39 protein-coding genes, 2 pseudogenes and 1 riboswitch (1 of these 42 running past the window's edge) are annotated in these 41,349 nt (G+C 65.3%); of the genes and pseudogenes, 24 read left to right on the top strand and 17 right to left on the bottom strand.

Features of this window, described 5'->3' with window-relative positions:
- Positions 1-6: 6 nt before the first annotated feature.
- Positions 7-411: an Sbal_3080 family lipoprotein gene (locus C84B14_RS10045; RefSeq protein WP_353223809.1), complete on the bottom strand. Its 405-nt coding sequence runs from the start codon at positions 409-411 to the stop codon at positions 7-9.
- A gap of 191 nt (positions 412-602) precedes the next feature.
- A complete protein-coding gene (locus tag C84B14_RS10040; protein ID WP_353223807.1) occupies positions 603-1,844 on the bottom strand; it encodes an Nramp family divalent metal transporter in 1,242 nt (413 codons plus the stop codon).
- A gap of 172 nt (positions 1,845-2,016) precedes the next feature.
- Here C84B14_RS10040 and C84B14_RS10035 point away from each other — a divergent pair, with 172 nt between their 5' ends.
- On the top strand, positions 2,017-3,534 hold the full coding sequence (locus C84B14_RS10035; RefSeq protein WP_353223805.1) for a Na+/H+ antiporter NhaC family protein: 1,518 nt from the start codon (positions 2,017-2,019) through the stop codon (positions 3,532-3,534).
- A gap of 15 nt (positions 3,535-3,549) precedes the next feature.
- Here C84B14_RS10035 and C84B14_RS10030 read toward each other — a convergent pair whose 3' ends face one another.
- Positions 3,550-4,173: a LysE family translocator gene (locus C84B14_RS10030; RefSeq protein WP_353223803.1), complete on the bottom strand. Its 624-nt coding sequence runs from the start codon at positions 4,171-4,173 to the stop codon at positions 3,550-3,552.
- A gap of 189 nt (positions 4,174-4,362) precedes the next feature.
- Between C84B14_RS10030 and C84B14_RS10025 the strand changes: the two genes are divergently transcribed.
- On the top strand, positions 4,363-5,352 hold the full coding sequence (locus C84B14_RS10025; protein WP_353223801.1) for a T6SS phospholipase effector Tle1-like catalytic domain-containing protein: 990 nt from the start codon (positions 4,363-4,365) through the stop codon (positions 5,350-5,352).
- A 29-nt stretch (positions 5,353-5,381) separates the two neighbouring features.
- Here the strand turns inward: C84B14_RS10025 and metH are convergent.
- The 3 genes and pseudogenes from metH to C84B14_RS10010 form a co-directional block, all read right to left on the bottom strand.
- Positions 5,382-8,102: pseudogene (metH, locus tag C84B14_RS10020) on the bottom strand (methionine synthase); the annotation flags it as partial.
- 51 nt (positions 8,103-8,153) lie between these two features.
- Entirely contained in the window at positions 8,154-8,531 is a 378-nt protein-coding gene (locus C84B14_RS10015; protein WP_353223799.1) for a GxxExxY protein, read from the bottom strand.
- Positions 8,532-8,585: 54 nt separating this feature from the next.
- Positions 8,586-9,614 (bottom strand): annotated as a pseudogene (locus C84B14_RS10010) (homocysteine S-methyltransferase family protein); the annotation flags it as partial.
- Between the two features lie 145 nt (positions 9,615-9,759).
- Positions 9,760-9,985: riboswitch (cobalamin riboswitch) on the top strand.
- A gap of 144 nt (positions 9,986-10,129) precedes the next feature.
- Between C84B14_RS10010 and btuB the strand changes: the two are divergent.
- The 13 genes from btuB (at position 10,130) to C84B14_RS09945 (ending at position 22,887) form a co-directional block, all read left to right on the top strand.
- Positions 10,130-12,061 (top strand): TonB-dependent vitamin B12 receptor, encoded by a 1,932-nt coding sequence (gene btuB / locus C84B14_RS10005; protein ID WP_353223798.1) that lies wholly within the window; start codon positions 10,130-10,132, stop codon positions 12,059-12,061.
- 49 nt (positions 12,062-12,110) lie between these two features.
- Entirely contained in the window at positions 12,111-12,737 is a 627-nt protein-coding gene (cobO, locus tag C84B14_RS10000; protein WP_348764733.1) for a cob(I)yrinic acid a,c-diamide adenosyltransferase, read from the top strand.
- Between the two features lie 279 nt (positions 12,738-13,016).
- Positions 13,017-13,796: an adenosylcobinamide amidohydrolase gene (locus tag C84B14_RS09995; protein ID WP_353223797.1), complete on the top strand. Its 780-nt coding sequence runs from the start codon at positions 13,017-13,019 to the stop codon at positions 13,794-13,796.
- Positions 13,786-15,240: a cobyric acid synthase gene (locus C84B14_RS09990; protein ID WP_353223795.1), complete on the top strand. Its 1,455-nt coding sequence runs from the start codon at positions 13,786-13,788 to the stop codon at positions 15,238-15,240. The genes C84B14_RS09995 and C84B14_RS09990 overlap by 11 nt, the downstream gene beginning before the upstream one ends.
- Positions 15,237-16,244, top strand: coding sequence for a FecCD family ABC transporter permease (locus C84B14_RS09985; protein WP_348764736.1), 1,008 nt, complete (start codon positions 15,237-15,239; stop codon positions 16,242-16,244). Before C84B14_RS09990 ends, C84B14_RS09985 begins: the two co-directional genes overlap by 4 nt.
- Positions 16,241-17,026: a heme ABC transporter ATP-binding protein gene (locus C84B14_RS09980; RefSeq protein WP_353223793.1), complete on the top strand. Its 786-nt coding sequence runs from the start codon at positions 16,241-16,243 to the stop codon at positions 17,024-17,026. Before C84B14_RS09985 ends, C84B14_RS09980 begins: the two co-directional genes overlap by 4 nt.
- A gap of 27 nt (positions 17,027-17,053) precedes the next feature.
- The gene (gene cobU, locus C84B14_RS09975) at positions 17,054-17,581 is read left to right on the top strand and encodes a bifunctional adenosylcobinamide kinase/adenosylcobinamide-phosphate guanylyltransferase (RefSeq protein WP_353223791.1); all 528 of its coding nucleotides are present in this window, start codon (positions 17,054-17,056) and stop codon (positions 17,579-17,581) included.
- Positions 17,578-18,636 (top strand): nicotinate-nucleotide--dimethylbenzimidazole phosphoribosyltransferase, encoded by a 1,059-nt coding sequence (cobT, locus tag C84B14_RS09970; protein WP_353223789.1) that lies wholly within the window; start codon positions 17,578-17,580, stop codon positions 18,634-18,636. Before cobU ends, cobT begins: the two co-directional genes overlap by 4 nt.
- Positions 18,629-19,264 carry a histidine phosphatase family protein gene (locus tag C84B14_RS09965; protein ID WP_353223787.1) on the top strand — a complete coding sequence of 212 codons (636 nt, stop codon included), beginning with the start codon at positions 18,629-18,631 and terminating at the stop codon, positions 19,262-19,264. The genes cobT and C84B14_RS09965 overlap by 8 nt, the downstream gene beginning before the upstream one ends.
- A complete protein-coding gene (cobS, locus tag C84B14_RS09960; protein ID WP_353223785.1) occupies positions 19,252-20,031 on the top strand; it encodes an adenosylcobinamide-GDP ribazoletransferase in 780 nt (259 codons plus the stop codon). The genes C84B14_RS09965 and cobS overlap by 13 nt, the downstream gene beginning before the upstream one ends.
- Positions 20,022-20,948, top strand: coding sequence for an adenosylcobinamide-phosphate synthase CbiB (gene cbiB, locus C84B14_RS09955; RefSeq protein ID WP_353223783.1), 927 nt, complete (start codon positions 20,022-20,024; stop codon positions 20,946-20,948). The genes cobS and cbiB overlap by 10 nt, the downstream gene beginning before the upstream one ends.
- Positions 20,939-21,964 (top strand): threonine-phosphate decarboxylase CobD, encoded by a 1,026-nt coding sequence (gene cobD, locus C84B14_RS09950; protein ID WP_353223781.1) that lies wholly within the window; start codon positions 20,939-20,941, stop codon positions 21,962-21,964. The genes cbiB and cobD overlap by 10 nt, the downstream gene beginning before the upstream one ends.
- Positions 21,964-22,887: a cobalamin-binding protein gene (locus C84B14_RS09945; protein WP_502949904.1), complete on the top strand. Its 924-nt coding sequence runs from the start codon at positions 21,964-21,966 to the stop codon at positions 22,885-22,887. Before cobD ends, C84B14_RS09945 begins: the two co-directional genes overlap by 1 nt.
- 74 nt (positions 22,888-22,961) lie before the next feature.
- On the opposite strand, the gene C84B14_RS09940 is transcribed toward C84B14_RS09945, so the two are convergent.
- Positions 22,962-23,165 carry a hypothetical protein gene (locus C84B14_RS09940; RefSeq protein WP_353223777.1) on the bottom strand — a complete coding sequence of 68 codons (204 nt, stop codon included), beginning with the start codon at positions 23,163-23,165 and terminating at the stop codon, positions 22,962-22,964.
- Positions 23,166-23,463: 298 nt separating this feature from the next.
- On the opposite strand from C84B14_RS09940, the gene C84B14_RS09935 reads away from it, so the two are divergent.
- The 3 genes from C84B14_RS09935 to C84B14_RS09925 all read left to right on the top strand — a co-directional run bounded on the left by C84B14_RS09935 (position 23,464) and on the right by C84B14_RS09925 (position 26,391).
- A complete protein-coding gene (locus tag C84B14_RS09935; protein ID WP_353223775.1) occupies positions 23,464-24,117 on the top strand; it encodes a methyltransferase domain-containing protein in 654 nt (217 codons plus the stop codon).
- A 245-nt stretch (positions 24,118-24,362) separates the two neighbouring features.
- Positions 24,363-25,508 carry a TAXI family TRAP transporter solute-binding subunit gene (locus C84B14_RS09930; RefSeq protein ID WP_353223774.1) on the top strand — a complete coding sequence of 382 codons (1,146 nt, stop codon included), beginning with the start codon at positions 24,363-24,365 and terminating at the stop codon, positions 25,506-25,508.
- A complete protein-coding gene (locus C84B14_RS09925; RefSeq protein WP_353223772.1) occupies positions 25,474-26,391 on the top strand; it encodes an SDR family NAD(P)-dependent oxidoreductase in 918 nt (305 codons plus the stop codon). The genes C84B14_RS09930 and C84B14_RS09925 overlap by 35 nt, the downstream gene beginning before the upstream one ends.
- 21 nt (positions 26,392-26,412) lie before the next feature.
- Here C84B14_RS09925 and C84B14_RS09920 read toward each other — a convergent pair whose 3' ends face one another.
- From C84B14_RS09920 to C84B14_RS09910, 3 genes are all read right to left on the bottom strand, one after another.
- On the bottom strand, positions 26,413-26,898 hold the full coding sequence (locus tag C84B14_RS09920) for a nucleoside deaminase (protein ID WP_353223770.1): 486 nt from the start codon (positions 26,896-26,898) through the stop codon (positions 26,413-26,415).
- A gap of 61 nt (positions 26,899-26,959) precedes the next feature.
- Positions 26,960-28,024 (bottom strand): NAD(P)H-dependent flavin oxidoreductase, encoded by a 1,065-nt coding sequence (locus C84B14_RS09915; RefSeq protein WP_353223768.1) that lies wholly within the window; start codon positions 28,022-28,024, stop codon positions 26,960-26,962.
- Positions 28,025-28,048: 24 nt separating this feature from the next.
- Positions 28,049-28,597, bottom strand: a complete 549-nt coding sequence (locus C84B14_RS09910) for a cupin domain-containing protein (RefSeq protein WP_353223766.1) — start codon at positions 28,595-28,597, stop codon at positions 28,049-28,051.
- A 135-nt stretch (positions 28,598-28,732) separates the two neighbouring features.
- On the opposite strand from C84B14_RS09910, the gene C84B14_RS09905 reads away from it, so the two are divergent.
- The 3 genes from C84B14_RS09905 to C84B14_RS09895 all read left to right on the top strand — a co-directional run bounded on the left by C84B14_RS09905 (position 28,733) and on the right by C84B14_RS09895 (position 30,994).
- Positions 28,733-29,188, top strand: coding sequence for an acyl-CoA thioesterase (locus C84B14_RS09905; protein ID WP_353223764.1), 456 nt, complete (start codon positions 28,733-28,735; stop codon positions 29,186-29,188).
- Positions 29,185-29,697 carry a GNAT family N-acetyltransferase gene (locus C84B14_RS09900; RefSeq protein WP_353223763.1) on the top strand — a complete coding sequence of 171 codons (513 nt, stop codon included), beginning with the start codon at positions 29,185-29,187 and terminating at the stop codon, positions 29,695-29,697. Before C84B14_RS09905 ends, C84B14_RS09900 begins: the two co-directional genes overlap by 4 nt.
- Positions 29,698-29,785: 88 nt before the next feature.
- Positions 29,786-30,994: a GGDEF domain-containing protein gene (locus C84B14_RS09895; RefSeq protein ID WP_353223761.1), complete on the top strand. Its 1,209-nt coding sequence runs from the start codon at positions 29,786-29,788 to the stop codon at positions 30,992-30,994.
- A gap of 47 nt (positions 30,995-31,041) precedes the next feature.
- On the opposite strand, the gene C84B14_RS09890 is transcribed toward C84B14_RS09895, so the two are convergent.
- The 3 genes from C84B14_RS09890 to C84B14_RS09880 form a co-directional block, all read right to left on the bottom strand.
- On the bottom strand, positions 31,042-32,106 hold the full coding sequence (locus tag C84B14_RS09890) for an Lnb N-terminal periplasmic domain-containing protein (RefSeq protein WP_353223759.1): 1,065 nt from the start codon (positions 32,104-32,106) through the stop codon (positions 31,042-31,044).
- A 94-nt stretch (positions 32,107-32,200) separates the two neighbouring features.
- A complete protein-coding gene (locus tag C84B14_RS09885; RefSeq protein ID WP_353223757.1) occupies positions 32,201-33,811 on the bottom strand; it encodes an OpgD/OpgG family glucan biosynthesis protein in 1,611 nt (536 codons plus the stop codon).
- A gap of 109 nt (positions 33,812-33,920) precedes the next feature.
- The gene (locus C84B14_RS09880; RefSeq protein WP_348764755.1) at positions 33,921-34,412 is read right to left on the bottom strand and encodes an acyl-CoA thioesterase; all 492 of its coding nucleotides are present in this window, start codon (positions 34,410-34,412) and stop codon (positions 33,921-33,923) included.
- A 98-nt stretch (positions 34,413-34,510) separates the two neighbouring features.
- Here C84B14_RS09880 and C84B14_RS09875 point away from each other — a divergent pair, with 98 nt between their 5' ends.
- A complete protein-coding gene (locus tag C84B14_RS09875; RefSeq protein WP_353223755.1) occupies positions 34,511-35,086 on the top strand; it encodes a glutathione S-transferase family protein in 576 nt (191 codons plus the stop codon).
- Between the two features lie 9 nt (positions 35,087-35,095).
- Here C84B14_RS09875 and C84B14_RS09870 read toward each other — a convergent pair whose 3' ends face one another.
- Positions 35,096-35,386, bottom strand: a complete 291-nt coding sequence (locus tag C84B14_RS09870; RefSeq protein WP_353223754.1) for a DUF3301 domain-containing protein — start codon at positions 35,384-35,386, stop codon at positions 35,096-35,098.
- An 11-nt stretch (positions 35,387-35,397) separates the two neighbouring features.
- A complete protein-coding gene (locus C84B14_RS09865) occupies positions 35,398-36,702 on the bottom strand; it encodes an alpha-hydroxy-acid oxidizing protein (protein WP_353223752.1) in 1,305 nt (434 codons plus the stop codon).
- A gap of 206 nt (positions 36,703-36,908) precedes the next feature.
- Between C84B14_RS09865 and C84B14_RS09860 the strand changes: the two genes are divergently transcribed.
- A complete protein-coding gene (locus C84B14_RS09860; protein WP_353223750.1) occupies positions 36,909-38,696 on the top strand; it encodes a monovalent cation:proton antiporter-2 (CPA2) family protein in 1,788 nt (595 codons plus the stop codon).
- A 39-nt stretch (positions 38,697-38,735) separates the two neighbouring features.
- Here C84B14_RS09860 and C84B14_RS09855 read toward each other — a convergent pair whose 3' ends face one another.
- A complete protein-coding gene (locus tag C84B14_RS09855) occupies positions 38,736-39,611 on the bottom strand; it encodes a phosphatase PAP2 family protein (RefSeq protein WP_353223748.1) in 876 nt (291 codons plus the stop codon).
- A gap of 98 nt (positions 39,612-39,709) precedes the next feature.
- On the opposite strand from C84B14_RS09855, the gene C84B14_RS09850 reads away from it, so the two are divergent.
- Positions 39,710-40,504, top strand: coding sequence for a DUF1206 domain-containing protein (locus C84B14_RS09850; RefSeq protein ID WP_353223747.1), 795 nt, complete (start codon positions 39,710-39,712; stop codon positions 40,502-40,504).
- Between the two features lie 6 nt (positions 40,505-40,510).
- Here the strand turns inward: C84B14_RS09850 and queA are convergent, their stop codons facing one another.
- Positions 40,511-41,349, bottom strand: partial view of a tRNA preQ1(34) S-adenosylmethionine ribosyltransferase-isomerase QueA gene (gene queA / locus C84B14_RS09845; protein WP_353223745.1) — the 3' portion only. 190 nt of this gene lie beyond the right edge of the window; the window shows 839 of its 1,029 coding nt (coding positions 191-1,029); its start codon lies beyond the right edge, outside the window; it ends in the stop codon at positions 40,511-40,513.

The raw sequence follows: 41,349 nt of genomic DNA, 5'->3' as shown, positions 1-41,349 counted from the left end.
AACAACCTACTGAAAGATCACATCTAGTTTTGCGCGCGTGCTTTTCCACTTCGCCAACGACATGCCGCCATTGTTGCGTAGATGGTACTCCGCATAGCCGATTTGGACGTTGTCGCGCCAGAGCCAGAGTTCCGCGGATGTCATATAGAACGTTACATCCCAGTATCGCCTCGCCATGTAGGTGAGCACGGTTTCGCAAGAGCCGGTTCCTTCTCGCGTCACGATACGTGTATCGACGCCGTTGCGCTGGAAGCCCTCCTGCAGTACCTCCAGGATATCGTCGATTGGCACACGATCGTTTTCGACGATGCAGACCGTATCTAGCGCATCGACATTCTCAACCGGTCTGACGTTGACCGCCGTACAGGCGGTCAGGGCTGCCAAGAGCAGACAGCCGAACAAATATCGCATTGCGTCCCCCAATTTCCTCGCTGTCATGGCGTAATTAAACCGCCGGCAGCGTTCCCCTTATTCCACGCGTAACCAGTGTTTATCCACCAATCGTTAACGCGGGCCCGACAAGAAATATGGCACAGGCCACTGCGGATTGCCCAGTAGCCTACATAGTTGTTCGCGTACTGCGTGTCTTGTACGTCACTTTTTCAAGCCGCCACAAGACCGAAAACGCTCAGCAGCGTATACAGACCGAGACCGGTGGCGACGACCACGACGAAAGCGCCCAGCAGATTGCCTACAAGCCCGTTGCGGTGTTCGCCGAGCAGGTCGCGACGATTCATGACCACGAGCAGGAATATCGCGATCAGCGGCAGGAGGATGCCGTTGGCCGCCTGGGCGATCACGATGGCACGCACCGGCTCGGTACCGAACCAGGCGAAGGCCATGCCGATCAGGATGATCGAAGCCCAGATCGCGCGAAAGCGGTTGCTGGTCAGATTCGGTTTGCTTCCGAGCGCGCCGGTGAGGGCATAGGCCGCGGCCAGAGGCGCGGTCACCGAACTGGTCATGCCGGCCGCGAACAGTCCGATCGCGAAGAACCACTGTGCGGCAGGCCCGAGCAGCGGCTCCAGCTGGACGGCCATCTGGCCGGCGTCTTCGACCGGCGTCTGGCTGGTAAAAAAGGCCGCGGCCGCCGTGATCACGATGGCCAGGGTGATGAGTCCGCCGAGTGCGATCGACAGGCCGCTGTCCACGCGCGACTCGCGCAGCGCGCGGTCGGTGGGTACGTCGCGGGGCCATTTGTCCTGGACGGCCGCCGAATGCAGAAAGAAGTTATAGGTGACCACCGTGGTGCCGACCAGCGCGATCAGGGTCAGCACCGAGCCTTGCGGCAGGCCCGGCGCGAAGATGCCGGCGAGGATGGCGCCGATATCCGGACGCACGATGATGGCCGTGAGGATGAACACCACGCTCATGGTCAGAACGAGCGCAACAAGTACGCGTTCTATGAGTTTGTAATGGCCGGTGGCCAGCAAAGCCAAAGCTGCGCCGCCCACGATCAGCGCCCAGACCCGTGTGGACAGCCCGACGACGGTTTCCAGGCCGAGCGCCGCGCCGGTAATGTTGCCGGTTTCGAAAGCGGCGGTGCCCAAACCGATCGCCACCACCACGAGCGCGATGACCGCCCAGCGCAGCACCGGCGTGTCGAAGCTCTGGCGCAACGCGTCGCCCAGGCCCAGCCGCGCGACGATGCCCAGCCGCGCACTCATTTCCTGCAGCACCAGCGTGGCGAAGATCGAGAACACCAGCGCCCACAGCAGCGCATAGCCGGTTTCGGCGCCGGCCACGCTCGCGGTGGTCACGGTGCCCGGGCCAATGAACGCGGCGGCGACCAGCAGGCCGGGGCCGAATTGCTTGAGGCGAGACGTCCGAAGGCGTTGCAGCATGGCGCGCTCGTGTTTCGACACGGCTGTAAAGACCTGTCGTCGATTACAACACAGTCGCGATGCCGGCGGATTCAAGCCGACATGCCTTCACCATGCAGGCGATTCGTGCCAATCTGAAACGGAATTTCTCTGGGGGACGCCTGCGCGCGCAGCCGCGCCGGCGAACTATTGCATGGATCTGATCATCTCTCTCACCCCGCCGCTGGCTGCGGTGCTGCTCGCGCTTGCAACACGGCGCGTCAATATGTCGTTGTTTCTGGCGATCTGGATCGGCGGCTGGTTCGTGGCCGGCAATCCGGTGGCCGCGGTGGGCCAGACCTTCGACTGGTTCGCCGAGGTGATGACCGACGAATGGAACGCCCGCTTTCTGGTGCTGGTATCACTGCTGGGCGCCGGCGCGGCGTTCATGTATCGCACCGGCGGCTCGCATGCGGTTTCGCGCTGGCTGTCGCGGCGTATTTCCACCGGGCGCAGTGCCCAGCTGCTGACCTGGCTGCTCGGGCTGGTGATCTTCTTCAACGACTACGTCAATTCGGTGATCGTGGGTAACGCGACGCGGGATCTGACCGGGGAACATCGCGTCTCGCGCGAAAAACTGGCCTATCTTCTGGATTCCACCTCGGCACCCATGGCCACCCTCGGCCCCGTTTCGGACTGGATCGGCTATCAGGTGTCGCTGATCGCGGCCGCGTTCACCGCTTTGAGCCTGACCACGGAAAAGCCCTACATGGCGTTCCTGCAGTCGATTCCGTGGAACTTCTATGCCCTGCTGTGCCTGGTGGCAGTGCCCACGATCGTGATTCTGGGCGACTTCGGGCCCATGCGTGCGGCCGAGCGGCGTGCCGAGGAAGACGGCGACCTGGTCGCGCCGGGGGACACGCCGCTGTCGGCGATCGAGAACGATCTCGGCGAAGCGGATACCGAAAACGGCCGGCTGTATCACTTTCTGTTGCCGCTGGGCGTACTGCTCGGCGTGGCCTGCTGGGCGCTGTGGTATACCGGCGGCGGCGCCGAGGGCAAGCCGCTCATGGATGCCCTGGCCGATACCGACGTGGCCGTGTCGCTATCCTGGGCTGCCTTCGCCATGGTCTGTACGGCCATGGCCCTGGCACTGTTTCAACGGCAAACCCTCGAGGACTGCGAAAACACGCTGCTGGCCGGTTTTCGCACCATGCTGCCGGCGTTGGTGATCATGGTCCTGGCATGGACGATTGGCACGGTGACCGGCGCGCTGGATACCGGCGAACACGTCATCGCAGCCACCCGCGACTGGCTCTCGCCGGGGCTGTTGCCGGTGCTCATCTTCGCCATCGCGATGGTGATTTCGTTTGCGACCGGCAGCTCCTGGGGCGCGATGGCGATCCTCACCCCGGTCGCGGTACCGCTGGCCTACAACATCGGCGATATCACGCTGGTGCATATGGCGATCGGTGCCATCTTCTCCGGCTCGATCTTTGGCGATCACTGCTCGCCGATCTCGGATACCACGGTGATGTCGTCGATCTTTGCCGGTTCGGATCATATCGCCCATGTGCGCACACAGATTCCCTATGCGCTGGTGCCGGCAGTGGTGGCCGGACTGCTCTATATCGCCTCGATGGCGGTTTCGTCCGCGTGGGTGCTGCTGGTCGCCGGTCTGATCATCCAGACGGTGGCGATCTGGATGATTGCGCGTGCGACGCCGGGCTGAACGCGTTCCGCGCGTTCAGCCCAGCGCCAGCCACACGCCGACGGCCATCATCAGGCTGCCGGCCACGCGGTTGAGCCGCACCACGTTGCGCGGCTCGCGCAAGAAACTACGCACGGCATGGCCGCCGCCCGCATAGACCATTAGCGAACAGAACTCGATGGTCAGAATGGCGCCGACCAGCACCAGAAGCTGGGGCGCCAGAGCGTTGTCGCGGTTGAGAAACGGCGGCAGCAGCGCGATGAAGAAGGCCCAGCCCTTGGGGTTTGCGATTGCGGTCACAAAGCCCTGGGTGATCAGGCCGGCCGGACGTAGTGCGTCGCCGTCCCGGTTGGCGGCCGGCAATGCCGATTCGCCGCTGGCGCGCCACATCGCGATACCCAGATAGACCAGATAGGCGCCGCCGGCGAGTTTGAGCGCGGTGAACAGCGTCGGATAACTCAGCATGAGGGTCGCGGCACCGATCACCGCCGAAACCGCCACCAGGCCCACGCCCACCAGCTCGCCAGCCATCATCCAGAGCGTGCGGCGCACGCCGATGCTCATGCCCAGGCTCAGCGACAGCATCATGCACATGCCCGGCGTGAGCGAGACCAGCATGAACGTGGGAACGAACACGGATAATTTCGGTAGATCGAGCATCGACCCGAGGTCCTGCGGCTTGGGCTACGGCCTTTCAACACAACGGGAGCGTTGCGTTCGACCGGCGGGGCGGCTCATTGTAGCGTTCGTGGGGTCGGCGTTCGAACACGCCTAGGCACACATCCGGATTGCAGCCGGCGGTAATCGCTGTGACCGTGACCGTCCTGTTTCCTGTCGGGCGATCGCCCCATGGCCAAGAACATCGTCGTGTGCTGCGACGGCACCAACAGCCAGTTCGCCAGTTCGAACACCAACGTCGTCCATCTCTACAACGCGCTCGTGGACGGCCCGGACCAGCGTGTGTTCTACGAACCGGGCGTGGGCACCTTCGGCGCGCGCTTTTTTGGCGTGAACGTGGGCGAAACCCTGGGCAAGGGTCTGGGTGCGGCGTTCGGGTACGGCATTACCCAGAACCTGGTCCGCGCCTACCGATTCCTGATCGATACCTATGCCCCGGGGGATCGCGTGTTCCTGTTCGGCTTCAGCCGGGGCGCCTTCGCGGCCCGCTCGCTGGCCGCGTTGATCGATCAGGTGGGCATACTCGAACCCGGCGATCACGCTCGCGCGAAAGAGACGGTCAAGGCATGGCTCGACGGCGATACGTCGGCGGTCGAGCGCTATCAGCAGCCGCTGACCCGCTGTGCGCCGCATTTTGTCGGCGTCTGGGAAACGGTGGGCGCGCTGGGCGTGCTGATCCGGCTACGCAGCTTTCATGACAACAAGCTCAGCCCTGGCGTATGTCATGCCGTCCACGCGCTTGCGATCGACGAAAAGCGGCGCAAGTTCGAGCCCACGCCCTGGGACGAGAGCGCGCTCAAGCCCGGCCAGAATGCGCGCCAGCTGTGGTTTGCCGGCGTGCATAGCGATGTCGGTGGCGGCTACGACGAACGTGGCCTGGCCGATATCACGCTGGGCTGGATGCTCGAACAGGCGCAGGCCCAGGGGCTGGCTCTCAAGCCGGACGCTTTCGATCGGCTACAGGGCGACCCTGCCGGCACGCTGCACCACTCCTACCACGGCCTCTGGCGACTGCTGGGCCGCTATGTGCGCCGGCCCGGGCGCGACGATGCCTTCCACCCCTCGGTCGGAGAGCGCCTGCGCCGGGTCGGCGACTATGCCCCGGACAACCTGCCGGCCGAGGTGCGCAGCCGTCTTGGCGAACAGCCGGCCGACGACTGATAGGCCAGGCCACGTGCGGGCAGTGGGGTCTAGTCCTCGCCGCCGCCCGGCTCGTAGCCAAGGTTGGGGCCGATCCATTTTTCGGCAGTGGCGATATCCCAGCCCTTGCGCGCCGCATAGTCCTTGACCTGATCCTTGGCTACGCGGCCCACCACGAAATAGCGCGATTCCGGATGGCTGAAATACCAGCCGGATACCGCCGCACCCGGCCACATCGCCCGCGATTCGGTCAGCTCGATGCCGGTACGCGCTTCGACGTCGAGCATCTGCCAGAGCGTGTCCTTCTCGGTATGTTCCGGACAGGCCGGATAACCCGGGGCCGGACGGATACCGTGGTACTTCTCGCCGATGAGGTCGCTGTTGGACAGGGATTCGTCCGCGGAATGGCCCCAGATTTCGGTACGCACGAACTTGTGCAGCCATTCGGCGAAGGATTCGGCCAGACGATCGGCCAGCGCTTCGACGAGAATGGCGTTGTAATCGTCGTTCTGGGCCTTGAAGCGCTGCACGATTTCGTTGGAACCGAGCCCGGCGGTGACCGCAAACGCGCCCACCCAGTCCTTCTTGCCCGACTCTTTCGGGGCGATGAAATCGGCCAGCGAGCGATTGGGCACGCCTTCGCGATGCTCGGTCTGCTGACGCAGGTTGTGCATGATATGCACGGTTTCGCTGCGATCGTCGCTTAACACGTGGATATCGTCGCCCACGCGCTCGGCCGGGAAGATGCCTGCCACGCCCTTCGCGGTGAGCCATTTGTCTTCCACGATCTGCTTGAGCATGGCCTGGGCCTCGTCGAAGAGCTTGCGCGCCTCGGGGCCCTTGTGGGGGTCGTTGAGGATGTCCGGATAGCGACCGCGCATCTCCCAGGACAGAAAGAACGGCGTCCAGTCGATGGTGTCCACGAGTTTTTCCAGTGGGAAATCCTCGAACACATAGACGCCGGATTCGTCGCTGGCCTCGCCGCTGATATGCGGTGGCGCCTCGCGCAGGGCGTAGTCGGTGGTTTCGGGCAGCTGCGGGCGCGGCGGCTCGTAGTTGTCCCAGTCCAGCTTCACCGCGTTGGCACGCGCATCGGCCAGGGTCAGGAACTTGTCCTTGCGCTTGTTGGCGTGGCGCTCGCGCAGCTTGTCGTAGTCGTCCTTGAGCTCGGCTTCCAGCTTGGCACGGCCCTCGGCGCTGACCATGCGTGAGGCCACCGGCACGGAACGGCTGGCGTCTTTCACCCACATCACAGCACCCTCATAGACGGGGTCGATCTTGACCGCGGTATGGGCGCGCGAGGTGGTCGCCCCGCCGATGAGCAGCGGCGTGTTCATGCCGCGACGCTGCATTTCGGCGGCGACGTTGACCATTTCGTCGAGCGAGGGGGTGATCAGCCCGGACAGGCCGATGACGTGCGCGTTGTGCTTCTCGGCGGCGTCGAGGATGTCGTTCATCGGCACCATCACGCCGAGATCGATCACCTCGAAGTTGTTGCACTGGAGCACCACGCCGACGATGTTCTTGCCGATATCGTGTACGTCGCCCTTCACCGTCGCCATGATGATGGTGCCGTTGTTCGAGCCCTTGTCGGCCTCTTCTTTTTCTTCTTCGATGAAGGGCAGCAGATAGGCCACGGCCTTTTTCATCACACGCGCGGATTTCACCACCTGCGGCAGGAACATCTTGCCGGCACCGAACAGATCGCCCACCACGTTCATGCCGTCCATGAGCGGGCCTTCGATCACATCCAGCGGCCGGGTGGCCTGCTGGCGGGCTTCTTCGGTGTCTTCGGTGACGTAGCTGTCGATGCCCTTGACCAGCGCGTGTTCGAGGCGCTTGTTGACCTCGAACTCACGCCAGGCGAGGTCTTCCTTGGAATCCTTCTTCTTGCCCTTGCCTTTGTATTCCTCGGCCAGGTCGAGTAGCCGTTCGGTGGCATCGTCGCGCTTGTTGAGGACAACGTCCTCGCAGGCCTCGCGCAGCTTTTCCGGAATGTCGTCATAGACTTCCAGCTGCCCGGCGTTGACGATGGCCATGTCCAGCCCGGCCGGAATCGCGTGGTAGAGAAACACCGAGTGCATGGCCTGGCGCACGGTTTCGTTGCCACGAAACGAAAACGATACGTTCGACAGCCCGCCGGAGACATGACAGCCCGGACAGGATTCACGCACGCGCCTGGTGGCGTTGATGAAGTCCACGGCGTAGTTGTTGTGCTCTTCGATACCGGTGGCGATGGCGAAGATGTTGAGGTCGAAGATGATGTCTTCGGGCGGGAAGTCGAGCTTTTCGATCAACAACTGGTAGGCGCGCTCGGCGATCTCGACCTTGCGATCCTCGGTATCGGCCTGGCCCTGTTCGTCGAAGGCCATGACCACCACGGCGGCGCCGTAGTCCAGACAGGCCTGGGCCTGTTCCAGGAACTTGTCTTCGCCTTCCTTGAGCGAGATGGAGTTGACCATCCCCTTGCCCTGAATACATTGCAGCCCGGCCTCGATGACTTCCCACTTCGAGGAGTCGACCATCACCGGCACCTTGGCGATATCCGGCTCGCCGGCGATCAGGTTCAGGAACTTGCGCATGGCCTCGACCGAGTCGAGCATGCCCTCGTCCATGTTGATATCGATGATCTGGGCCCCGTTCTCGACCTGCTCACGGGCCACCGATAGGGCGGTGTCGTAATCCTCTTCCTTGATCAGCCGTTTGAAACGCGCACTACCGGTAACGTTCGTGCGCTCGCCGATGTTGATGAAGTTGATTGCTGAGGTCATAAGACGGGTTTATCCGCAGATTGGGCAGATTTCACAGATTTGAAGAAGCGATCAGTCGCCCGATCGGTTGAAGCGCCGGTATTGCAGCGTGGTCTGGCCGAAGTTCAGGAGCAGGCCCACCGAGGCCTCGGACGCCTGCAGATAATGAATCGTCTGCGCCTTTTCGTGATTGGCCAGATCGGCGACCGACCTGAGTTCGACAATCACGTTGTCGTAGCAGATGAAGTCGGCGCCGTAGTCGCAGTCCAGATCGCGGCCCTTATAGCGAACCGGCAGCGCAACATCGCGCTTGAACGGGATATCGCGTTCGCCGAATTCGAGTGCAAGCGCTTCCAGATAGACGCCTTCCGGATAACCATTGCCGAGCGTGCGATGCACTGCCATGGCCGCGCCGATAATGGCGTAGGTTTCCGGATCACGATCATCCATGCGAGCGCCCGGCCGGGTTGTGGATCGTTGAAACGCCGTTCATCAGGCCGATGCCGAGAATGGCTCGAGTCCGGACAGGCGCATGGCCCGTTTGATTTCGGGGCGCCGGCGGGGGGCCTTGCCTTCGACGGCCTTGGCGATCGCGCCGATATGTTCGGGCGTGGAGCCACAGCAGCCGCCGGCCATGTTGAGCAGGCCGGATTCGGCCCATTCGCCGATATGTTCGGCCATTTCGTCGGGCGTGAGGTCGTATTCGCCGAACTCGTTGGGCAGGCCGGCGTTCGGGTAGGCATGCACGTAGCAGGGCGCGATCCGCGACATCTCGGCCACGTAGGTGCGCAGCGCATCGGGCCCGAGCGCACAGTTCAGGCCCATGGTCAGCGGCCGCGCATGAGCCACCGAGTTGTAGAAGGCCTCGGTGGTCTGGCCCGAGAGCGTGCGCCCCGAGGCATCGGTGATGGTGCCGGAAATCATCAGCGGCACGTCGATGTTTCGCTCGCGCAGGATCTTGCGGTAGGCATAGATCGCGGCCTTGGCATTGAGCGTATCGAAGATGGTTTCCATCAGGATGATATCGACGCCGCCGTCGAGCAGCGCTTCGGCCGCTTCGCCGTAGGCTTTGGCCAGCTCGTTGAAATCGGTATTGCGCTTGCCGGGGTCGTTGACGTCGGGCGAGATCGAGGCGGTGCGATTGGTCGGCCCGATCACGCCGGCCACCCAGCGCGGCTTGTCCGGCGTGGCGTATTCCTCGGCCACGCTGCGCGCGATCTTCGCGGCCTCCAGGTTCAGCTCTACCGCCAGGTCTTCCATGTGGTAGTCGGCCTGGGCAATGGTCGTCGCCGAGAAGGTGTTCGTGGTGAGGATATCCGAGCCGGCGGCGGCATATTGTGCGGTGATATCGCGGATCAGCTCCGGCTTGGTCAGCGTCAGCAGATCGTTGTTGCCCTTCAGATCGCTTTCCCAGTCCGCGAAACGTTCGCCGCGATAGTCGGCCTCGTCCGGGTCGTGGTTCTGGATCATCGTGCCCATGGCGCCATCGAGTACGAGGATGCGCTGCGCCAGCGCGCCTATCAGATCGCTCATGGATACCTTGAATGTGTGTATGGGCGCGCAGTATATCCGTTTATCCGGATAGACGGGAAGCCGAAGGCGTGTCCGGGTCGCTGAATGCGCGCGGGCGACGCGCAACGCAGAATGGGCGCTGCTTGACGGCGGGGCCGGGGGTGCTAGGCTTCGCGCTATCGCAGGTGCCCGAGCGCGAAAGTGCCCGGGTGAAACGGGAAGCCGGTGCGTTGCCACGAAAACTCGTGACGACAAGGCCGGCACTGCCCCCGCAACGGTAGGCGAGTTGGATTCGACACATACGCCACTGGGTCTTGAAACCCGGGAAGGCGTGTCGAAGGCCCGCAAGGGCGCTCGCAAGTCCGGAGACCGGCCTGTGATACGAGGCAGCGACATCGCGGCGGGCGATGAAACGGCAGACCGGCGGCGTGCGTTCGCGTGCGCCGTGTTCCCCGTTTTGTCCCTTTTCGGCGCTATTTCGCGGCTGTATCCATTGCGGCGCGCGGGTGTGTGCGCCAGGGACCATTGGGGGAACCATGTCCATCGATCGTAATTTTCATCGCGCATCAGCGCGCGTCGTGCTGCTGTGCGCGGCATCTGCGGCGTTGCCCGCGGTCGCACAAACGTCTGCCGATACCGGCACGGCAAACGCCATGGCCGGCGAGCGCACGGCCCGGCTCGATGATATCCAGGTCACCGCGACGCGTACCCCGCAGCGGGTGAGCAATACGCTGGCCGCCACCACGGTCATCGACCGCGCCGATATCGAGCGTTTGCAGGCCCGTTCGGTACGCGATCTGCTGCGGCGAACGCCCGGGCTCACGCTGACCAACAACGGCGGGCCGGGCAAAGCCACCTCGATCTTTCTGCGTGGCACCGAGTCCGATCACACCCTGGTGCTGGTGGACGGCGTCGAGTATCGCTCGGCCACGGCCGGGGCGGCTGCCATCGAAGACCTGGCGGTCGAGCAGATCGAGCGTATCGAGATCGTGCGTGGGCCGCGCTCGTCGCTGTATGGCGCCGATGCGATCGGCGGCGTGATCCAGATCTTCACCCGCGACGGGCGTGGCCAGACGGGTACCCGGCCTTATTTCCAGATCGGCGCGGGCAGCGACAGCAGCTATGAAGGCCAGGTGGGCGTGTCCGGCAGCGATGACAACTCGCACTACAACCTGAGCGTGAATGGACGCCGTACCGACGGCTTCGACGCCTGTACGGCGGCCGCGGCCGGCACCGGCGGCTGTTTTACCGACGAGCCGGACGACGACGGCTATGACCGGGTATCGGTCGCCTTCAACTACGGTCAGATATTCGACAACGGCGTCGAATGGGAACTGAACTTCCTGCGCGCTGAAAGCAGCGTGGAATTCGACGGCACCTCCCAGAACTCGAGCGATACGATCCAGCAGATCATCGGCACTTCGCTTGCCTGGCGGCCGCTCGATAGCTGGCGCACGAAACTGGCTTACGGCAACAGCCGCGACGACTCCGACAACTTCCTCGACGGGCGCTATGTCACCGCCTTCGAAACCCAGCGCCATCAGCTGAGCTGGCAAAACGACATCACCCTGCCCAACGACGATCTGTTCACCCTTGGCGTCGACTACAAGCTCGAAAACGTCGACGGCGACAACGACGGCGATCGCCGCAACGACTTCACCGGCGATATGCGCGAAGACAGCCGCGACAACAAGGGCGTGTTTGCCCAGTATCTGGGCGATTGGGGCCGTCATCATCTGCAGCTGTCCGGGCGTGGCGACGACAACGAACAGTTCGGCGAGCATGCCACCGGCAGTGCGGCCTACGGCATCGATTTCGCCGACGCCTATACCGCCAGCATTTCCTATGGCACCGCGTTCAAGGCACCGACCTTCAACGAACTGTATTTCCCCAACTACGGCAATCCCGAGCTGGATCCGGAAGAATCGGACAGCGTCGAAGTGGGCCTCGACGGCGATCACGGCTGGGGCCGCTGGTCGCTGCATGCCTATCAGACCGACATCGACGATCTGATCGCCTACGATTCGGCCACCTTCGCCCCGGGCAATATCCAGAAAATCCGAATCCGTGGCGCAGAGGCGAGTGTCGGCACCGTGCTCGCCGACTGGCAGCTCAACGCCCAGTTCACCTGGCTGGACACCGAAAACCGCACCGCCGGCCCGAACCAAGGCAACGAATTGCCGCGGCGGCCTGGCCATACCGCCCAGTTCGATGTCGATCGCGCCTTTGGCCGCTACAGTGCCGGGGCGAGCCTGACGGTGGCCGATTCGAGCTATGACGATGCCGCCAACGAAAACGAGCTGGACAGCTATCAGCTTGTCGACCTGCGCGCCTCGGTCGAGCTCGCACGCGACTGGCTCGTACAGGCCAGCCTCAACAACCTGTTCGACGAGGAATACCAGACCGCGCGGTTCTACAATCAGGACGACCGCAACGTTTTCTTCACGCTGCGCTACCAGCCGCAGTAGCCTTAAGCCGCACGGCCCGTTCGGGCCGTGCGCTACCAACGGAGTCCGTATGAGCGACGAATCCCGTAGCGACGACGACGCCAAGGCCGCACGCCACAAGGCAACCATGCAGAAACAGAAAGCGCGCGTGGATGCGGCTATCGAGGCCGCCGATACCGAACGCGGCGTGCTGTTGCTGCTCACCGGCAACGGCAAGGGCAAATCGTCCTCGGCGTTCGGCATGGTCATGCGCGCACTGGGCTATGGCCACCGGGTGGGCGTGGTGCAGTTCATCAAGGGCCAGCAGCTTTCCGGTGAAGAAATCTACGTGCGCGATCACTGCCCGCAGGTGGCCTTCCATCAGATGGGCACGGGCTTTACCTGGAACACCCAGGATCGCAGCGGCGATATCGCCGCGGCCGAGGCGACCTGGGCCAAGGTCGAGCCGATGCTCACCGACCCCAGCTTCGATCTGGTCGTGCTCGACGAGCTGACCTACATGATCGGCTACAGCTATCTCGACGAACAGACAGTGCTGGACGCGCTGGCCAACCGCCCGCGTGAACAGTCGGTGGTGGTCACCGGTCGTGGCGGCGGCGCGGCCCTGCGCGAGCTGGCGGATACGGTGTCCGAGGTCAAGGACATCAAGCATGCCTTCAAGTCGGGCATCAAGGCGCGCAAGGGCGTCGACTACTAGGGAACCTCTGATCTATTCATACACGGTCGCGCCGGAGTCTTTTGCGCGCGACCAACGAGCAGCCGCGAGCCGCAGTTTGCTGATTGCAAATAAACAAGGATGCGCGCCGCTCAGGCGCGCGCAAAAGCCCTGCCGCAGGGCGGTTTGGCCCAAAAGGCCCCGCTACTGCGTTGCATGGCTTGGTCATAGGATGGCTATGACGCGGCGCCATGCGCCTTGTATCGAGGCCTTTTGGGACACAAACGCGATCCGTGTATGAACAGATCAGAGGTTCCTTTCATGACCGCGGCGGACGGTGCGCGCGCCTGGCGGCGCTGGTCTGCACGCGACGATCTGCCGTCGGCCGCGGTGCAGAGTATTCCGGCAGCGCTCGTGCTGCCGGGCTGGCAGGCCGGCGTGGCCGATAGCGGGCTGGCGGTTGCTTTCGACCGGCCCTGGCATTGTCTGAGTTCGGCCGTGGCCGGCGGCGGCTGGGGCACCGCGCAGGGCTTTGCCAATCGCCACGTCGACGACCACGACCGGGCCGCCTTGAATACACCACAAACCCTCATCGCCGATTTCGCAGTGCAACGCGGGCTGGCCGCGCCGTGTGTCGGCATGCTTACCGCCGCCTCGATGCGCAGTCTGCGTATCGCCACGGTCGATATCGAGGGCGAGCTTGTGTGTGTGTTCGTGACCGCCGGCCTGGCCAACGCCCGACGTGCCGGGGATTGTGCGGACCGGCGTGAACTGCGGCCCGGCCCCTGCGAAGTGGGCACCATCAATCTCGCCCTGGCCACCACGCTCGCGCTTACGCCGGCGGCCCAGGTCGAAACCCTGACGACACTCACCGAGGCCAAGGCCGCGACGTTGCAATCACTCGATGCGCGCAGCCCGCTCTCGAATGCCATCGCGACCGGCACCGGAACCGATGCCACCGCCGTCTTCTGTGCCGATACCGGCGAGGCGCTGCCATACACGGGCAAGCACACCCTGTTTGGCGAATATGCGGCGCGTCTGGTCATCGACGCGCTTACCGACGCTATCCGCCCACAGTCAGGCTGGGTCGATGGCTGCTAAGACGCTTATGATCCAGGGCACGGCGACCGATGCCGGCAAATCGACGCTGGTGGCCGGGCTCGGCCGGGCCTGGTATCGGCGGGGTGTGTCGGTGGCCCCGTTCAAGCCGCAGAACATGGCATTGAACAGTGCGGTATCGGCCGACGGCGGCGAGATCGCCCGTGCCCAGGCCGTACAGGCCGCGGCCTGCGGGGTCGCACCCACCATCGATATGAGCCCGGTGCTGCTCAAACCGTCGAGCGATTGCAACGCGCAGGTCATCATCCACGGCCAGGCCGTCGCCGGAATGTCGGCCAGCGACTATCACCACTACAAGCCCACGGCGATGGCTGCGGTACGGGCCTCGTATACGCGTCTGGTCAGCCAATACGAGCGGGTGCTGGTCGAAGGCGCCGGCAGCCCGGCCGAGATCAACCTGCGCGCCAACGATATCGCCAATATGGGTTTTGCCGAGGCCGTAGACTGCCCGGTGGTTCTGGTGGCCGATATCGACAAGGGCGGCGTGTTCGCCCAGATCGTGGGTACGCTCGCGCTGGTGTCCGAATCCGAGCGCGCACGTATCGCGGGTTTCGTCATCAACCGCTTTCGTGGCGATATCGCCCTGCTCGAACCCGGGCTGGAATGGCTTGAACGCGAGACCGGCAAGCCGGTGTTCGGCGTGCTGCCCTGGCTCGACGGGCTCTATCTCGAAGCCGAGGATGCCATCGCCCGCGACCAGCGCCTGGATGAAAATGCCCGCTTCGTGGTGCAGGTGCCGGCGTTGCCGCGCATCTCCAACCATACCGATCTGGATGCGCTGCGCCTGCAGCCGGGTGTGGATCTGCAATGGGTCGGGCCGGGCCAGCGCCCCGGTGGCGCCGATCTCATCGTATTGCCGGGCTCCAAGAATGTGCGTGCCGATCGGCAATGGCTCACGGCCAACGGCTGGGACGGCCATATCGCCCGGCATCTGCGCTACGGCGGGCACGTGCTCGGCGTTTGTGGCGGCTATCAGATGCTCGGCCGCGTGATCGACGATCCCTACGGCGTGGAAGACACGCCGGGCACGGTTCAGGGGCTGGGCGTACTGGATATCGCCACCGAGATCCGCCGCGAGAAACATCTCGAGAATGTCCGCGGCCGGCTTGTTGCGGCCGGCCTGTCGGACGATCAGGCGGCGGTCGCCGGCTATCGTATTCATTGCGGGGTGACCCGCGGTGCCGATTTGGCTCGGCCATTTCTCGAGCTCGAAACCGGCTTCGATGGCGCGATCAGTAGCGATGGTCGGGTGGCCGGCACCTATCTGCACGGCCTGTTCGACACGGCCGAGGGCTGTGCCGCGCTGCTTGCCTGGGCCGGCTACGAGAACGCGGTCAGCGAAGACGTGGCGGCCGTACGCGAGCGTCAGTTCGAGCGTCTGGCCGACGCCGTGGAAGCCGCCATCGATATCGAGGTGCTGCCATGAGCCCGCGCCGGCTGGTCTGGCTGCTCGCGCTGGCTTTGCCCCTGTGTCTGCTGGCCGCGGTCATGCTCGGCGCGGTGCGTCTGCCGGCGCTGGACGTGCTGGCCGTGCTCGTGGGCCGCGACGAGGGCATGCAGCGGCTGGCGCTGATCGTGCGGCAACTGCGTTTGCCGCGTGCCCTGCTTACCGCGCTGGTCGGCGCGCTGCTGGCGATCTGCGGCGCGGCCATGCAGGGGCTGTTTCGCAATCCGCTGGCCGATCCGTCGTTGATCGGCGTGACCGCCGGCGCCTCGGTGGGCGCGAGTCTGGTCATCGTATTCGCGGGCGGGGCGGCCGGCTTTATCGGCCTGTCGCTGGTGTCGCTGGGCGCGTTTGTCGGCGGCACGGCCGCGGTGCTGCTGGTTTATCGGCTGGCCACCGGTCCCCAGGGCACGTCGGTGGCGACCATGCTGCTGGCAGGCATTGCGATCGGCGCATTGGCCGGCAGTATCGGCTCGCTGCTGGAATTTCATGCCGACAACGAAATGCTGCGCCGGATCAGCCTTTGGCGCATGGGCGGGCTCGACGGCGCCAACTGGTCCCGGGTGGCGATCGTGGCTGCCGTGGCCGCGCTGATATTCGTCGTGCTGCCGCGACAGGCGGATGCCCTCAATGCCTTGTTGCTGGGCGAGTCCGAGGCCCGGCATCTGGGCATCGCCGTGGACCGCATCAAGCGCCAGCTGGTCCTGCTGACGGCGGCCGGTGTGGGCGTATCGGTGGCGGTCGCCGGCGCGATTACCTTCGTCGGACTGGTCGTGCCGCATATCGTGCGCATGCTCATCGGCCCCGATCATCGTTGGCTGTTGCCGGCCTCGGCGCTGGCGGGCGCGATTCTGCTGCTGGTGGCGGATACGCTGGCGCGCGTTGTCGTAGCGCCGACCGAACTGCCCGTGGGTCTGCTGACCGCGCTGCTGGGCGCGCCGTTTTTCATCTCCTTGTTGCGGCGTCGCCGCGAGTACGGCCTGTGAATACGCCCCTGCTCGAAGTCGCGGGGCTGACGCTGACCGTCGGCGGACGCGCCGTGGTCGAGGCGGCCGAGTTCGGGCTTGCCGCCGGCGAGCATCTGGCCGTGATCGGGCCCAACGGCGCTGGCAAGTCGAGTCTGGTTCATGCCCTGATTGGCGATACGACGCCCGCCGCCGGCGCTATCCGTCTGGGCGGACGGGCGCTGGCGGATTGGCCGGCGCGCGAGCGCGCCTGTCGGGTCGCGCTGCTGCCCCAGGCCAGCGCGCTGAGCTTTCCGTTTACCGTGGCCGAAGTCGTACGGCTCGGGCGTAGCCCGCACGCATCGGGCAGCGTCGCCGACCGGCAAATCGTGGCCGAAACGCTGGCGGCCTGCGATATTGCCCATCTGCGCGACCGACCCTACACCCGGCTGTCCGGCGGCGAGAAACAGCGCGTGCAGCTGGCTCGGGTCATGAGCCAGCTCTGGCGTGCCGAGGACGCCGGCGATCGGCTGCTGCTGCTGGACGAACCGGTGGCCGCGCTCGATCTCGGCCATCAGCGCCTGGTGATGCGCCAAGTGGCCGCCCTGGCCGCCCAGGGCGTGGCGGTGGTGAGCGTGCTGCACGACATCAGCCTGGCCGCACGCTATGCCGATCGCATGCTGGCGCTTCGCGATGGCCAGACCATTGCTGCCGGCACGCCGGCCGCGGTGGTCACCGCGGAGCGCATGCAACGCCTGTTCGACACCCAGACCCGGGTGATCACCCATCCGGATACGCATACCCCGGTCGTGCTGCATGGCTGAACGATTCACCGGCCCGCGGAGAACGATATGAAGACACTCGTGCTGGGCGGCACGCGCAGTGGCAAGAGCCGTCATGCCGAAACGCGGGCCCTGTCGCTGCCCGTAGCGCGCTGGTTCTATGTGGCCACGGCCCAGGCCGGCGACGACGAAATGGCGGCCCGTATCCAGCATCACCGCGAACAGCGCGATACGCGCTGGCAAACCGTGGAAGCCCCGCGCGCCCTGGGCGCCTGCCTGCGCCGGCTGGACGGCCCCGACCGTTGTATTCTCGTCGACTGTCTGACGCTGTGGTTGAGCAATTGTCTTGCCGAGGACACGGGCACGCTGACATGGGCCGAGGAACGTGACGCCCTGCTTGCGACGGTCGACGCCAGCCGGGCGAGACTGATTTTCGTATCCAACGAGGTCGGCTCCGGCATCGTGCCGCTGGGGGCGCTGTCGCGGCGGTTCGCCGACGAGGCCGGGCGGCTGCACCAGGCCCTGGCGGCGTGCTGCGATACGGTCACGCTGGTGGTGGCGGGCCTGCCATTGACGCTCAAGGAGAACGGCGCATGACCGACTGGCTGCACGAGCCGATCGCCCCGATCGATGAAGCCGCCCGAGCCGGTGCGCGTGCCCGCCAGGCCATGCTCACCAAGCCGCCCGGCTCGCTTGGCCGCCTGGAAGAGCTGGCCGAGGCGTTCGCCGGCTGGCAGGGCCAGATCGTACCCGTGCTCGACGCTATCGATATCGTCGTCTTCGCGGCCGACCACGGCGTGGCGGCCCGCGGCGTGTCGGCGTTCGATCAGGCCGTAACCGGCCAGATGATCGCCAACTTCGCCGCCGGCGGCGCGGCGATCTGTGTACTGGCACGGCGCCACGATGCCCGCCTTTCGATCGTCGACCTGGGCGCGGTGGCCCCGCCGGCCGACTGCGCCAGCGTGATCGATGCCCGTATCGCTGCCGGCACCGCCGATTTCACCCAAAGCTGTGCGATGCAGGCCGGCGAGCTCGAACAGGCATTGCAGGCGGGGCGCGAGCGTGTGTCGCCGTCGGCGCATCTGTTCATCGGCGGCGAGATGGGCATCGGCAATACCACCAGCGCGGCAGCGATACTGGCCGGCCTGAGCGGTGCCACGCCGGCACAGGTCGTCGGCCGGGGTACCGGTATCGATGCCGCCGGGTTGGCGCGCAAGCAGGCGGTGGTCGAAGCGGGGCTGGCCCGGCATCGCGCAAGTTGGCAGGGCGCTACCGGCTCGGCACGGGCGCTGTCGATGCTGCGCTGTGTCGGCGGCTTCGAAATCGCCGCGCTTACGGGCGCCTTCGTGGCCGCGGCCCAGGCGGGTGTGCCGGTGTTGGTGGATGGTTTCATCGCCAGCGTGGCGGCACTGTGTGCCCGCGAAATCGCGCCGGACTGTGCGAACTGGCAGCTGTTCGGGCATCGTTCCGCCGAAGCCGGCCACCGTTACCTGCTCGATATGCTCGAAGCAAGGCCGCTTCTCGATCTGGACATGCGTCTTGGCGAAGGCAGCGGCGCGGCCCTGGCGCTGGGCGTGATCGGCGACGCCCTGGCCCTGCATGCCGGCATGGCCACCTTCGACGAAGCCGGGGTGACGAACCGCGATGCCTGAAGCCACGACAACGCTCGTCGATCTGCTGCGCCACGGCGAATGCGAAGGCGGCCCGATCTTTCGTGGCAGCCTGGACGTGGCGCTGTCCGAGGCGGGGCTGGCGCGTATGCAGGCGCAGGCCGATGCGCAGCCGGGCTGGCAACACGTCATCGCATCGCCGCTGCGCCGTTGTCGGTTCTTTGCCGAGCGGCTGGCGGCCGCGCGCGGGCTTTCGATCGAGATCGACGCGCGCCTGCGCGAAATCGATTTCGGTCGTTGGGAAGGCCGGCCGGTGGCCGAGGTCTGGCGCGACGCCGCCGACGCCGCCCAGGCCTGGTTCGACGACCCCGAGCACAACGGCCCGCCGGCTGGCGAAGTCCTGTGCGATCTGCGTGCCCGCGCCCGGGCCGCCTTCGACGACGCGGTCCATGTCCATGCCGGCCGCCATCTGGTGCTGGTCGCCCACGGTGGCCTGATACGTGCCCTGTTGGCCGACCTGCTCGATATGCCCGGTGCCGCGATGCACCGTATCGAGGTGCCCTATGCCTGTCTGACGCGGCTGCGCGTGGTGCACGACGAGGCGCGGGATTTCACCCAGCTGGTGGCCCACAACATCGACTTCGGCGCGGCCTCGTCATGCGCACGGTGAATGCGTTCTTGCAGCCGCTGTGGCTGGCTTTTGGCCTGCTCACCACGCTGCCGATGGGGCGGCTGATTGTCACGCCGGTACCGGCGGTCGATTCCGGCCGGTCGGTGCTGTGTTATCCGCTCGTCGGGCTTGTCATCGGCGCGGTGCTGGCGGGCGCGGCGGCGGCACTACAGGCGGTCGATGCCGTACTGGGCGCCGGGCTTCTAGTGGTGCTGTGGGTCGTGCTCACCGGTGCGCTGCATCTCGACGGGCTGGCCGACTGCGTGGACGCCCTGTTCGCCGGCCACGGCCGCAGCGATCCGGCGCGTACGCTCGCCGTCATGAAAGACCCGGCCGCCGGGCCGATGGCGGTGGTCGCGCTGGTGCTGCTGCTCGCACTCAAGAGCGCGGCGCTGATCGCGCTATGGCCGCAGGTGGGGGCTGCGTTGCTGGTGGTGGCCGTGCTGGCCCGTACCGCGGCCAGTCTGCTCATGGCCAGCACCCGCTACCGCCGTCGCGAAGGCCTGGCCAGCACGATGGCGTTGAATCTTTCGCGTCGCGATGCCTGGGCGATGGCAGCGATAGTCGTCGTGCTGACCCTGGCGTTCGCGGGCCTGGTGCTCGGCGCTGTCGCAACGCTGGCCGCGCTCGCGGTGGGGCTGTTCTGGCGGGCGCTCTGGCAGCGGCGTATCGGCGGCTATACCGGCGACGTGGTCGGCGCGCTGATCGAGCTGGTGGAAACGACCGCCCTGGTCGCCGCGACCCTGTGGATAGGCCCGTGGAGTTGACCCTGGCGACGATCGGCGGCCTGGCCCTCGATGCCCTGCTGGGTGAGCCGCGTGTCGGCCATCCGCTGGTCGGCTTTGGTCGACTGGCTGAGGCGCTGGATCGTCGTCTGCCGCGTCGCCGCTGGGCCGGCGGGCTGGCCTGGCTTGTGCTCGTGGCGGTGCCAGCGGTCGCCGGCGGCGTGGCTGTCTGGGTGCTGCCGCCCCTCGCCGGCTGGCTGGCCGCGACGGTCGTGCTGTGGCTGTGTATCGCCTGGCACAGCCTCAAGGCGCATACGCGCGCCGTTGAAACCGCTTTACAGGCCGGCGACGTGGTCGGCGCACGGCGTGCGGTGGCCTGTCTGGTCAGTCGGGATACGGCGCCCATGGACGTGGCCGCGATTCGTCGCGCCGCGCTCGAATCGCTGCTGGAGAACGCCGGCGACGGCGTTCATGCAACGTTGTTCTGGTTCGCCGCCGGCGGGCTGGTCGTCGGGCCTGCCGGCGCCGTGGCGGCGGCCGTCGCGCATCGTGCGATCAACACCCTCGATGCGATGTGGGGCTATCGCACGCCGCGTTATCGGTGCTTTGGCTGGGCGGCCGCACGGGCGGACGATCTGGCCAACTGGCCGAGCGCCCGCCTGACCGCGTTGTCGTTCGTGCTGATCGGCCGTGCGCGCCCGGCGCTGCGCTGCTGGCAGCAACAGGCGAAGGCACTGGCCAGCCCGAACGCCGGGCCGGTGATGTGTGCCGGCGCCGGTGCGCTGGGTGTGCGGCTAGGCGGCGGCGCCTACTACCACGGCGTCTATCGACAGCGGCTGGCTTTCGGCTGTGGTGTGTACCCTGGCGGCGGCGATATCGAGCGGGCCATCGCCCTGGTCGGGCGCACCCTTGTTTTATGGGTCGTTGCGATCGTGGTGCTGGACTGGCTATGGCGTTGAATCACGGCGGTCGACTGGGCGAGGCGAGCCGGCGCTACGGCATCGCCGAAAACCAGTGGCTGGATCTGTCCACCGGTATTGCGCCCTGGTCGTATCCGGTGCCCGAGGTGCCGGATCGCGTCTGGGCACGGCTGCCCGAGGCCGAGGATGGCCTGATCGCGGCTGCCGCCGACTATTATCGGGCCCCGGCCGACGCCGTCACTGCCCTGCCGGGCAGCCAGTTCGCGATCCGCGAGCTGCCGCGGGCCATCGCTGCACATCGCGGGTCGGGGCGTGTGGGGGTGCCGGCCGTGGGCTATGCCGAACATGGCCGGGCCTGGGCCGCGGCCGGGCACGAGATCGTGACCTACGACGATTTGCCGGGGCTTTCTGCGCTCTCGCATACGCTCGATCATGCCGTGGTCATCACGCCGAACAATCCCACCGGCGAACGTGCCGATATCGAACGCCTGTGTGCGCTGGCCCATGGGCTCGGCCGACGAAACGGCCTGTTGCTGGTCGATGCCGCGTTTGCCGACTGCAACGACGGCCTGGACCACGGCGGTCTGCCGGCCAACGCGCTCGTGCTGCGCTCGCTGGGCAAGTTCTTCGGTCTGGCCGGGCTGCGGCTGGGCTTCATGATTGGCCGCGGCCCGGCGGCGACAGCCCTGCACGAGCAGCTGCAGCCCTGGGGCGTGAGCCATCCGGCCCGCTGGATCGGCCGCCACGCGCTGGTCGACCGGGCCTGGCAGGCAGGCCAGCACCGCCGCATCATCGATAGTTCACGATCGCTGGTCGAACTACTGGACCGGCATTTTTCCTATCAGGTCGTCGCCAGCGCCGGGTTGTTCGCGAGCGTGTTTTTCGATGACGACGAACGGGCGGGGCGTGTTCATACGACACTGGCCGAACAGGCGATATGGACCCGGCTGGGCGATGACGGGCGTTGGCTGCGTTTCGGTCTGCCCGGGGGCGGCCCGGCGGCGGCGCGCCTGGACGCGGCATTGAATACGATTGCGATACGAGGGCTGTGCTGATGTGGATCTATCGATACGCGCGGCAGGGCAAAGCGTGCATGCTCGCAGTGCTGCTGCTGTTCGGACTGTCGTGGTCGGCGTCGAGTATGGCTGCCGCGGTCGCAGCCACCGATTTTCGCGGCGAGGTCGTCCGCCTGGAGGCGCCGGCGAAACGTATCGTCGCGCTTGCGCCGCATTTGGTGGAAAACCTCTATAGCGCCGGTCTGGGCGATCGCATCGTCGGCGCCGTGTCGTACAGCGATTACCCGCCCGCGGCCCGGGCGATCCCCGAAGTTGGCGGCTATACCAATATCAGCCTCGAGGCGGTGCTCGCGAAAAACCCCGATCTGGTGGTGGCCTGGGCCTCGGGCCAGGGCGGCGATCCGGCCACCCTCGCACGCTTCGAGGCACTGGGTATTCCCGTGTATGTCGACCGGCCGCGCCGGCTCGAGGATATCGCCCGTGCAATTCGGGACCTGGGGGCGCTTGGCGATACGCGCGACACGGCCAACGCCGCGGCCGCGCGCTTCGACCGCCGGCTGGCAGCGCTACGCCAGCGCTATGCCAGTCGCCCGCCGGTGAGCGTGTTTTATCAGGTCTGGGACGAGCCGTTGCAGACCCTGGCCGGCGACCAGTTCGTCGGTCAGGTCATCCGTCTGTGCGGCGGGCGCAATATCTTTGCCGATGCGGTATCACTGGCGCCCAAAGTCGGCATCGAATCGGTGCTCGAGCGCGATCCGCAGGCCATCGTGGCCAGCGGCATGGGCGACGAACGCCCCGACTGGCTCGACGACTGGCGCGACTGGCCCGGGCTGCAGGCGGTGGAGAACGATCACCTGTTCTTCGTGCCGCCGGATCTCATCCAGCGCGCCACGGTACGCATGCTCGATGGCGCAAGCATGCTGTGCCGACAGCTGGAACGGGTGCGCGGCGACGGCGACTGAGATCGATGGCCGACGATACGAGCGGCGCCATCGACAGGCCAGCCTTCCGGCATGATTAACCCGACCCAAACAGATTATTCGATAGATGATTTTTCGGGTTGATAACGCGCGTTTGCGAAAGCACGCACGCCACGGCCGACGGCCTTGAAGCGATTGAAAGAAACGACGGGCCAGTGCCGGCGTGCATTTTTCGAAAGCGTTGAAAACAGCTGATGCAGGCCGCTGTTTTGGTTCCGGGCTAATAACGCGGCGGCATCGCTCAGGGCCGGCGCCGCCACCGGCTCTTCCAGCGCATTCGGTGGCCTGCATCCATGAAGTATCGGATAGGGCCGGATTCGCGCGAACGGCGTTAAGGAAAAGTTAAAAAATGCAGGTGGCATGCATATAAAGGGCTAGGTCGGCCGTTGCCGATATGTGCGGCTATAATTAAAAAACGCCTATAAACAATGCTTTGAAAATACCAAGTTGGCATTCGACATGGTTTGTCCAGGTTGCTTTTAGAAACCTGGACAAGCTATCGCCTTCGTAGCGTCGAAATCGGGTACTGTCTGCTCAGGGATCCTACTGAGACGCACCGTGCAACAAGCCGACTCCACCCGCCCGTTCAAACGCGACGACGCCGGCCGGCGCTATGCACAGACACGCTATAGCGGCGTGTTTCAGCGCCTCGTGGCATGGCGTGAACAGCGGCTGGCGAAACGTCTTCTTGCCCACGCCTATAGCGATTGCAACGGTCATATCGTGGATTTGCCCTGTGGCTACGGGCGTTTCTATCCGTTGCTCAAGCAGATGGACTTCAAGGTCAGCGCCATGGACCAGTCGCAGGCGATGGTCGATATCTACAGCGGCCACGACCGCTTCGACGCGACAGACCATGCCGAGCGTGCCGACGTACTCGAGCCCTTGCCAACGAAGGCCGCGCCGGCAAAACGGGTGCTGTGCGTGCGCCTGTTTCAGCACCTGCATCATCCCGAACTGCGGGTGCGGGCCTTGCAGACCCTCGCAGGCGACGGCCGCCAGATCGTGATGACCTATTACGATGACGGCTCGCTGCATTACTGGACCAAGCGGGCCGCCATGCGACTCAAGGGCAAGAAGGTGCGGGTGAAAATGATCCCCCGGGCGGCTTTCGAGTCAGAGGTGGAGCAAGCCGGTCTTCGCGTTCTCAAGCGCGTGAAGCTGTTTTGGGGCATCCATGCCCAGACCTGGGTGTTGCTAGCACCGCGCTAGTCCCCCTCGCGCGCATCGTTCGCGGCGGAGCCGCGCCCGGTGCTATACCGGGCGCGTACGCCTTCGGCGCTGTCCCGCGCTGCAAAGCCAGTAAAACACGCGTGTTCGACGGTAACGCATGCTTTCGAATAGGAAGCCCGTGCCCTTGCGAGCACAACGGACAATTGCGCCCGCGCCGGCTTCGTGCAAAGGTCTGTGAAACGTTATTCCAATAAAACGTAACCACAGCGAAGGGAGGAGAACCGATGCTGCGATCAATGGCGCGTTGCCTGATAGCGGGCCTGGCCCTGACGACGATTTCCAGCACGGCGGCGCTGGCCCAGCCCGAGGCCATGCCGCGCACCATGGTCTGGACGTCCTACGACCTGGGGGCCTCCGGCTATGCCGAGGCCTCGGCGATTGCCGATGCCTTCGGGCGCAAGTACGGCATGCGCGTGCGTATCCAGCCTTCGGGGTCGGCGATCGGGCGTCTGCAGCCGATCTTCAACGACCGCGCCGATATCGGTTTTCTGGGCAACGAGACCTTCTTTGCGACCGAGGGCCTGTTCGATTTCGCTACGCCGCGCTTCGGGCCGCAGGATCTGCGCGTGCTCATGGGCAAGGTCAATTCCTTCGGCATGGCAGTCGCCGCCGACGAAAACATCGACTCCGTGGCCGATGTCGAGGGCAAGCGCGTAGCCTACCCGGCCGCCAACCCCTCAAGCAGCCTGAAGTGCGATGCCATGCTCGCCTTTGCCGGGCTCAGCCGTGACGATGTGGAAGTGGTCACCTTTCCCACCTATGCCGCGACCATGAGTTCGGTAGCCGAGGACAAGGCCGACGTCACCTGCACGGTGACTGCGACCGGCCAGATGTACGAGCTGGCCGAATCGCCGCGTGGTATCAAATGGCTCGATCTCGATCCCGACGACGCAGCGGGCTGGGAACGGCTCAACAATATTGCGCCGTTGTTCAAGCCGGTATCGGAAACCCAGGGCGCCGGTCTGTCGAAGGACAATCCGGCCCAGCTCATGGCCTATCGCTATCCGGTGCTGACCGTGCGCGCGGACATGGACGACGACACCGCCTATGCCCTGACCAAGGCGCTCGACGAAACCTACGATATCTACAAGAACGCCACCTCCACCGCGTCGCGCTATGCGATCAAGGATGCAGCAGTGCCGCCGATCGATGCGCCGTTTCATCCCGGCACGATCCGCTATCTCAAGGAGATCGGCGTGTGGAGCGAGGACTCGGCGCAGTGGAACGAGGCCCGTTTGGCGCGTCTGAAGGCGCTGCGCGCAGCCTGGAGCGACATGATGGCGGAAAATTCCGACCTGCCCGAAGACGAGTTCGCCGAGCTCTGGAGCGAACGTCGTGAACAGGCGCTGGCCGAGCTCGAAAACCGGTAACGCCAACCCCGACAAAAGCTCGATACAACGCCCGTCCGGTGCCACCGGCGGGCGTTTTGTCGTCGATGAGGAAACAACCGACATGACTGCACGCCTGCAAAACAAGATTGCCATCATCACCGGCGCCACCAGTGGTATCGGCGAGGCGACGGCTCGCCGTTTCGCCGAGGAAGGCGCGACGCTCATGCTCGCTGCGCGCAGCGTGGACAAGGGCGAAGCGCTGGCCGCCGAGCTTGGCGATAAGGTCGCCTTCACCCGAACCGACGTCAGCAACGAAGACGAAATGGCGGCCCTTGTCGATGCCACGGTCGACCGCTTCGGCCGGCTCGACTGCCTGTTCAACAACGCCGGCGCGGGCGAGCGCAGCACTGCCGAAACCATCGACGAGGCCAGCTTCGACCATTTCATGCGCCTGCTGGCCGGCAGCGTGGCCTTCGGCATCAAGCACGCCGCGCGGGTGATGAAGAACCATGGCAGCGGCAGCATCATCAACAACGCCAGCATCGCCGGGCACCGGCTCAACCAGGGCGGTTATCTCTACTCCGGCGCCAAGGCGGCGGCCGCGCACTTCACCCGTATCGCCAGCGTGGAACTCGGCGCCTACGGCATCCGCGTCAACGCGATCTCCCCGGGTGCCATCGCTACGCCGATCTTCTGGGGCGGCTCGGCGCGGGCGCAAACGCTCTCGGAGGAAGAAAACGCTGCCAAGCTCGACAAGCTCACGAACAATCTCGCCCAGGCCACGCCGCTGCCCCGCTCGGGCTATGCCGTGGATATCGCCAACGCGGCGGTATTTCTAGCCAGCGACGAGGCCGGGTTCGTCAACGGCCACGACCTGGTGGTCGACGGCGGGCGTATTCAGATGTTCAACGAAAAAGGCTAGAACGTCTTCGCCTGATGCGTACTAGCCGCCGGCGTGACGGCGTGCGTGCAGTGCCTGGACGCGCTCGGCCAGATCCGGCACCGGGCCGTCGACGAGCACGTCCGGCGCGATTTCGTGAATCGGCCGGGGCGTGACCGGCGGCTTGGCGGCGCCCAGTTCGGTCAGCCATGCCACCAGCTGATTCGAGCTGCTGGCATAGACGATACGGCCCAGGCCGACCCAGGCGTGCGCTGCTGCACACATCGGACAGTGTTCGCCCGAGGTATAGACCGTGCTCGCTGCGCGTTCATCCGCGCTCATATGCTCGGCGGCCCAGCGGGCCAGGGCGAACTCGGGGTGGCGGGTGGCATCGCCGGCACCTTCGGCGATACGGTTGCGGTCTTCGGCGCGTACTCGACCCTGGCCGTCCACCAGGACCGAGCCGAAAGGTTCGTCGCCGGCCTCCAGGGCCTGTTCGGCAAGCGCGAGACAGCGCTCCAGATAAGGTCGTTCCTGCGAATCGATCATGCGGATTCTCTCAAGACACTGTTATGTCGACGTTTCTTGTGAAATATGGGTGCGGTCGATGTTACCCGCGAACACAGGCATCGTATTCACGCATGAGCGTGTCGACGAGTTCGGCGGCGGCCATGGATCGCGCCAGACCGGCTGCCTGACCGGCCCAGAGCGACATGAATGCGTCCCGGTCGGCCTGACCGGCGGTGGCACGAATATCCTTGGTCCAGGCGTTGTGTACCGGATAATCCGGCAGGCTGGCTTCGATCGGCGCCATCTCTTCGATGAAGCGATTGTTCAGCCCGCGTGCGGCCTTGCCGGAAAAAGCGCGGGTCACCGCGGTGGGGCGGTCGCCGGCTTCGAGCAGCGCTTTCTTGTGTGCCGGCTTGGCCCCGCTTTCGGAACAGGTCAGAAACGCACTGCCCATCTGTACGCCGGCCGCGCCAAGCATGCGGCAGGCCGCCATGCCGCGCCCGTCCATGACGCCGCCGGAGGCGATCACCGGCACGTCGACGGCATCGGCGATCTGCGGCACCAGCGATAGCGTGCCGATCATCGATTGCTCCGCGCTGGCGATGAACGTGCCGCGATGGCCGCCGGCATCACTGCCCTGGGCCACGATCATGTCCACGCCGTCCGCAGCCAGCGCACGGGCTTCGGCCACCGTGGTGGCGGTGCCGACCACACAGGTGCCGCGGCCTTGCAGCGCCTGTATACGCGGGCGATCGAGCGCGCCGAAGGTCGAACTGAATACGGCCACGCCGGCGTTGAGTACCGCGTCGAACTGGGCATCGAAATCCGGCGCGTAGCGCGCCGGCGCGGCCGGGCGTTCCAGGCCCAGCTCATCACGGAATGCGTCGAGCCGGGCGTTGGCCTGTTCGATCCGATCCTCGTTGACCTGAAACGGCTGGGGAATGAACAGGTTCACCGCGAACGGCTTGTCGGTCGCACGGCTCGTCTCGGCGATCGCCGTGGCCAGGTCGTCCGGCGCCATATAGCCGGCGCCGATCGAGCCCAGGGCGCCGGCGTTAGATACCGCGGCGACCAGGGCCGGGGTGGTCGTGCCGCCGGCCATGGGCGCCTGGATGATGGGATGGTCGATGCCCAGCCGGTTGGTCAGCTCGGTCTGCCAGCTCATGGCCTGTACTCCGTGGATTGCTTTCTACTCGTGCCAGTATGCCGTCAACGCGCCGTGTGGACCGCTCACGGGGTCGCTGTCCGGGCGCGCCAGCGTGGCGATAGTGGCACGGGCGGTGGCGATATCGGTATCGTCCGGCCGGCACAGATCCCAGTCCTGCTGGCCCGGCGGATAGGCCGCCACGAGCAGGAAATCGTCGCTGGCCCAGCGTCGGCAGTGGCCGGTACCCGCCGGCAGCACGAGCACGTCGCCTGGGCGGATGTCGATATCGCGGCCGTTCTCGCCGCCGAGGATCAGCGTGGCCGTGCCGCGCGCCACGCCCAGGGTTTCGTGGGCGCGGCTGTGGTAGTGGTGGTAGTCGAACACGCCACCACGCCATTGCGGCGGCCAGCCGTTGCGCGCGAAGCGCTGTTCGAGCGCCTCGGCCGGCGACACGTGCGACGCGTCGATGCCGCGGTAGCGCAGCACCGGATAGCCGCTGTTGGGCGTACGGCCGTCGTCTTGGAAATACAGCCGCTCGGGGGCCTCGACGGCTGGGCTCGATGGGACAGCGTTGCGGTCGATATCGATCATGACGGCGTTCGTATGGGGCCTGCGTCGAGCGGCCGGGCCTGATAATGTACGCGCCCATAGCCGTTGCCTGCAGTTTGCGCCGGCAACGGGTCGGGCTCAAGCGGGCCCGCCTGGTTTTACGGTGTGTTTATCGCCATGTCCTCGATGCCGTTTCGCTATCGTTTTCGCGTGCGCTACAACGAATGCGATGCCCAGCGCGTGGTCTTCAATGCCCGCTACGCGGACTACGTCGACCTTGCCATGACCGAGTTCATGCGTGCGCTCGGACGCGACTATCTTGCCCTGCTCGCGCGCGGGCTCGACAACCAGGTGGTCAAGCTCACGCTGGAATGGCAGGGGCCGGCCCACTTTGACGAGGTTTTGGAAGCGCGCGTGCAAGCGCTCCGGCTCGGGCGCACGTCGTTCACCATCGGCTATGACATCGTGCGCGCCGACGACGGCGCGCCGATATGCCAGGCGGAGGCGGTGTACGTGATGATGAGCGGCGAGCCGCTGGCCAAGACCCCGATCCCCGATGATCTGCGCGCGTGCTTCGAGCGCGGCGCGCCGGGGGAGGTCATAGATCACGCCGGCGATACGGGGTCGCCATGACCGCCATACGTCGTGCCAGGCCCGAAGACTGGCCTGCCCTATGGAAAATCATCGAGCCGGTGTTTCGCGCCGGTGAGACCTATGCCGTGGCCGTGGATATCGAGGAAGACGAGGCGCGCGCCTTGTGGCTGGACAAGCCGCTTGCCACCTTCGTGGCCGTGAACGCCGCCGACGGGCGAGTCCTGGGCAGCTATTTTCTCAAGTTCAACCAGCCCGGCGGCGGCAACCACGTATGCAACTGCGGCTATATCGTCGCCCGCGATGCCCGTGGCCGGGGTGTGGCCGGCCAGCTCTGCGAGCATTCCCAGCGCGAGGCGATCGCAGTGGGCTTTCGGGCCATGCAGTACAACCTGGTGGTGGCTACCAATACCGGCGCGATCCGACTCTGGCAGCGCCACGGCTTCGATATCGTCGGCCGATTGCCGGGCGCGTTTCGCCACCCCACGCAGGGCGAAGTCGATGCGCTTGTAATGTACAAGCGCCTGGTTGAAGCAGCGGCCAAGGCCTGAGCGATATCGCGTAACCCGGGTCGATTACCCTGCTTCGATACAATGATGGGGTTGGCCGCCCGAGCAGGCGGCAGCACCGGGAGGGGCCATGAGCCAGGGCGGTCGAATCGAGCAGGGCTTAGCCGGATGGCGCGCGCTCGTGCGGTGGTTGGGCGATGTCCATAGCACGGACTATCTCGTCGCCAAGGCAAACGACTTTCGCTTGTTCACCCGTATCGCGCTTCTGATCACGGCCGTTTTCCTGTCTACAACCGTGATCTGGGATCATGCGATCGACCCGGTCAACGCTCGCCATACGATCAGGCTGCGGCTTATCGAATCGCTGGCGCTGTTTGTCTGGCTGGCGGCAAGTTGGAACGATATCCGGGCGCGATTGGCGAGGATCGCTGCTGTATCCATGCCTCTGGTGGTGTCGTTCACGTTCATTCTCGTGTTGTCGCGCCTGCAGAACGGGGCCGAGTACGGCATCGGCGGCTTTCTCTACTTTTTCATCTTCCTGCCGTTCCTGCTGGTGGGTCAGTCGATTCGTTTCGCGGTTTCCAGCCTGGCGTGTATCACGGTATTTCCGATGGTGGTGGCGTCGCTGGGCGTCAGCGCCGGGCTCGACTGGGGCATATACAACGCCTACGTATGGATGGGTTTCGTGCCGATCGTGGGCATCCAGTTGCTCTGCGAATATCTCTACTGGCGCGTATCCGTCTACCGCCGGCACGTGGAGCGGCTGGCGGTGACCGACGAATTGACCGGGCTGGCCAACCGGCGCCGCTTCTTCATCGAGAGCGAGCGCATTCTTGAAACCCATCGTCGCAGCCAGCGGCGCCTGAGCCTGCTCTTCATCGATATCGACCACTTCAAACGCATCAACGATACCTACGGCCATGCCATCGGCGACGCAGCGCTGTGTCATGTGGCCCATGCCATCGCGCCGGACATGCGCGGGGTCGACCTCATTGCACGCTATGGCGGCGAGGAGTTCGTGGTGCTCATGCCCGAAACCTCCCACCGCGCGGCTCTGATCGCGGCCGAGCGCATAAGACGCGCGGTGCGGGATACGGCCTTCGACGGGTGGCCGGATGGCGAGCGGGCACTGCAGATAACGGTCAGCATCGGCGTGGCCAGTTACCGGCCGGTCGCCGAGCAGACCCCCGAGATCGATACGCTCATTCAGAACGCAGATGCGGCGATGTACCAGGCGAAACAGGCCGGTCGGGACCAGGTTCGCGGGGCTGCCGAGCCGCCGGGCCAGGCCACGGCAACGTTCAAGGGCGGCGCTTTCGCGCCTTCCAGAGCGCCTTAGACGAACCGCGGGTAAGCGATCAGCGCGTCTTGCGGCCGTGCTCCGCCTTAGCGGATGTCGTCGCCGGTCTCGATTCGGGCGGTCGGCACGCCCCGGCGAATCGCCCGGGAGAACTCCGATGTCGAATGACCATCGCGATCCGAGGCGAGCGCTCGCGTATTGATATGGCCACGGCGTTCGAGTTCGGCTAGCGGGTAGTGTGTATTCAGTGCGCCCAGGTCGTAGATGTAGTCGGGTAGATAGCCCGAAGCCAGCAGGCGGTAATCCCAGGGCAGGCCCGGCACGATGCGTTTGACCATGTCGTAGACGATGGTCGTGCAGTTTGAGGTCAGCGTGTTGTAGAAGCGCGGCGCGTCTTCGAGCTGGTCGGCTTCGTCGAGGTAGGCTTCGAACAGTGAACGCATGGCCGCCGGCGACAGCGCCACCGAATACAGATAGACCGATTCACCGCGCGCATTGCTGCGCGTACGGATGATGTCGCGCTCGTCGGCGGCGACCAGCACCAGCTCGGATTGACGAAAGAAGCCGCCGATCGCCGAGAAGCTCTGGCCGCGGGTACGCCGGACCTCGACCGAGAACACCAGATGGCGGCCGTCGGTAAAGCCGAAGCTGACCAGCGTGTGGGCGATCGTCGGGCCCATCCAGTAGGACACGATCAGATCGGCGCTCTCGAGCTCGGACAGATCGTACCGGCGGCTTTCCCAGTGGGCATCGAAATCCTCGCGAGTGCGCCACTCGAAGTTGCGTACGTTATCGAGGGTGACGATATCGCCCTCGCGCGTGGCGTGCAGCAGGCGGGCGACGTCGGGGGCCCAGTCGCGCTCGTGGCTGGGCGTGATCGTATGCCACCACAGCCCCAGCACGAGGGCCACGAAGGCGAACAGTGCCGGGCCGGCCAGGGCCAACGGTCCCGAGCGGACCAGCGCGATGCCGAGCAGCGCCGCCAGCGCGGGCAGAAGCCAGAGCGTGATCAACAGCACGCGCAGCGCCAGGCTTTCCGGGCCGCGGAAATAAAGCGCCAGCGCGCCCCAGCCGCTGCCCAGCAGCACCGCAAGCGCCAACGGCACGCGCCAGAGTAGCGATAACAGCAGCGATAACAGCAGCGTCTTCATGGCCGCCGCGGTATGTGCCGGCTGCGCGCCACGCCGTGGGGCAGGCGCGGCAGGCTATATCTTGGGCGGTCGGCGTCGCAGACGATGAGTCCCTCTAGTAGTAGCGTTCGTCGGATTTCGGTGGCACCCACTGGTAGAGCCAGGTTTCGGTAAGCGGTCGGTCGCCGGCGCGCAGGTACAGCCGAATCGATACCGCTTCGTCAGAACGGCTGTCGGGCACCCAGTCGAAGATGGCGCGATAACCCTTGATCGGTTCGAAGCGGCGGGCCTGGACCATGCCCAGCTTGCCGCGCGAGACTTCGACCTGCACTTCCACCTGGGTATCGCCGGGCAGCTCGTCGAGCGGGTCGCCGACGAAGTCCACCGCGAAGCGGCGCGCGTACTCCGAGGGCGAGCGATCGCCCGGAATCCAGCCTTCCGGCACGTTGCCCATGCCCGACCAGGTCTTTTCCACCTGGGCCAGCGTGGGCGCGACCGGCGGCAGCGGCAGCCAGTACAGCTTGTAGCTGAAATTGAGCTGTTGGTTGCCGGTTACCGGTTCGTCGGGAATCCAGAACGCACCGATGTTGTCGACCGTCTCGCCCACGGTCGGCAGCTCGAACAGCGCGATCTGACCCTTGCCCCAGTCGCTGGTCGGCTCCACCCAGAGGCTCGGGCGGCGGTTGTACCAGGCCACGTCGTCGCGATAGTTGTCGAAATCGTGATCGTGCTGAACGAGCCCGAAGCCGCGCGGATTCTCGTCGGGAAAGGCGTTGTATTGCAGGGTCTTCGGGTTGAACAGCGGCCGGCACACCCACTCGCCGTTGCCGCGCCACATTTCCAGGCGGTCGGAATCGTGGATCTGGGGATGAATCGTATCGCGAGCCTGGGCCTGGCTGGTGCCCTTGAGGAACATGCTGGTCATGGGGGCAATGCCCAGGCGGCCGATCTGGTGGCGGGTATGCAGCTCCATGTCGATGTCCATGACCGTGCCCTGCTCGGTCAGGTCGATCTTGAAGCGATAGGCGCCGGCGACGGCCGGCGAGTCGAGCAGCGCATAGACGATAGCCTGCTGGTCGTCGTGCGGCTGTTCGAACCAGAACGCCACGAAATCCGGGAATTCCTCCGTCTGCTCGGTGGCGGTATCGATCGCCAGGCCGCGCGCGGAAATGCCGTACTGGTTGTTCTTGTCGAGAAAGCGAAAATAGCTCGCGCCCAGAAACGCGCCGGCCTCGTGGGTGGCGCTGGCGTCGTTATCGCGCATGAGCTTGAAGCCGGCATAGCCGAAATCGTGGCCCTTGAGCTGGGCCTGATCGATGCCCGAGCCGTCGTAGCTGAAACGCTTTGGATCGAAATGCACTTCGTGGGCGTGCTGGGTATCCGGGTCGATCACGTGCATGCGCACGGGCAGGTTGAACTGCATGCCGACATGGAAAAAACGCAGGGTCATGTCGGTATCGGGCGCGTCGCGCCAGATGGCGTATTTGGGATCGTACTGAATCTGCTGATATTTCAGCGGCTCGAGATTAGCCAGCGTGGGCGGCAGCGTTTCTGCGTTGTCACGGTAGGGCCGGCCGGCGAGTTCCTTGGCCCGCTGTTTGAGGCGATCGAAATCGAACGGCTCGCCGCTCGGGTCGGTTCTCGCAGCGTGGGCAAACGCCGGGAAGGCGGGCAGCCCGAGGGCGGTTAACGCCATCGATGCCTTCAACAGGTTACGTCGATTCATGGGGCACTCTTCGTGAATTCGAAAGACAAGACAGACGGCGACGCCGAGGGTTCCGCCGAGCGCGTCGGCGCCAGCACGCGTGGCCCCGGCGTTCGCTGTGTGATGAGGGTCAGCCGTCCATGACGTCGAGAAAGGATTGGGACTCGGCGCGCAGCTGTTCGCGCAGCTCGATCATGCGTTTGGCATAGGCATTCAAGCGTTTACTCTGATCGCTGATCGGCTCGAAGGTCGGTACGTTCACGGGCTTGCCGTCGTCGCCCAGGGCCACGAACACCAGGATGCAGTGGGTGGTGAAGCGTCGCTGCCGGTCGCGCGGATTGCGGGCATGCACGCTTACCGAAATATGCATGCTGGTACGACCCGTATGCATGAGTTCGGCCTTGAGTTCGACCAGATCGCCCACGCTGATCGGTTTGAGAAAGCGAATGCCGCCCACGTATACCGTCACGCAGTAGGCCGAGCTCCAGTTGGCGGCACAGGTATAGCCGGCATGATCGATCCATTTCATGACGTTACCGCCATGCACGTTGCCGCCGAAATTGACGTCGGAAGGTTCGGCCAGAAAACGCAGGGTAATCTCGGCGTCGGGCGTATGGCTCATGCGCTCGGAAATTGAAGGCTTTGGGGCCTAGTCTAGCCGGAGCGGGACAAGGTTGTAGACTGGGGGCCTATTTCGCACGCCGCAGACGAGGCCTGCCCATGAAACTCATCGGTTCGTCGACTTCGCCCTATGTTCGCCGCATACGGTTGATGCTGGGCGGCAGCGACTACGAGTTCGCCAGTCTGGATATCTACGGTGCCGACCGCGACGAACTGCGTCGCAACAATCCGGCGCTCAAGATCCCGATGCTCATCGACGAGCAGCAGTCGGTATACGACTCGCGCGTGATCGCGCGCTATCTGTCGCCGAAGATGGGCTTTACGGAGCTGTCCTGGGCGCAGGAGAACCAGCTCACGCTCATCGATGCCGCCAACGACTCGATGGTGACCATCGCCCTGTCCAAGAAGTCGGGCCTGGCCACCGACAGCGATATCATGTTCTACAGCCTGCAGCACGAGCGTATCGAGCGCTCCATCGATGCCCTGTCCGCCATGGCCGCCGAAGGGGCATTCGATGACTGGCACTATCCGAGCATCTGTCTGTACTGCCTGATCGACTGGGCGGAACTACGCCAGCTGTTTGATTTCTCGGGCCACGCGCCTTTGCTCGAACTCAAGGCGCGCTTCAAGGACAAGCCGATGGTGGCCGAAACCGATCCGCGCCAGGCGGGATAGGCGCCGCGATCACAGCGGGTACGGCTCCATCTCGATATGGGCCACGCGCTGGCCGTGCATATCCACATAGCCGGCATAGCGGCGGTCGCCGCGGCGGTAGAACTCGAAGCGATAGCGGCGTTTGAGCGCGCCGCGCGCCAGCGATATGCGCTGAAAGGCCAGTTCGTCGATGAACGTTACGTCCGCGTTCTCGCAGGCCGCCAGCGCCGCCCGACGGGCCGCCCAGCGCGCGCCCAGCGACTGCCACCAGAACAGCGCGACCAGCGCCAGCCCGATCAGCCAGGGAAAGAACTCGAACATCGCGCGCCGATTCAGCCCGCGACGTCGTCGTCGCGCACGAGCCGGGTCGTGCCGGACCGGATCGCATCGATGTCGCGACAGCCGGCCAGCGCCATGGTCAGCTCGAAATCGGCGGCCAGGTTGTCCAGAACCTGGCCCACGCCCGCTTCGCCGTCGATCGCCAGCCCGTAGGCGTACGGCCGGCCGATGCCCACCGCACGTGCGCCAAGCGCCAGCGCCTTGAACACATCCGCGCCGCCGCGGATGCCGGAATCCATAATCACCGGCAGCTGCGGCGCTGCGGCGACGATTTCGGGCAGTGCATCCAGGCTCGCACGGGCGCCGTCGACCTGGCGGCCGCCGTGGTTGGAAACAATCAGGCCGTCGATGCCGTGTTCGACCGCCAGCCGGGCGTCGTCGCCGTCGAGAACGCCCTTGAGCACGATCGGCAGCTTGGTGCGCTGGCGCAGCCAGGCCAGATCCGCCCAGGTGATGTTCGGGCGCGAATAGGTGGCGATGAACTGGCGTACCGCGGCCAACGCCTGGCCGCTGGTGAGCGCCCGCAGGCTCGAACCAGGGTAATGACGGGCCGCCGCGATCACGTTGCGCAGCGTGCGCGTGTTGATCTTCGGGCGCGGACCGTCGTCCGGCACCGCGGACAAGCTGGCCCGAAAGACCGGGTCCGAGGTGTACTGGGCGATGCCCTGGCCCAGCAGAAACGGCAGATGGGCCAGGTCCAGATCGCGCGATCGCCAGCCCAGCAGGGTGGTGTCGAGCGTGACCACGAGCGCCTCGCAGCCACAGGCCTCGGCCCGCGCGACCAGCGATTCCACCAGCGCATCGGACTTCGACCAGTACAGCTGGAACCAGCGCGGCGCGTCAGCCTGCAGCTGCTGCATGGCCGCGGTGCAATCCTCCATCGACCGGCTGGCCTGATTGGAGAAAAGCATCGGCACGCCGCGTGCCGCCGCCGCGCGTGCGACCGCGATATCGGCCCCGGCATGGGCCATTTCCAGCACGCCGATCGGGCACAGAAGGAACGGGCTGGCCAGGCGTCGCCCGAACAGTTCGATCGACGTGTCGCGTGTTGCCACATCGCGCAGCATGCGCGGCACGATACGCCAGCGCTCGAAGGCGCGTCGGTTGGCGGCCATTGTGGATTCGCGCCCGGCGCCGCCTGCGATATAGGCATAGCCTTCTTCGGACATGGCTTTTTCGGCGGCGGCCTCCAGCGCGGCGTAGTCGGTCGGCACGGTGGGTCGGCTGCCGGACATGCCCGCGCTATAGATCGCCTGTTGGCGGGCAACCGCCCCGGTGGCGGGCGTGGTTTGACTCATGGTCGCTCGGGTTTCGCTGGGTCTTGGGCCGAGCTTAGCAACTGCGGCGCCTGTCGGGTTGCGTCGTTGCAGGCGGGCAGCGCTGGCGGTTCCATGCGTTCATGCCTACGCTATGATTGAGCGGTTTCGAGCCGGCCGGCGTGTCGGGCCGTTTTCAACGTCGAGCCAAAAAGTATCGCCATAGCGGCGAGCGACAGGGAGTCAGGGTGGAGCCGTTACTCGAGGAAATCGCGATCTTTCTAGCCGCGGCCGTGATTGCGGTGCCGATCGCCCAACGTCTGGGTCTGGGTTCGGTGCTGGGCTATCTGGGCGCCGGTGTCGTTATCGGCCCCTGGTGTCTGGGGCTGATCAGCGAAGTCGAGGATGTACTGCATATCGCCGAATTCGGCGTCGTGCTGCTGTTGTTCATCATCGGCCTGGAAATGCAGCCCAGACGCCTTTGGGCGCTGCGCAAGACGATCATCGGTCTGGGCGGCATGCAGGTGGCGCTGAGTGCGGCCGCGCTGGCGCTGGCTGCCTCGCTGCTGCTGGATCTGCCGGTCGCCCCCGCCATCGTGGCCGGTCTGGCCCTGGCGCTGTCGTCCACGGCGTTCGCTCTACAGCTGCTGGCCGAGCGCGGTGAGCTGACTGCAAAGCACGGTCGCGCGGCATTCGCCATCCTGCTGTTTCAGGATCTGGCCGTAATCCCCATTCTGGCGCTTCTGCCGCTGTTGTCTTCCGGCAGCGAATCGGTGAGTTTTCTGGGCGCGCTCTGGGAAACCACCAAGATCGCGCTGGTGATGGCCGCGATGGTGGTAGGCGGCCATTATCTGCTGCGCCCGATTTTCCGGCTGGTGGCGGCCACGCGCATGCCCGAGATATTCACCGCCATGACCCTGCTCATCGTGGTGGGCACGGCGGTGGTGATGAACGCCACCGGTATTTCGGTGGCGCTTGGCGCCTTCGTGGCCGGCGTGCTGCTGGCCGATTCGGAATATCGCCACGAACTCGAGGCCAACGTCGACCCGTTCAAGGATCTGCTGCTGGGGTTGTTCTTCATTGCCGTGGGCATGTCGATCAACCTGGGGCTGATCGCGGCCCAGCCGCTATTCCTGCTGGGCCTGACGCTGGGGCTGATCGGCATCAAGGCCGCCATTCTGTTCATTCTCGCCCGGCGTCACCGTTTGAGCTGGAGCGCATCGCGGGGCCTGGCGGCGTTTTTGCCCCAGGGCGGTGAGTTCGCTTTCGTGATTCTGTCGACGGCGGTGGCCGGTGGTCTGTTCGTACAGGCCGAGGCCGATCTGCTGGTGGCTACGGTCACCCTGTCGATGGTGCTCACGCCGCTGTTCGTGAAGCTGGTGGCCTACTACAACGACTGGCGTACGCCCAAGAGCGAGCCGACCTTCGATACGCCGGACGGCTCCGAGCATCCGGTACTGATCGCGGGGTTTGGCCGTGTAGGCCAGATCGTTGCCCGCATGCTGCGCGCCAAGCATATCGGCTTCACCGCGCTCGAAATCAACGTTCATCAAGTGGATTTCGTACGCAAGTACGGCAACAAGGTCTATTACGGCGACGCCTCGCGCCTGGAGCTGTTGCGTGCTGCCAAGGCCGAGGAAGCCAAGGTGTTCGTGCTGGCCATCGGCAACCGCGAGGCGTCGCTGGCGACCGCGCGGGCCGTGCGCGAGCATTTTCCGCATCTCAAGATCATCGCGCGGGCACGCAATCGTCGCCATGCCTACGAGCTGATGGATCTGGGCATCACCGTGCTCCAGCGCGAGACGTTCCTGTCCAGTCTGGAACTGGCGGGCGACGCTATGCGCATGCTCGGTTTGAAGTCCGATGAAATCCATCGCGCCAAGCGCCTGTTTCGCAGCCACGACGAAAAACGGTTGTTCGAGCATTACGAAGCGGCCGACGACGAAACCCGCTATGCCAAGCTGGTCATGGAGGCCGCGCAGGAGCTCGAGGAGCAGTTCGAGCGCGATGCGGCCGAACATCCGGACGAAAAATAGCGTTCTCGGCCGCGCCGCGATGGCGCGCGCCGCTTGGGTTTAGCGCGCGCTCAACAGGTCGCCATTGCGCTGGCGCAGGTACTCGGTAAGCGCAAAACCCGATAGCAGCCAGAAGCCGCCTACCAGGAGGCCGGCGGCGATGTCGCTGGCGAAATGCACCGACAGAATCGCCCGGCTGGCGGCGATCGAGGCGATCAGCGCACAGCCCCAGTAGCCCAGCTCGAAGCGCCGGCGCACGCCGGGCATATCGCGGGCGATGGCATAGATGATGAAGCCGTAGACCGCGATCGCGCCGGTGGCGTGGCCGCTGGGAAACGACGGCGTGCTGGCGCTGGCGAAGGTGAGAAAATCGGGGCGGTCGCGGTCGATGGCGTATTTGCCGATATAGGCGATCGACTGCGAGCCGATCACGGTAAGCAGCAGCCCCGGGATATAACTGAAACGCCGATGCGCCCACAAAAAGCCGATGGAGACGATCGTGATCGCCACCAGCGTTTCCAGGTTGGCCAACGAGGTAATGCCGTTCACGAGCTTGAGAAAGCTCGGATCGCGCAGTACGGCTAGTGCTTCGTTGACGTGCTGGTCGAACTGAACGAGTTCTTCGCCTTCGAACAGGTCTTCGAGCAGGCCCGCGGCGAGTACGATCAGATATAGTGCGAGCGCGACGAACAGGGTCAGTGGCAGGCCGGAAAATCGATCGACGCTCAGGCGTGCACCGACTATGCGCGTCGTTTTCGGCGCCCGGCGTTGCAAGCTGGCCAGGAACTTGCGTCGATACGCCAGGCCGGTGAGGCCCCGGCCCAGGCGCGGTCCGGAAAACTCCAACGCGCGCCATATCCACCAGGCCACGATATGGCCGACCATCAGCAGGCAGGCAAAGCCGAGCAACAGTTGCCAGAATGGCAATGGCGTCATGGGAAGACCGGGCGTTTAAGCGTGGGGCGAGTATACCGACGGTGTTACAGGGATGTGACGTAAATCCATGAGCTCAACGGGCTCGAAAGGGTGAATGAATGACTTATACCCGTGCCGGCGTGCGCTGGATTGCACGTATCGGCTATGCCGCACGCGGACTGGTCTATGTGACCGTCGGCCTGCTCGCCATCAACGCGGCGCTGGAGTTCGAACAGGCCCGCGATGTACGCGGCGCGATGCGCGAAATCAGCAACCACTCCGGGGGGCAGATCGCCTTGATCGGGCTGGCCCTCGGCCTGGCCGCCTACAGTGTCTGGCGGCTGGTGCAGACGTCGCTCGACGTGGACGGCCACGGCTGGAAGCCGGGTGGCCTGGTGGTACGCGTCGGCCTGCTGGTGAGCGCGATCATGCATGCATCGCTGGCCTATGGCTGTGTTCAGATCGCCATGCGCCTGAGCGACAGTTCCAGCAAGCCGGTACAGAGCGCGGTATCGCGCACTCTGGATTGGCCGTTTGGCCCGGCGCTGGTCATTCTCGGCGGCGTGATCATCGCCGGGGCCGGCATCGCGCATATCCACAAGGGCTGGACCGCCGGTTTCCGGCGCTGGTTCGACGCCTCGCCCGCGATGATGCGCTGGATCGACCCGGTCAGCCGGGTGGGGCTGATTGCACGCGGGCTGTTGTTCGTGGGCATCGGCGCGTTCGTCATCAACGCCGCGCTCACGCTCGATGCCTCCGAAGCACGGGGCATCGAAGGGGTGATGCTCTGGGTGCAGCAGCAGAACTACGGTCGGGTGCTGCTTGGTGCATTGGGCGCTGGCGTACTCGCCTTCGGCGCCTACAGCCTGATCGAAGCCTGGGTACGGCGCGTGGGCCTGGGACGTGCCGTCTAGCGTTTCCTAGCCGATGAACATGGCATCGCCGTAGCTGAGAAACCGATAGCCCGAGCGCTTGGCATGGTCGTAGGCGGCGAATACGTTGTCGCGCCCGGCAAAGGCACTGACCAGCATCAGCAGGCTCGACTGCGGCTCGTGAAAATTGGTGACCATGGCATCGACCACGTGAAAGGCGTCGCCGGGTTTGAGAAACAGCGCGGTTTCGCCCTCGAAGGGGGCGATCCGGCCTTCGCTGCCGGCCTGGCGGGCCGCACTTTCCAGGCTGCGCACCACGGTGGTGCCAACCGCCACCACGCGTGCGCCGCGTGCCTTGGCGGCCGCGATCTGCTCGCATAGCACGGCCGGTACGTGCACGCGTTCGGCGTGCAGGCGCTGATCGGCCAGATCGCCCTCGCGCAGGCGCTGGTAGGTGCCGGAACCCACATGCAGCGTGGCATAGCCGAATTCGACGCCGCGTTGTTCGAGCGCGGCCAGCAGGGCCTTATCGAAATGCAGCCCCGCGGTAGGCGCGGCCACGGCGCCGTCATGGCGTGCCCAGACCGTCTGGTAACGGCTGCGATCGGCCGCTGTGTCCTCACGCCGGATATAGGGTGGGAGCGGCACGTGGCCGTGCGTGTCGAGCATGTCGGCAATGCTGTCGCCGCCGGTCTGCGCCAGGGTATACAGCTCGCCTTCGCGGGCGTCGACCTGTAGCGTTGTAGCGCCAATTTCGATCACGCTGCCCGCCCGCGGCGGCTTGTTGGCTCGGATCTTGGCTGAAATACGGGTCGAATCGAGGATGCGCTCGAGCATCACTTCGACCGCGCCGCCGCTGGCCTTATGGCCGAACAGGCGTGCCGCGA

This window comes from Salinisphaera sp. C84B14, from assembly GCF_040361435.1.
Taxonomy (GTDB): Bacteria; Pseudomonadota; Gammaproteobacteria; order Nevskiales; family Salinisphaeraceae; genus Salinisphaera.
The sequence above is the reverse complement of the archived record's forward strand: the minus strand, read 5'-3'. Positions and strand labels throughout refer to the sequence as shown.

What these genes read in the sequence shown, in the direction of transcription:
- C84B14_RS09855 (WP_353223748.1), bottom strand. Translation starts at nt 39,611, where the DNA reads ATGACGCCATTGCCATTCTGGCAACTGTTGCTCGGCTTTGCCTGCCTG.
- C84B14_RS09865 (WP_353223752.1), bottom strand. Translation starts at nt 36,702, where the DNA reads ATGAGTCAAACCACGCCCGCCACCGGGGCGGTTGCCCGCCAACAGGCG.
- C84B14_RS09965 (WP_353223787.1), top strand. Translation starts at nt 18,629, where the DNA reads ATGCCTGAAGCCACGACAACGCTCGTCGATCTGCTGCGCCACGGCGAA.
- C84B14_RS09895 (WP_353223761.1), top strand. Translation starts at nt 29,786, where the DNA reads ATGAGCCAGGGCGGTCGAATCGAGCAGGGCTTAGCCGGATGGCGCGCG.
- C84B14_RS09920 (WP_353223770.1), bottom strand. Translation starts at nt 26,898, where the DNA reads ATGATCGATTCGCAGGAACGACCTTATCTGGAGCGCTGTCTCGCGCTT.
- C84B14_RS09850 (WP_353223747.1), top strand. Translation starts at nt 39,710, where the DNA reads ATGACTTATACCCGTGCCGGCGTGCGCTGGATTGCACGTATCGGCTAT.
- C84B14_RS09990 (WP_353223795.1), top strand. Translation starts at nt 13,786, where the DNA reads ATGGCTGCTAAGACGCTTATGATCCAGGGCACGGCGACCGATGCCGGC.
- C84B14_RS09875 (WP_353223755.1), top strand. Translation starts at nt 34,511, where the DNA reads ATGAAACTCATCGGTTCGTCGACTTCGCCCTATGTTCGCCGCATACGG.
- C84B14_RS10045 (WP_353223809.1), bottom strand. Translation starts at nt 411, where the DNA reads ATGCGATATTTGTTCGGCTGTCTGCTCTTGGCAGCCCTGACCGCCTGT.
- cobU (WP_353223791.1), top strand. Translation starts at nt 17,054, where the DNA reads ATGAAGACACTCGTGCTGGGCGGCACGCGCAGTGGCAAGAGCCGTCAT.
- cobS (WP_353223785.1), top strand. Translation starts at nt 19,252, where the DNA reads ATGCGCACGGTGAATGCGTTCTTGCAGCCGCTGTGGCTGGCTTTTGGC.
- C84B14_RS09945 (WP_502949904.1), top strand. Translation starts at nt 21,964, where the DNA reads ATGTGGATCTATCGATACGCGCGGCAGGGCAAAGCGTGCATGCTCGCA.
- cobD (WP_353223781.1), top strand. Translation starts at nt 20,939, where the DNA reads ATGGCGTTGAATCACGGCGGTCGACTGGGCGAGGCGAGCCGGCGCTAC.
- C84B14_RS10015 (WP_353223799.1), bottom strand. Translation starts at nt 8,531, where the DNA reads ATGGATGATCGTGATCCGGAAACCTACGCCATTATCGGCGCGGCCATG.
- C84B14_RS09870 (WP_353223754.1), bottom strand. Translation starts at nt 35,386, where the DNA reads ATGTTCGAGTTCTTTCCCTGGCTGATCGGGCTGGCGCTGGTCGCGCTG.
- C84B14_RS09890 (WP_353223759.1), bottom strand. Translation starts at nt 32,106, where the DNA reads ATGAAGACGCTGCTGTTATCGCTGCTGTTATCGCTACTCTGGCGCGTG.
- C84B14_RS09995 (WP_353223797.1), top strand. Translation starts at nt 13,017, where the DNA reads ATGACCGCGGCGGACGGTGCGCGCGCCTGGCGGCGCTGGTCTGCACGC.
- C84B14_RS09930 (WP_353223774.1), top strand. Translation starts at nt 24,363, where the DNA reads ATGCTGCGATCAATGGCGCGTTGCCTGATAGCGGGCCTGGCCCTGACG.
- C84B14_RS10040 (WP_353223807.1), bottom strand. Translation starts at nt 1,844, where the DNA reads ATGCTGCAACGCCTTCGGACGTCTCGCCTCAAGCAATTCGGCCCCGGC.
- C84B14_RS10035 (WP_353223805.1), top strand. Translation starts at nt 2,017, where the DNA reads ATGGATCTGATCATCTCTCTCACCCCGCCGCTGGCTGCGGTGCTGCTC.
- C84B14_RS10025 (WP_353223801.1), top strand. Translation starts at nt 4,363, where the DNA reads ATGGCCAAGAACATCGTCGTGTGCTGCGACGGCACCAACAGCCAGTTC.
- C84B14_RS10030 (WP_353223803.1), bottom strand. Translation starts at nt 4,173, where the DNA reads ATGCTCGATCTACCGAAATTATCCGTGTTCGTTCCCACGTTCATGCTG.
- C84B14_RS09985 (WP_348764736.1), top strand. Translation starts at nt 15,237, where the DNA reads ATGAGCCCGCGCCGGCTGGTCTGGCTGCTCGCGCTGGCTTTGCCCCTG.
- C84B14_RS09900 (WP_353223763.1), top strand. Translation starts at nt 29,185, where the DNA reads ATGACCGCCATACGTCGTGCCAGGCCCGAAGACTGGCCTGCCCTATGG.
- cobO (WP_348764733.1), top strand. Translation starts at nt 12,111, where the DNA reads ATGAGCGACGAATCCCGTAGCGACGACGACGCCAAGGCCGCACGCCAC.
- C84B14_RS09910 (WP_353223766.1), bottom strand. Translation starts at nt 28,597, where the DNA reads ATGATCGATATCGACCGCAACGCTGTCCCATCGAGCCCAGCCGTCGAG.
- C84B14_RS09905 (WP_353223764.1), top strand. Translation starts at nt 28,733, where the DNA reads ATGTCCTCGATGCCGTTTCGCTATCGTTTTCGCGTGCGCTACAACGAA.
- C84B14_RS09880 (WP_348764755.1), bottom strand. Translation starts at nt 34,412, where the DNA reads ATGAGCCATACGCCCGACGCCGAGATTACCCTGCGTTTTCTGGCCGAA.
- btuB (WP_353223798.1), top strand. Translation starts at nt 10,130, where the DNA reads ATGTCCATCGATCGTAATTTTCATCGCGCATCAGCGCGCGTCGTGCTG.
- C84B14_RS09915 (WP_353223768.1), bottom strand. Translation starts at nt 28,024, where the DNA reads ATGAGCTGGCAGACCGAGCTGACCAACCGGCTGGGCATCGACCATCCC.
- cobT (WP_353223789.1), top strand. Translation starts at nt 17,578, where the DNA reads ATGACCGACTGGCTGCACGAGCCGATCGCCCCGATCGATGAAGCCGCC.
- C84B14_RS09885 (WP_353223757.1), bottom strand. Translation starts at nt 33,811, where the DNA reads ATGAATCGACGTAACCTGTTGAAGGCATCGATGGCGTTAACCGCCCTC.